The 57,671-nt window shown below is 45.5% G+C and carries 33 protein-coding genes (1 of these 33 running past the window's edge); 27 read left to right on the plus strand and 6 right to left on the minus strand.

Annotated features, from left to right (window positions below; all coding sequences use genetic code 11):
• Positions 1-326: 326 nt before the first annotated feature.
• On the minus strand, positions 327-1,391 hold the full coding sequence (locus tag DXD78_RS03650; RefSeq protein WP_117652535.1) for a hypothetical protein: 1,065 nt from the start codon (positions 1,389-1,391) through the stop codon (positions 327-329).
• 230 nt (positions 1,392-1,621) lie between these two features.
• Between DXD78_RS03650 and DXD78_RS03655 the strand changes: the two genes are divergently transcribed.
• From DXD78_RS03655 to DXD78_RS03745, 18 genes are all read left to right on the plus strand, one after another.
• Complete coding sequence (locus DXD78_RS03655; protein ID WP_005824684.1) at positions 1,622-2,626, plus strand: LacI family DNA-binding transcriptional regulator; 1,005 nt, start codon at positions 1,622-1,624, stop codon at positions 2,624-2,626.
• A 77-nt stretch (positions 2,627-2,703) separates the two neighbouring features.
• On the plus strand, positions 2,704-4,491 hold the full coding sequence (locus DXD78_RS03660) for an L-fucose isomerase (RefSeq protein WP_005824683.1): 1,788 nt from the start codon (positions 2,704-2,706) through the stop codon (positions 4,489-4,491).
• 14 nt (positions 4,492-4,505) lie between these two features.
• A complete protein-coding gene (locus tag DXD78_RS03665; RefSeq protein ID WP_008662244.1) occupies positions 4,506-5,729 on the plus strand; it encodes a DUF6786 family protein in 1,224 nt (407 codons plus the stop codon).
• A 25-nt stretch (positions 5,730-5,754) separates the two neighbouring features.
• Positions 5,755-7,185 carry an L-fucose:H+ symporter permease gene (fucP, locus tag DXD78_RS03670; protein ID WP_016272203.1) on the plus strand — a complete coding sequence of 477 codons (1,431 nt, stop codon included), beginning with the start codon at positions 5,755-5,757 and terminating at the stop codon, positions 7,183-7,185.
• Between the two features lie 11 nt (positions 7,186-7,196).
• Positions 7,197-8,837, plus strand: a complete 1,641-nt coding sequence (locus tag DXD78_RS03675; RefSeq protein WP_117652536.1) for a ribulokinase — start codon at positions 7,197-7,199, stop codon at positions 8,835-8,837.
• Positions 8,838-8,865: 28 nt separating this feature from the next.
• The gene (locus DXD78_RS03680; RefSeq protein WP_117652537.1) at positions 8,866-10,047 is read left to right on the plus strand and encodes a glycoside hydrolase family 172 protein; all 1,182 of its coding nucleotides are present in this window, start codon (positions 8,866-8,868) and stop codon (positions 10,045-10,047) included.
• Between the two features lie 201 nt (positions 10,048-10,248).
• Positions 10,249-11,655: a DUF4185 domain-containing protein gene (locus DXD78_RS03685; protein WP_117652552.1), complete on the plus strand. Its 1,407-nt coding sequence runs from the start codon at positions 10,249-10,251 to the stop codon at positions 11,653-11,655.
• Positions 11,656-12,254: 599 nt separating this feature from the next.
• The gene (locus tag DXD78_RS03695) at positions 12,255-12,680 is read left to right on the plus strand and encodes a glycoside hydrolase family 97 C-terminal domain-containing protein (RefSeq protein ID WP_229098466.1); all 426 of its coding nucleotides are present in this window, start codon (positions 12,255-12,257) and stop codon (positions 12,678-12,680) included.
• Positions 12,681-12,781: 101 nt separating this feature from the next.
• On the plus strand, positions 12,782-14,230 hold the full coding sequence (locus DXD78_RS03700) for a glycoside hydrolase family 125 protein (RefSeq protein WP_117652553.1): 1,449 nt from the start codon (positions 12,782-12,784) through the stop codon (positions 14,228-14,230).
• 31 nt (positions 14,231-14,261) lie between these two features.
• On the plus strand, positions 14,262-15,455 hold the full coding sequence (locus tag DXD78_RS03705) for a glycoside hydrolase family 172 protein (protein ID WP_022400938.1): 1,194 nt from the start codon (positions 14,262-14,264) through the stop codon (positions 15,453-15,455).
• A 179-nt stretch (positions 15,456-15,634) separates the two neighbouring features.
• Positions 15,635-18,721, plus strand: coding sequence for a TonB-dependent receptor (locus DXD78_RS03710; protein WP_117652539.1), 3,087 nt, complete (start codon positions 15,635-15,637; stop codon positions 18,719-18,721).
• Between the two features lie 16 nt (positions 18,722-18,737).
• Complete coding sequence (locus tag DXD78_RS03715) at positions 18,738-20,660, plus strand: RagB/SusD family nutrient uptake outer membrane protein (RefSeq protein ID WP_117652540.1); 1,923 nt, start codon at positions 18,738-18,740, stop codon at positions 20,658-20,660.
• Positions 20,661-20,680: 20 nt separating this feature from the next.
• Positions 20,681-21,565 carry a hypothetical protein gene (locus DXD78_RS03720; RefSeq protein WP_117652541.1) on the plus strand — a complete coding sequence of 295 codons (885 nt, stop codon included), beginning with the start codon at positions 20,681-20,683 and terminating at the stop codon, positions 21,563-21,565.
• Positions 21,566-21,681: 116 nt separating this feature from the next.
• Entirely contained in the window at positions 21,682-23,625 is a 1,944-nt protein-coding gene (locus tag DXD78_RS03725) for a glycoside hydrolase family 172 protein (protein ID WP_005824777.1), read from the plus strand.
• 22 nt (positions 23,626-23,647) lie between these two features.
• Positions 23,648-24,793, plus strand: a complete 1,146-nt coding sequence (locus DXD78_RS03730) for a DUF4185 domain-containing protein (protein ID WP_005833955.1) — start codon at positions 23,648-23,650, stop codon at positions 24,791-24,793.
• A gap of 93 nt (positions 24,794-24,886) precedes the next feature.
• Positions 24,887-28,498: a glycoside hydrolase family 38 C-terminal domain-containing protein gene (locus tag DXD78_RS03735; protein ID WP_117652542.1), complete on the plus strand. Its 3,612-nt coding sequence runs from the start codon at positions 24,887-24,889 to the stop codon at positions 28,496-28,498.
• A gap of 11 nt (positions 28,499-28,509) precedes the next feature.
• The gene (locus DXD78_RS03740; protein WP_117652543.1) at positions 28,510-30,594 is read left to right on the plus strand and encodes a DUF2961 domain-containing protein; all 2,085 of its coding nucleotides are present in this window, start codon (positions 28,510-28,512) and stop codon (positions 30,592-30,594) included.
• Positions 30,595-30,730: 136 nt separating this feature from the next.
• Positions 30,731-32,956, plus strand: coding sequence for a sensor histidine kinase KdpD (locus DXD78_RS03745; RefSeq protein WP_057259000.1), 2,226 nt, complete (start codon positions 30,731-30,733; stop codon positions 32,954-32,956).
• Between the two features lie 2 nt (positions 32,957-32,958).
• Here DXD78_RS03745 and DXD78_RS03750 read toward each other — a convergent pair whose 3' ends face one another.
• Positions 32,959-33,432: a metalloprotease family protein gene (locus tag DXD78_RS03750; RefSeq protein WP_230373589.1), complete on the minus strand. Its 474-nt coding sequence runs from the start codon at positions 33,430-33,432 to the stop codon at positions 32,959-32,961.
• Between the two features lie 171 nt (positions 33,433-33,603).
• Between DXD78_RS03750 and DXD78_RS03755 the strand changes: the two genes are divergently transcribed.
• The 3 genes from DXD78_RS03755 (at position 33,604) to DXD78_RS03765 (ending at position 35,995) form a co-directional block, all read left to right on the plus strand.
• Positions 33,604-34,302, plus strand: coding sequence for a response regulator transcription factor (locus tag DXD78_RS03755; RefSeq protein WP_057087546.1), 699 nt, complete (start codon positions 33,604-33,606; stop codon positions 34,300-34,302).
• A 110-nt stretch (positions 34,303-34,412) separates the two neighbouring features.
• On the plus strand, positions 34,413-35,279 hold the full coding sequence (locus DXD78_RS03760) for a hypothetical protein (protein ID WP_008662202.1): 867 nt from the start codon (positions 34,413-34,415) through the stop codon (positions 35,277-35,279).
• A gap of 290 nt (positions 35,280-35,569) precedes the next feature.
• Positions 35,570-35,995, plus strand: a complete 426-nt coding sequence (locus DXD78_RS03765) for a DUF3836 domain-containing protein (RefSeq protein WP_117652545.1) — start codon at positions 35,570-35,572, stop codon at positions 35,993-35,995.
• Between the two features lie 85 nt (positions 35,996-36,080).
• On the opposite strand, the gene DXD78_RS03770 is transcribed toward DXD78_RS03765, so the two are convergent.
• Positions 36,081-37,346 carry a S41 family peptidase gene (locus tag DXD78_RS03770; protein WP_005833947.1) on the minus strand — a complete coding sequence of 422 codons (1,266 nt, stop codon included), beginning with the start codon at positions 37,344-37,346 and terminating at the stop codon, positions 36,081-36,083.
• Between the two features lie 199 nt (positions 37,347-37,545).
• On the opposite strand from DXD78_RS03770, the gene DXD78_RS03775 reads away from it, so the two are divergent.
• The 5 genes from DXD78_RS03775 to mutS all read left to right on the plus strand — a co-directional run bounded on the left by DXD78_RS03775 (position 37,546) and on the right by mutS (position 43,578).
• A complete protein-coding gene (locus tag DXD78_RS03775; RefSeq protein ID WP_005824807.1) occupies positions 37,546-37,902 on the plus strand; it encodes a cupin domain-containing protein in 357 nt (118 codons plus the stop codon).
• Positions 37,903-38,173: 271 nt separating this feature from the next.
• Positions 38,174-38,314 (plus strand): hypothetical protein, encoded by a 141-nt coding sequence (locus tag DXD78_RS21140; RefSeq protein ID WP_165852974.1) that lies wholly within the window; start codon positions 38,174-38,176, stop codon positions 38,312-38,314.
• 184 nt (positions 38,315-38,498) lie between these two features.
• Entirely contained in the window at positions 38,499-39,020 is a 522-nt protein-coding gene (locus DXD78_RS03780) for a DUF3836 domain-containing protein (protein ID WP_057281842.1), read from the plus strand.
• A gap of 421 nt (positions 39,021-39,441) precedes the next feature.
• Entirely contained in the window at positions 39,442-40,254 is an 813-nt protein-coding gene (locus DXD78_RS03785; protein ID WP_005824816.1) for an SPFH domain-containing protein, read from the plus strand.
• A 708-nt stretch (positions 40,255-40,962) separates the two neighbouring features.
• Positions 40,963-43,578 carry a DNA mismatch repair protein MutS gene (gene mutS, locus DXD78_RS03795; RefSeq protein WP_008662199.1) on the plus strand — a complete coding sequence of 872 codons (2,616 nt, stop codon included), beginning with the start codon at positions 40,963-40,965 and terminating at the stop codon, positions 43,576-43,578.
• A 94-nt stretch (positions 43,579-43,672) separates the two neighbouring features.
• On the opposite strand, the gene DXD78_RS03800 is transcribed toward mutS, so the two are convergent.
• The 3 genes from DXD78_RS03800 to DXD78_RS03810 all read right to left on the minus strand — a co-directional run bounded on the left by DXD78_RS03800 (position 43,673) and on the right by DXD78_RS03810 (position 54,135).
• Positions 43,673-47,935, minus strand: coding sequence for a glycoside hydrolase family 2 TIM barrel-domain containing protein (locus DXD78_RS03800; protein ID WP_057087311.1), 4,263 nt, complete (start codon positions 47,933-47,935; stop codon positions 43,673-43,675).
• A 22-nt stretch (positions 47,936-47,957) separates the two neighbouring features.
• Positions 47,958-52,025, minus strand: coding sequence for a hybrid sensor histidine kinase/response regulator transcription factor (locus tag DXD78_RS03805; protein ID WP_005824829.1), 4,068 nt, complete (start codon positions 52,023-52,025; stop codon positions 47,958-47,960).
• A 160-nt stretch (positions 52,026-52,185) separates the two neighbouring features.
• A complete protein-coding gene (locus DXD78_RS03810) occupies positions 52,186-54,135 on the minus strand; it encodes a glycoside hydrolase family 97 protein (protein WP_005824831.1) in 1,950 nt (649 codons plus the stop codon).
• Between the two features lie 331 nt (positions 54,136-54,466).
• On the opposite strand from DXD78_RS03810, the gene DXD78_RS03815 reads away from it, so the two are divergent.
• Positions 54,467-57,671, plus strand: partial view of a glycoside hydrolase family 38 C-terminal domain-containing protein gene (locus tag DXD78_RS03815; protein WP_009037477.1) — the 5' portion only. Its footprint extends 425 nt past the window's final position; 3,205 of the gene's 3,630 nt are visible here — the first part of the coding sequence; its start codon is at positions 54,467-54,469; its stop codon lies beyond the right edge, outside the window.

Here is a 57,671-nt window from a genome sequence, read left to right on the forward strand (position 1 = left end):
CTTCAAGGCCGGATTAAGTTCTTCGAGAACTTCGCCGGAAGGAAGACCCCAACAATAGTTAAGAAGTATCTCTTAAGTTGACTTTAAAAGATTGTTTTGAGATTTTATACTATGAAAAGTTGTATATATATAAAAAATGAGAACAGTAGAAATAGAGTATCTATTTTCTGCTGCTCTCATTAGAGTAATAAGCTATTTAGTAAGTTTTGTAATTTATCCTTTTCTTATTTTTATCCACCTTTTATCCTTTTCTGTTCTATAAATTAAGAACAAAAGAGGGGATAAATAAGGAGGAAAAGAAGTTCTACCCAAAAAGTAGTCCGTTCTTATTTCATAATGTGGTTTATTAATTCTTCCGGTGAAAGAGGTGTGATACCAAAAATATAGCTTTGACCAAACTGAAATGGTTCAGTCAGTTCAAAGTTCTCATAAGCGATACCACCAGGTATCGGAGATTTACTTGCCCAATAAGTATAACGACCATTCACAACTCCTTCTAACTCATTACTTGGATTGGAACAATACCAATATTGCGTTGCTTTTTTACCAGTATATTTCCAATGTGTATGTGTATCTTCAGCATATACAGCTTTTGTAGGGTCTTTCTCATCAGGTGACGCTATAAACCATACACCTCCATTTTTATCTTTTATCATTTCTGCCACTGGAGTATGGTTATGTTCTGTGAAATTAGAATCTTTATAGCTCGGCCATAATTGGCCGGCTTCTTTCGTTTTACCATCTGCGAGATGTAATGTCCTAAGTCTTGCTTTGTTTCCCATAGTAGCTGTGAGTATAAAACGATTTAGCTCATCTGACTCTTCCGTGGTATACGTAGTTAATTCAAACTCATAAGGCTTTCCTTCTGTGAATTTAGTCCGGACATAGATATCCGCACCATTATCAAAAGTTTCACAAAAGAAATACACAGTAAGTGTTTCAACTCCATTTTCCTTTGCTATTACTCCGTGAGCTGGATAATATTGATTTGGGAATGAGGGAGCTTCAGGAGTATTCCCACTCCAAAAACGTTTTCCACGAACATTATCAAGTTGACTCCATTCCAATTCTGAGAGCCCCCTATTATTTTTTGCTTTATCAATTGGTTCAAAAGCAATGAAATTGGTAACAACAAATTCATCATGTTCTAAATAAGGTGTATAGATACGAATTAGCCCACGTGGACCTCCTAATGGAGCAATTCCTATTCGGATACCATTTGCAAATCCCCAAATGGGTTGTGCTTTTGTATTTTGAGCAGGTTGTAACCATATTCCATTTTTTTCCGGAGTTGCTAAAGTTTCCGGAGCTATTTGTAGGTTAGTCTGTCCATAAAGGTAGTGTATTCTGCATGCAAAGAATAAAAGTGTAAATAGAATCTTGGTTTTCATGATTTTAAAAGTTTAAAATTAATTTTTATGTGTCGTTTATGGTAGTTCATATCGTTTTTAGCATGATTTGGTACTGCAAATATAAAAATGTTATAACGAATTAGCAAAATAATTTGCAGATTTAATTTTTATGTTTATATTTGCATCGTGAGAATACGATAAGTGCTACTGATTCAAGAGGTAACCTAAAAGTATAATACTATTATATAGCAAAAACGTTACACAAATATATGTCGTCACTAAAAAAAATATCGCTGAAGGATATTGCTGAAGCTGCAGGCGTTTCAACAGCATTGGTTTCGTTCGTTTTGAATGGGAAAAAGAAAGAGTATCGCGTGGGAGAAGAAACTGCCCAACGCATATTGAAAATTGCCAATGAAATGAACTACCAGCCTAATCTTGCGGCCAAAAGTCTTCGTAGTGGCAAAACAAAAACAATAGGATTAGTGGTTTCTGATATTTCCAACCCATTTTTTTCTCAATTAGCGCGTGTATTGGAAGATGAGGCAACCAAACGGGGATATACCGTACTTTTTGGAAGTTCAGATGAGGATAAGGATAAGATGACCCGTGTTGTTAGTAACCTTATTAATAAAGGGGTAGATGGACTCATCATTGTTCCTTGTGACAATTCTGAGAAATCCATCGCTTCACTTGTGAACAATAATATCCCTATTGTTTTGTTCGACCGCTATTTTCCGGAAATCAATGTCAGCTATGTGGCGTTGAATAACTTCAATGCTTCCTATATATCAACCAAACATCTTTTGAATGCAGGCTATAACGCTCCTTGTATGGTGGCTTATGATGTCAACCTTATCCATATGAAAGAGCGTATCCGTGGTTATAAAAAGGCTATGGATGAAGCCGGTAAGAGAAACTTGGCTAACGTGGTCTTTTTGAGGCAGGATGCTCCCAGAAAGTCCGCAGACCGTTTGTTGCCTAAAATGATTGATGGCGGTGTAGACGCTTTTCTTTTTGCCACCAACATGATTTCATTGGCTTGTTTATATACAATAAAGGACATGGGAGAGGGAATTATTGGTAAAATAGGTTTAGTGGGTTTTGACGGTAATCCGGTATTTGACTTTTTTGATGCCCCTATATCCTATATTCAGCAGCCTATAGATGTTTTAGTACAGAAAGCACTTGAAATACTGATAGATATCATTATTAACGGTAATACAGTGCAGTCTGTGCTTGCCGAGGGAGAATTTATTGAAATGGCTCCTTAGGAGAGCTGTTTTTTTTACATGATAGCTTAATCGATTTAGTTAATTTTTATATTAATCTCAATAAAATCAGTTGAACCATGAGAAATTCAAGATTAATCGGTGGAAAGCCGAAAATTGGTATCAGACCTATTATTGACGGTCGTCGTGGAGGTATCCGTGAGTCATTGGAGGATATGACTATGGCCATGGCCCATAAAGTGGCCGAGCTTTATTCTTCTGTCTTACGTCATAGTGACGGCACTTCCGTAGAGTGCGTCATTGCAGATACAACTATTGGTGGAGTGGCTGAAGCTGCCATGGCGGCTGAAAAATTCCGTAATAGTGGAGTCGGTGTTGTACTTTCTGTAACTCCTTGCTGGTGTTATGGATTCGAAACTATTGATATGGACGGAGAAATGCCAAAAGCCATCTGGGGCTTTAATGGTACAGAACGTCCGGGTGCGGTTTACCTGGCTTCAGCATTGGCAAGCCATACACAGAAGGGATTGCCTACTTTTGGCATTTACGGACGTGATGTACAGGAGGTGACCAATATGGAGATACCGGAAGATGTACAGGAAAAATTGTTGCGTTTTGCCCGTGCAGGTATAGCTGTGGCTACAATGAAGGGGAAATCCTATCTTTCAATCGGCAGTGTATCCATGGGCATTGCAGGCTCTATTCCCAATCCTGATTTCTTCCAAGAGTATTTGGGCATGCGTAATGAGTATGTGGATGCCAGTGAGATAGAACGTCGTGTCCAGTTGGGCATTTATGACCATGAAGAGTTCGCACGTGCCATGGCATGGACAGAAAAGTATTGCAAGAGTAATGAAGGGACAGACTTTAATCCGGAACATCTGGTATATTCCCGTGAAGAGAAAGATGCCCGTTGGGAATACGTGGTAAAAATGACTCTTATTTTCCGTGATATGATGATTGGCAATCCCAAATTGGCTGAAATGGGGTTCAAGGAAGAGTCAATGGGACACAATGCGATTGCTGCGGGTTTCCAGGGACAGCGCCAGTGGACGGATTATAAGCCTGACGGTGATTTTTCAGAAGCTATACTGAATACTTCTTTCGATTGGAACGGTATCCGTGAAGCATTTACTTTCGCTACGGAAAATGATACGTTGAATTGTACTTCAATGCTCTTCAATCATCTATTGACCAATACTGCACAGATATTTGCGGATGTGCGTACTTATTGGAGTCCGAATGCCATAGAACGGGTAACGGGTAAGAAATTGGAAGGTAAGGCGGCAAACGGTTTCATTCACCTGATCAACTCCGGTTCTTGTACGCTTGATGGAACAGGCTGTCAGACACGTGACAATAAACCGGTAATGAAGCCTTTCTGGGAAATTACGGAAGAGGAAGTGGAAGCTTGTCTTTCTGTAACCAAGTGGCATCCGGCCAGTCGCGAATATATGCGTGGCGGTGGTTATTCTTCCCAGTTCCTGACTCGTGGTGAAATGCCGGTAACAATGTGCCGTTTGAATCTCGTAAAAGGTCAAGGTCCGGTATTGCAGATTGCCGAAGGCTGGACAGTAAATTTGGATAAGGATGTTTTCAAGGCTATCAATGAACGTACTGACCGTACATGGCCTTCCACTTTCTTCGCTCCACGTCTGACAGGTAAGGGGTATTTCCGTGATGTATATACTGTTATGAATAACTGGGGGGCTAATCATGGCGCTATCAGTTATGGTCATATCGGTGCTGACTTGATTACTCTGGCTTCCATGCTTCGTATCCCGGTATGCATGCACAATGTTTCTGAGGAAAATATTTTCCGTCCCAGTGCATGGACCGCTTTTGGCGAGGATATGGAAGGCAGTGACTATAGAGCTTGCAAGAATTATGGACCTCTCTATAAATAAAGGAAACAGGCGTTATGTTGAAATCAACCAAACTGAAAAACACTCTGCTGGTAGGTGCAACTGCAATACTTGTATCATGCGGCGGACAAAAAGAAATCAAGATGGGAAGTTATGCTTATGATGCCCAGTTCTTAAAGGACCACGGCATTGAATATACTGAATTGGTATCTGCTGATGGGAATTCTAAAGTGATGGTTATTCCTGCATGGCAAGGCCGTGTAATGACTACTTCTGCTTCCGGCGATGAAGGTGATAGTTACGGCTGGATTAATTATCGTTTCATAAATGAAGGCAAAGTCAGTTCTCAATTTAATCCGGTAGGAGGTGAGGAACGCTTCTGGCTTGGTCCGGAAGGTGGTCCGTTCTCACTTTATTTTAAGGAAGGACAAGAGCAGGTTTATGATAATTGGATAGTTCCTCCGGTACTTGATACTGAAGCTTTTGACATAAAGTCGCAAGACAACAGTAGTATCCGTTTTGTGAAAGATACTCGTTTGACAAATGCTTCCGGTACTACTTTTGATATGAATATTGACCGTACTGTATCGTTGATGGATGCTGGTGAAGTTGCTGCCGATTTTAATATCCAGCTTACAAATGATATGAAAATTGTAGCTTACAAGAGTGAGAATAAGATTACCAATACAGGTGACAAGGCATGGACAAAAGAGGGTGGTCTTGTATCTGTGTGGATGCTCGGCTGTTTTAATCCTACACCGACCACTACTGTATTCATTCCTTATAAGCAAGATGCGGAAGGAACAATTGTGAATGATGAATATTTCGGTAAGATACCGGCGGATAGGCTGATAAAGGAAAATGGTATTATCTATTTCAAGATTGACGGGCTCTATCGTTCCAAGCTGGGATTGCCGGCTTCACGGGCAACGGATATTTGCGGAAGTTATGATTCGTCGAAAGGCGTACTCACAATCCTGTGGTGTAGTCTTCCCGAAACTCCTTCAGTCTACGTAAATGGCCAATGGGGACCTCAGGAAGATCCGTTTGCCGGCGATGTAATCAACTCTTATAATGACGGTCCGGTAGAAGACGGTTCTATAATGGGACCTTTCTATGAAATTGAAACGTCTTCTCCCGGTGCGGAGCTGGCTCCCGGTGCCTCATTGGTCCATACGCAAAAGGTGATTCATATACAAGGTAAGGATGAACAATTGGTTCCTATCGTGCAAGATTTATTTGGAGCGGATTTGAATGTAATAAAAACAAAGTTTCAATAGGGTAACTATATAATGGAGAATTCGTATGGAATCAAATAAAATAATACCGAAAGGAATCCTCTTCCCATTCATTCTGCTCACTACTCTTTTCTTTGCCTGGGCTGTGCCGAATAATCTGACAGATACTATGCTTGCAGCTTTCAAGCGCATCATGAGTATGAGTGATTCAAAAACAGCTTGGATACAGGTAGTGTGCTATTTGTTGGGATATGGATGTTGTGCTGTTCCCGGTGCCTTGTTTATCAAGAAATACACTTATAAATCAGGCGTGATGCTGGGGCTTGGTCTATATGCATTTGGGGCTTTACTGTTCTATCCTGCCATGCTTAGCTCGGGAGTGAATGTTGATTTCAGCTTCTTTATGTATCTGCTGGCAATCTTTGTTCTCTTTGCCGGACTTTCAGTTCTGGAGACGTCTACTAATTCTTATGTATTGGCAATCGGTCCTGAAAGTACCGCGACACGCCGTTTGAATCTGTCTCAGGCCTTCAATCCGTTCGGAGCGATTACGGGAGTGGTGATCAGTCAGATTTTCATCCTCTCACAACTGAATGGAATGACAGCGACAGAGCGTGCCCAACTTCCGGCTGAGGAGCTGGCCGCCATCCAGGGGCAGGAATTGAATGCTGTTACTACTGCTTATGTGGTACTTGGTCTGGTGATGTTGGTGCTCTTACTTGCTATTCGGCTTACCAAAATGCCTAATCTTAGTGAAAAAGGTGAAAAAATAGAGTTTGGTGCCACTCTTCGTCGTCTTATAAAGAATAAGAATTATGTATGGGGTGTAATAGCACAATTTTTCAATATTGGTGCACAGATAGCCGTATGGTCATTCGTGATCCGTTATGCTATGGTACAGCTGAATTTTGACGGTGTATTGGCTTCTTTAGGAGATTCTGCTTCTGCAGATGCTGTTGTAAATGCATTACGGGGAGTGGAACCGGTAGCTGCCGCATTCTATAATTGTTGTGAATGGCTTGGATTGAATGATTTGCTGCCACGTACAGCAGAACAGGCTGCAGCTACTTACTATATCATGTCACTTATTCTCTTTGTAGTAATGAGATTCGTATGTACTGCCATGATGAAATATGTGAAAGCTTATAAACTCTTGATAGGACTTGCGCTTCTTGCTGTAATGTGTTGTTTGGGTGCCATGTTCGGCAAGGGCAGTTTCGGCGTCTATTGCCTGATGGGCATTTCTGGTTGTATGTCATTGATGTTCCCGACCATTTATGGTTTTGGTCTTACAGGTTTGGGGGATGATACTAAGATTGGAGGTTCATTCATGGTAATGGCTATTGCCGGTGCTGCCGTTCTGACCCAAATTCAGGGTATTGTCTCCGACCAGACGGGTAGTATTATGGCTGCATATGTTGTACCGGCCGTTGCTTTTGCAGTGATTGCCTATTATGGGTTCTTCATTGCAAGAAAACAAGAATTGACAACCAAATAATGCTTTAGACTATGGAATCAAACAAGAAATACGTTATCGGTCTTGATTTTGGTACGGATTCTTGTCGTGCACTGGTAGTGGATACATATACTGGCCGTGAAATGGCTACGGGGGTAAGTTTTTACCCCCGTTGGAAAGCGGGACTTTACTGCGATGCACACAACAATCGTTATCGCCAACATCCATTGGATTATATTGAATCCATGACAGAGGCTGTACATATAGCTTTATCTGATTTGAAGGAAGAAGAAATTACTTCTATTTGCGGATTATGTTTTGACACAACTGGTAGTACTCCTGCTTTAACCGATAAGGCAGGAATGCCATTAGCTTTGCGCCCTGAATTTGCAGAAGAACCGGATGCTATGTTTATTCTTTGGAAAGATCATACAGCTGTTCGAGAAGCTGAGCAAATCAACGCACTGATCAATCAACGCAACCTTGATTATTTGCTTTATGAAGGTGGTACTTATTCATCAGAATGGGTATGGTCAAAGGTTTTACATATTATTAACACAAACGTCGCTATAAAGGATGTTGCTTATGCTTGGGTAGAACATTGTGATTGGATGACCGGATTAGTAACTGGTAATACTATTCCGGAACAGATCTTTCGTAGCCGTTGTGCTGCTGGACATAAAGCAATGTGGCATGCCAGTTGGGGTCTTCCTTCCGGCGAAGTTCTCGAAGAACTTAATCCGGCCTTGAAGGAAATGCTCCCCCATCTGTTCACAGAAACCCACACCAGCGACACCAAGGCAGGGGAACTGACACCCGAGTGGGCAGACAGGCTTGGACTTCCCCAAGGAATCGCCGTGGCTGTGGGGGCGCTGGACGCCCATATGGGAGCCGTAGGCGCATCCGTCGCCCCGGGGATACTGACACGTATCATGGGAACATCCACCTGCGACATCATGGTTGCCGGCAAAGACGAGGTAGGCGGACGCTGTATCAAGGGAATCTGCGGCCAGGTGGACGGTTCGGTGCTTCCGGGATTCATCGGTTTCGAAGCCGGACAGTCGGCTTTCGGAGACATCTACGCCTGGTTCAGGAAGATGCTGGCATGGACACTGAAAGATATCCCCGGAGGGGAGGCCAGGCAGAAAGTTCTGGACGGCATGCTGGTGGAACTCACCCGTGAGGCCCAGGACATGGAACCCTCCGAGGACGGTGTTGTCGCCCTGGACTGGATGAACGGCCGCCGTACCCCCGATGCGAACCAGAACGTGAAGGGTGCCGTTGCGGGACTCACACTGGGTACCAGCGCCCCGGAAATATTCCGTGCGCTGGTGGAAGCCACCGCCTTCGGTTCCCGCCGTATTGTGGAGCATATGAAGGGCCAGGGGCTGCGCATTGATTCGGTCAATGCCATCGGAGGTATCAGCAAGAAGGCGCCCTTCGTGATGCAGACGCTGGCAGACGTGCTGGACATGCCTATCCGTGTGGTCCGCTCGGAACAGACCTGTGCCTTGGGAGCGGCAATGTTCGCGGCAGTTGCCGCAGGGGTGTACAAGGATATCAATGAAGCGACAAGGCACATGGGGTCGGACATCGAAGCTGAATACCGGCCGGATGAAAAAAGAGCCCTCATCTACGAAAAACTATACAAGAAATATCTTGAACTGGCAAAACTTGCTGAAACCATTAACTAAGTATACAAACCATTAATCTATTTAAAACATGAGAATCAAATCATTAATTTTAGCGGCCTTATGCATGGTCACCGTGAGTGTTTACGCCCAAAGCAACTACCCGTTCAACGGTCTGGACATGAACATGGGTAACCTGTCAAGACTGTCCGATGCGAAGACACGTTCCATTAGCCCCGAGAACTTCACGGGCGAGAAGGGCAAGGGCGGCATGGCCGACCCGGTCAGGGACAAGGACCAGCGGAATGTGGCCAACGCCCACCATGCGGCCAAGGACCTGGGCAAGGGTTGGAAGGTAAACCCCTTCATCATCGTGAAACCGGGAGAGACAATCACGATTGCGGAAATCGAGGGTCCGGGAGCCATCCAGCAGATCTGGATGACACCGACCGGGAACTGGCGCTTCTCCATCCTGAGAATGTACTGGGACGACGAGAAGGAGCCTTCCGTCGAATGTCCGGTGGGTGACTTCTTCTGCAGCGCATACAATGAATATGCACAGCTATCCTCACTGGCCGTCTGCGTGAATCCGGGCAGCGCCTTCAACTGTTACTGGAAGATGCCTTTCCGCAAGAAAGCTCGTATCACGCTGGAGAACATCAACACTGCCGAGGAGATGCGTCTGTACTACCAAATCAACTACACCCTGACAGAAGTTCCTGAGGACGAGGCCTACTTCCACGCGCAGTTCCGCCGCTCCAACCCGACCCAGGGGTCACTGCACACGCTGATTGACGGTGTGAAGGGCAAGGGACAGTACGTGGGTACCTACCTGGCGTGGCGTGTAAACGACAACTGCTGGTGGGGTGAAGGGGAAATCAAGTTCTACATGGACGGTGACAAGGAATATCCGACTATCTGCGGAACCGGGGCTGAGGACTACTTCTGCGGTTCGTACAATTTCGAGAACCAGAAGACGCACCAGTACCAGGAGTTCACCACCCCTTATGCCGGTATGCACCAGGTAATCCGTCCCGACGGGCTGTACCGTGCGGTGACCGCTTTCGGGCTGTACCGCTGGCATATCCTTGACCCGGTACGCTTCGACAAGGACCTGAAAGTCACGATACAGGATTTGGGATGGCGTCATGACGGACGCTACAACAACCAGAAGTCGGATATCTCGTCGACCACTTTCTGGTACCAGGCCGAGCCGCATGCCAAATTCCCGGCTTTGCCGAGCAAGGACGATTTGGAAATTCCAAGATGGTAAAATTGGGTATACCCAATATTTAAAATTACGTTGTTTTTTTATTAACTATTAAATCAAAGTATTATGAGGATTTCTTTTAAGAGGAATGGTTTCATAGCATTGGCATCAATGCTATCATTTGCAGTGTATGCAGGGGATAATTTGCCTCTTGCAACTGCTGCATCGGGGGGTTACGATAAATTGAAAAATGAATCAATAGACATGAAAAACATATTATTTATAGCATTCTCTTCGTTTATACTTTTATTCGTTTCTTGTACTTCTGAACAAGAAACTGAAACTTATATTCCTATTGATGAAATTATACCTTTGGATACTTATTTGATTCCAAATAAGGATACAAAAATTGTATCAACAACATTGAATTTTAAGGATATTGATGCCATAGATTATTTGCTGGTTAGAAAGAGTGTAGGTGACAGCTATTCAGCTAAGATAAATCAAAGCGAACTTACGTCTGATTATATTTTCAATTATACCATTCAAAAAACAGATCCACAGAATTTTCGGCTAGTATTGGCTGCCTTTTACAAAGATGGTAATATGTCGAAAGAGCTCTCTTTGAATGTGGATAACCGTTGGGGTTTTTTTATTCGTAATGTTACTCGTATAGCTCGTGTTACAGGGAGTATAATAAATGGAGAAAACTTTCCAAGTCCTAATAATACTGCGACAAAATGGAATGTAGGAGGAACAGATCTTGGCATTATTTGGGAGATGCAGCCCGGAAAATATGGAATTTTCTTTGGTGATACTTTTGGGTATGACTTTAAGCCTAATCCGGCTAATCCTGGACCTAACGGAGGGAGTTGGCGTAGTAATGTGCTGGCTTTCTCGGAGGATAATGATTTAGAAGATGGATTGTCATTCAGCAATATGGTTACTGATGATAAAGGGTATGCCCGCGAGATAATATATGGAGGAAAAGATTCGTCAGGTAATGGTGATTGGACTTCTATCCCAACAGCTGCTATTCGTGCTAATGGAATAGATTATGTGCATTATTTTAATATGAGAAATTGGACAGGATGGGTTACAAATTATTCGGGAATATATAAGTCGGCTGATAATGGTTTGACATGGGCTAAATGTAAAGATATAACCTTCTCATCTTATAGTTTTTTTGGTCAGGTAGGGTACTTTAAGAAAGATGGATATGTTTATATGATAGGTACTCAAACGGGGAGGGATAGCAATGCTAAATTAGCACGATTTCATGAAACAGATATTGAGAATAAGACAGCTTATGAATATTGGAATGCTTCTACTAATCAATGGATAAAAGGCAATGAAAATGAGGCAACAGTATTAATAGAAGATAAGGTTGGTGAACTTTCTTTTATATATAATGAAACACATAAGAAATGGATAATTGCTTATTTCAATGCAGATAGATATAATATAACTATGCGTACGGCAGAAGACATAACTGGCCCATGGAGTGAACCCTATGAGCTTGCTAATGGTAGAGAGTATGCCCAATTGTATGGTTCTTACATTCATCCGTTGTCGGTAACTGGTGATAATTTATATTTTACGATGTCAATGTGGATGCCTTATAATGTTTTTTTAATGAAGGCTGAATTGGCTGATATGGGAGAGTTTTAATTATATTGATAAATATAATATCATGAACACACGCACATTAATTATAACTTTTGTTTGGATGATAATGTCCAACATAGGCATCTTTGCTCAAGAGCATTGGGATGCACAAGAGAGAATTGAGTTGAATAAGGGTGTTTTTCCGAAGAATTTTAGTAAAGCTATTGATATTATACAGTATGATTTATTAGGAATTGAGAGAGGAAAAAGCCATGTGAAAGTGATAGATAACAACACTTTGTACATAAACCTTTCTTTTTCGCTTAAAAACTTTGTTCAACAAGGTGATTGGCGTATAGCGGTAAAGCCGGATTTTTTACCTTCATTCCATTGGGCGCCACATCTTACTCCTACTGATAGAAATGTCATCGATCAACATGTATTCCGTTCTCCTGCCCTTATCGTAGCAGACGATCATCAAACTCTTATTCTTATCCCCGATTTGGATATTATGCAGAAGGGGACTCCTGTACGATGGTATATGGATATGGACGCATCCTCTAATACACTTATTCTCGGAATGTGTAATAACCATGTATCCGAACACGTTCTGTTTGAGCGTGATCAAGAAACTACTTACCCAATATGTAAATCCTCATGTAATGAGCACACGCTGCCATATGTTGGCCATGTATGTGGTTTTGGAAAACCATCTCACCTCGTTGTGCGATACGCCAAAGGCTTATGAAGGTCAACCGGGGTTCGAGGTGCTCCGTACCGTGCCGGGAACGTGGGATGAGATAAGAGTTCCGCTGGCAAGGATGAATGAGCATGTCACGGTGGCCCGCAGGAGCGGTTCGGACTGGTGGGTAGGCTCGCTAAACAACGGTGCGGAAAGGAATCTGAAATTGGAATTGGACTTCCTTAGTGAGGGAGACTACCAAGCAACGATCTATACCGATGCAGAGGATGTGGACCGGAATCCAAACCATCTGGACAGACAGGTACGGAAAGTTACAAGGAAGGATATCATTGAACTGAATCTGGCAAAGGATGGAGGAGCGCTATTACATATCAGAAGGTTATAAGGGTGATGTTTATCAGTTGAAATTGTATTTCAATCAGTTGTTAGTTTGTTAGGATAAGAAGATTGTTCCAGGATAATATTTTTAGTCAATGGATTTATAACATGAACAGAAGAAATTTTATAAAGAGAGTGGGCCTTTTGGGGGCAGGATATGCGCTGAATAAAAACTTGATGTTTGCGAATTCAGGCGTAGCTTCGACAGCTGCCTCTTTTTCGTCGTTTCCAACAGTAAGGAAGCCTATATCGGAAAGGAACTTCAAAAGTCCTGCCATTGAAAAGGCCATTACTACTTTTAAACAGAAGGTCAAGAATGAAGAACTGGGCTGGCTGTTTGGGAATTGTTTTCCGAATACGTTGGACACAACCGTTTTTTATTCAGAAAAGGATGGCCGACCGGATACATATGTGATTACCGGTGATATTGATGCCATGTGGTTAAGGGATAGTTCTGCCCAAGTATATCCGTATTTGGATTTCATGTCTGAAGATAAGAACCTGCAAAGACTGATAATTGGCGTTATCAATAAGCAGACCTCCTTTATATTGAAGGATCCGTATGCCAATGCCTTTTATGATGATGATACGAAGTATACAAGATGGAACAGCGACCATACGGAGATGAAACCGGGTATTCATGAGCGTAAATACGAGTTGGATTCGCTTTGCTATCCCATTCGCCTGGCATATGGATACTGGAAAAAGACAAATGATGCTTCTCCTTTCGATGCGCAATGGAAGAAGGCGATAGAAACCGTTTTAAGGGTCTGCAAGGAACAGCAGAGAAAAGATGGTAACGGGCCTTATAGCTTTCGCAGAACTTCGGAATGGGCTATAGATGCTGTTCCTATGGGTGGAGTGGGCTATAAAGTAAATCCGGTCGGATTGATTTGCTCTACTTTCAGGCCTAGTGATGATGCCACTATCTTTCCTTTTCTCGTCCCGTCCAATTTCTTTGCGGTGGCCAGTTTGAGGCAGGCTTCCGAAATGGTTCAAAAGATAACCAAAGACAATGTACTGGCTGATGAACTGTTGGCGTTGAGTAAAGAAGTTTATAATGCTTTGCAGACTTATGCCGTGGTGAATCATCCGAAGTTCGGTAAAATCTATGCTTTTGAAATAGATGGCTTTGGATCGGCTTATCTTAGTGATGATGCCAACGTCCCTAATCTGCTGGCGTTACCCTATCTGGGTGGTGTTGATAGTGATGATGCAATTTATGCCAATACCAGAAGATTCGTGTGGTCGGAATACAATCCTTATTTCTTTAAAGGTTCTTATTTTGAAGGGATAGGAGGACATCATATTGGTACGGACATGATATGGCCGATGAGCCTGATAATGAAAGCCCTGACTGCTCAAGACGATAAAGAGTTACAGCAATGTATCCAGATGCTCCAGAAAACGCATGCCGGTACCGGGTTCATGCACGAGTCATTCCACAAGGATGACCCCAAGAAATTCACAAGGAGCTGGTTTGCATGGGCCAATACATTGTTTGGAGAATTGCTGTGGAAAACATTCAATGAGAAACCATATTTATTGGAATATTAATCATCTAATTAATCAATGTAAACAAAAATTTATGAGAAGAATTACAAAATTCAGTTTGTTACTCTCCCTTGTTCTGGGATTGTACTTTCCTACTGTTTTTGCACAGTCGAACATGACGAACGAAATGTTTGACTTGGCAAAGTTGAAGTCGGGTGTAAAAAACAAAAGAATCTCCAGTACAGATCCTACCGGAGGTAACAGAGATCACTTGGAGCCCTTCAAACCAGGTGAGAAACGCATCATTGCAGACATCAAGGGAACGGGAGTCATCAACCACATTTGGGTGACGATTGCGCCTCCACCTCCCACTTTGAGCAGAAACGACATTATCATTCGCATGTATTGGGACGGCAACGATTATCCTTCGGTAGAGTCTCCCATCGGCCCTTTCTTCGGACAAGGCTGGGATGAGAGATACAACTACGCATCCTTGCCTCTTTCGGCCGGTCCTGAAAACGGTACCGGTCTGTCGTGCTATTTCGCTATGCCTTTCGAGAAGGGCGCACGCATTGAAATTGAGAACCAGAGCGACCGCAACATAGATGCTTTCTACTTCTACGTGGATTATCTGGAGATGGCGAAGCTTCCCAAGGACATGGGCCGCTTTCATGCCTGGTATAACCACAACCTGACTGAAGCACTTCCCGAAGGCGAGACGGAGTGGGGAGTTACCGGTGCCCAGAAGCCGAACACCACCGGCGAACGCAACTATGTGTTCATGGAAACCCAAGGCAAGGGACACTTTGTAGGTATCAATTACTATGTGCATTGTCCCACTCCCATGTGGTATGGCGAAGGTGACGACATGTGGTTCATTGATGGAGAAAAGGTTCCCTCGCTGATAGGTACAGGTACGGAAGACTTCTTCAATACGGCCTGGTGTCCTAAAGAAGCCTTCTCGCATCCTTACTTCGGTTATCCCCGTGTGAACAATGATATAGGCTGGCTGGGTCGTACCCACGTTTACCGATTCTTCATTGAAGATCCCATTTTCTTTGAAAAGAGCCTGAAGGGAACCATCGAACATGGCTCCAACAACAACTTGACGTTGGATTTGTCTACCGTGGCTTATTGGTACCAAGATTCGGCTGTGGCTCTTCCCGAAGCTCCTACAAAGGCACAGCGTGCTCCGAAACCTTTCATCAACCATGTTGATATACATCGTTGGCGGGATGCCTGGCGTAAGTCCAAGGGTAACAAAGCCACTCTGTGGGGCAACGAGTAAACTTTTGTAACGCTCTTTTTTTATACGTTCATAGGCTGATATTTATATCCGGGGTTTTGCCATTATATTGGCAAAACTGTGTCTCTATATTGGCAAAACTGTGCCACTATATTGGCACGACTATGGAAAAATAGTTCTACGGAGCAGCAAATTCAATAAATCATTAATAAAGGTACGAAATGAAGAATATTCCCAAAAAGCAATTTGCGGGCTGGATGCTGATGCTACTGTTGTGCATCAGTATCTCGGCATTTGCCCAGTCGCCTAAGAAGGTGACCGGACGTGTGATGGATGCACAAGGTGAGTTACTCATCGGTGTGAATGTGACGGAGGCGGCAGACCCTTCTAATGGTGTGGTGACGGACATCAACGGTACGTATACGATTACGTTGAAAGGTAATAAGCCGTCATTAAAATTCTCTTATATCGGCTTCAAGGATAAAGTGGTAGCGGTAGGCTCCAAAGGAGTGCTTGATGTAGCTTTGGAAGAAGATGTGGCAGCCCTTGACGAAGTGGTGGTAGTGGGCTTCGGAACGCAGAAGAAAGCTTCTGTGGTCGGCTCCATTACCAATATAGAGCCGGCCAAGCTTGCCGCGGCTCCCAGCCGTTCGCTCAGTAACAACCTGGCGGGTATGGTTCCCGGTGTGATTGCGGTTCAGCGTAGCGGTGACCCTTGGTTCAATAACTCCGACTTCTGGATTCGTGGTATCAGTAGCTTTACTGGCAATACCAATCCGCTGGTATTGGTGGACGGCGTCGAGCGTTCGCTCCACGACATCGACCCTGAAGAAATCGCCTCCTTCTCCGTGTTGAAGGATGCTGCCGCCAGTGCCGTCTATGGTGTGCGCGGTGCCAATGGTGTAGTGATGATTGAGACCAAGCGCGGCAAGATTGGAAAGCCGCAGGTGAACGTCCGCTTCGAACACTCCTTTACGCAACCCATCAAGATACCCGACTACATCGGCAGTGTGAAGTATCTGGAACTGATTAACGAAATGTATGCCGAGCAAGGTAGAGCCCCCTTTGCCAGCGAAGCCACCTTGCTGAACTACAAGAATCAGACCGACCCGGAACTCTATCCCGATGTGAATTGGTGGGATGTTATCTCCAAAGACCATGCAGACAACACGAAGGCGAACGTTAGTGTCAACGGTGGTACGGACATTCTTCGTTATGCGTTGGTGGCAGGATATTACAATGAGAACGGTATCATTGAACGCGACAAGAACCAGGAGTGGGACTCTTCCCTGAAGGTGAGCCGATATACGGTACGTTCCAATGTAGATGTGAATGTGACTCCCACTACCTTGTTCCGTGCCAATGTGGGCGTGTTCCTGCAAACCCGTAACGCTCCTCCGGGAGACACGGAAACCAATCATGGCATTTTCTATCAAGCCATGCGTGTACCTCCTTACGTGCATCCGGCCATCTATGCCGATGGACGCATTCCCCGTGTGATGTACAAGCAGAACCCTTGGGCGTGGGCCACACAGCGTGGATACGAAAAACTAAACCACAATAAGATTGAATCCCTAGTATCGTTGGAACAGGATTTGAAGTTCATCACACCGGGACTGAAGTTCAAGGGAACCTTCTCTTTTGACAAGTTCTCGGCAACTTCCGTGACACGTTCCAAGAACCCCTATTACTACAATCCCGCCACCGCACGCGATGCAGAGGGCAACATCATCACTGATGTGCAGACCACCGGACAAGAGTTCCTGGGCTATGAAAAAGGAGCTAAATGGGGCGATCAGTCCATCTATCTGGAAGGAATGTTCTCGTACAACCGCATTTTCGGCAAAGTGCACGATGTGAACGCCATGTTCCTCTACAACCAGAAGGAGTATGACAATGGTGATGCGCTTCCCTATCGTACCCAAGGCATAGCCGGAAGATTCTCTTATACTTACGACAGCCGCTATGTTGCCGAGCTGAACTTCGGTTACAACGGCTCCGAGAACTTTGCCAAAGGCAAGCGCTTCGGCTTCTTCCCCGCCGTGGCGTTGGGATGGATTGTATCTTCCGAGAAATTCATGGAGCCGGTTTCCGATGTCATCTCCAACTTGAAGCTGAGAGCTACTTGGGGTAAGGCCGGTAACAGTAACATTGGTGGTAACAGACGTTTCGCCTATATTTCTACCATTGTCAATACCGGTTCGTACAGATGGGGTACAGATGCGGAAATCTATCGCCTTGGACGTTCGGAAGGCGAAATCGGTGTGAACAACTTGACATGGGAAACCGTGACCAAGATGAATGCCGGTATCGACTTAGGTCTATGGAATGGTAGCGTGAACCTCGTAGTGGATGTGTTCAAGGAAAAGCGCGATGACATCTTCATGCAGCGTAAGAATGTGCCTGGTTCTGCCGGATTCAACCGCCCTGTTTGGGCCAATTATGGCAAGGTCGATAATCAGGGATTTGATGTGTCTTTGAATGTCAACCACAAGTTCAATAGCGATTGGGCCATTTCCGCTATGGCAAACTATACCTACGCACACAATAAGGTTGTGGAAATAGACGAACCTGCCGCCATCTTGGGTACATACCGTTCGCAAACTGGTAAACCTGTAGGGCAATTGTTTGGCTTGATAGCGGAAAGGCTCTTTACGGAAGATGATTTCGATGAAAACGGTATGCTTAAGGAAGGAATTCCGGCACAGAAGTTCAGTGATATGAGTAACCTACGTCCCGGTGACATTAAATACAAAGATTTGAACGGGGATGGTGAAGTGACCGCAGTAGATAAAACAGCCATTGGCGGTACACGTATTCCCGAGATTGTCTATGGTTTTGGAGCTACAGTAAGCTATAAGTCGTTCGATTTGGGAGTATTCTTCCAAGGAACAGGTAAAACCTACCAGCTCTTGGGCGGAGAGACCTGGTTGCCGGGTTCTTCCTTAGGTGCTGGTAACATCTATTCGAACATTGACGACCGTTGGACACCCGAAAATCCGAGGCAAGATGTATTCTGGCCCCGTATGGGAGACAAGGCTGTGGCAAACAATGAACAAGCTTCCACATGGTGGTTGCGTGACATGAGTTTCCTGCGCCTGAAGAATCTGGAACTTGGATATACCCTTCCGCAACGTTGGACTACCAAAATTGGCATCCGCGGCTGCCGTTTGTTTGCAAGAGGAACCAATCTGCTGACGTTCTCCAACTTCAAGCTTTGGGACCCCGAACTGGAAACTACCGATGGATTGAGATACCCACAGATGAAATCTGTATCAGTGGGTTTTAGCATCAATTTCAACAATTAATTAAGATACGAAGAAAATGAAAAAATATAAATCTATAGCAAAAGCTGTCTTATTGTCGTGCACCCTGGCATTGACAACGAGTTGCAACGATTTCTTGGACAAGGCTCCCGACGACCAGCTTACCATGGAGATGATTTTCACGGACAAGATAAGGACTGAGGACTGGTTGGCAGGTGTTTATTCATCCATTCCCAGCCCCATGTGGGGGTATTTCAAGGAGCAAGGTTATAACATTATGGGCGATGATATCACTATTCCCCAAGATTGGTCGCCGTATGGATGGAGAAGTGTGTATGCCTACACCACCGGAAACTGGAGTCCTATCTCAACATGGGTCCCCAATTATTGGGTAGAATTGCACAAGCGCATACGTTCCGGCCTTATCTTCTTGCAGGAGGCAAAAGTACTTCCGGAAAAAGACCTGACGGAATCTTATGTCAACCAGATGAAGTACGAAGTCCGCTTCTTGATAGCCTACTATTACTCTTTGATGATTGAGTTGTATGGTGCCATACCGTTTACTCCCGGTGTGCTTGTTGCCGTCGATGCGCCCGAATCGGAGATGATGACGCCCCAAAGACCCTATGCCGAAGTGGTAGATTGGATTGACAAAGAGCTGCTGGAAGTGTCAGAACATCTGCCCGCTGTCTATCCCAATAATACCGATTGGGGCAGGGCCACCTCTATCATGGCTTTGGCAATACGTGCCAAAACACTGTTATTTGCCGCAAGTCCGTTGTTCAATGGCAATCCGGACCTCAAGGACTGGAAGAACTCAGAAGGAGAATTCCTTTTTGATGCCGAAGCCAAACCGGAAAGATGGGAAAAGGCTGCCAAAGCTCATCTCGACTTGATAAAGGCAGCCGAAGCAGCCGGACATAAGCTGTACTATGAATATAATGTGGATGGAAGCATTGACCCCTTCATGTCTTACTATAACATGTCGTTGAAACGCTTCTCAGAAGGTAATAAGGAGATTCTTTTCGGACGCCCCGAAAATGAGAACCTGAACTCCTGGCAGGCTCATCATCTGCCGAAAGGTATCGGTGGAAATGCCGCTATGGGTGTTACTCAGGAACTGGTGGACGCTTTTTATATGAAGAACGGTGAAATGCCTATATTGGGATATAACGAGGATGGTTCGCCCATTATCAACCCGGAATCGGGGTATGTGGAAAACGGATTCTCTACCAATACAGAGTATAGAACCACGAAGTGGCCGGGCGGTGGACCTTCGAACCTTGCCAATAAAGAAACCGGTGTAAGCCCGGTAACAGAAGAAGGTACCTACAACATGTATTGCAACCGGGAGCCTCGCTTCTATGTTTCCGTCATCTATAATGGCGCATGGCTGGGAGTTGATAACCGTCGTGTGAACTTCCTTCAAGGAGGCCGTGATACGGATATGACTTTCGACTCTCCGCAGAACGGTTATAATGTCCGTAAGCGAATCTCTTTGGATGTACTTCCCAGAGATGGAAAGCATGTATATCAGCCGGGTATCTTATACAGAATGGCTGAAGCGTATTTGGGCTATGCGGAAGCATTGAACGAGTCTTCGCCAGCTCCCACTCCCGATGTATATAAGTATGTGAACTTGATTCGTGAACGTGCCGGAATTCCCGCTTTGAAGGAAGGGCTGAGTAAGGAAGAAATGCGTGCCGCCATTCAGCAAGAACGTCGGGTAGAGTTCAATTGTGAAGGTATCCGTTTCCATGACCTCCGTCGTTGGAAGATTGCCGACAAATACCTGGGCGGCAAGCTTTATGGTATGAATCATGACGGTTCTGAGAAGAGCGATGATGTGAACAATCCGAAGGCTTTTTATAAGAGAACTTACTACAAGAGCCGTACCTTCAACAAAAGAATGTATTTATGGCCCGTTCCGCAGGCTCAGATGGACATCAACCCCAATTTGAGACAAGCTCCCGGATATTAATAAATAATTAGAGAACAAGTATGAAATCAATAAAATTCATTTTTTGTACGATGGCGTTAGCGTTTACCACATTGATGTCTTGCTCGGATGATAATGAGGTGGACTTGTCCAATCGTAAGTTTGTCCGTATCGATCAATCGGCAGTTTATGTGGAGATTGACGAGAATGTCACTGTCACCGCTTCCGTTGACACTTTGGCGGGTGATTCCTATCTGTTGAAATGGAGCGTGCTCGATTCCGATGTAGCGACCATTGAAGGTGTAGAAAACAACGCAGCCGTCATTACGCCTATTGCCGTTGGAAAAACGGTTATCAAGGTAGAGACAGCCGATGGCAAGTTGTGCTACTTTAGTGACTTGACTGTTACCAAGACTCCTAAGACGTGTTACATTGACTTTGGTGTCATTGATTCTCCGGCTCCGTTTAACAACTATAGGAATCCCAGAGACCCCGGATTGGTAAATATGCTCGACCAAAGAGGTCGTCCTACTACTTTCGGCATCGAGGTGGACAAACCGTTTTCCGGAAAATTGGCTCGCGGTTTGAATAATAATTTGGGTCTTCCAAAAACAGCTTCTGAGGATATGTTTTTCAGCGACGGTATTAAGATTCCGCTCAGTGGATTTAAGGTGACAGGTCTCTCTCAAGGAACAAAATATACGTTCAGTTTCTATGCTCACATCAATGACCGTGGAACTGAAACCGAGTTCCATGTAATCGGAAAGAACGATGGCGTTGCTTATTTGGTTAGTGACTATAATTTAGATAGAACGGTAGAGATTAAGGGTATTGAGCCTAATGACGAAGGTGTTGTTTATATCGAGATGAAACCGGGCCCGAACAATGTACAATGGGCCAAATTCTTTGGCGTAAATACCATGGTACTTTCAGAAGAGGAGAATTGATGTGGTTTTATAGACCATAATCCTTTCTATTGAAATAATACTGTCAGTGAGGAGAGATACCGTTTAAACAGGCATTCTCTCCTTGCCTTTTTAAAAAACATATAGTAAAATAGTTTATGAAAATTAATTTGAAAGAAGTTTCTGTTTTCTTGTCTGCCATTCTATTGGCAGGCTCGTATGCCGTGGCTCAGAACCCATACAGATGGACGGATGAGCTGGAGTTATTGAAAAGAGTGGATAAATTGCCGGAGTATCGCACTGGCTCTTATGTGGAGCAGTTCTCGAGTTACGACCGTACCGGAGGCAATGATGATGGTTTTGCGGGTACTTATTCTTTCCTTCGTAAGGAAGGTGATAAGTTGGTGATTGCTGAGATGGAAGGCCCCGGAGTCATCAACCGAATCTGGACTCCTACACCGACGGACAATATGCTCTATTTCTATTTTGATGGACAGAAAGAGCCCGGTCTGAAAATAAAGTTCTCGGATTTGTTTTCCGGTAAGGTTTATCCGTTTACAAAGCCCGTTTGTGGTAATGAAATCGGTGGTTTTTATTGTTATCTGCCCATTACGTACAAAAAGTCCTGCAAAATTGTTTTCGATGGACCTAAATTGGAATTCATTCAGATACAATACCGTAACTTGCCGGAAAAGAAGGTGGAAACCTATACCGGTGAATTCTCACAGCAGGATAAGGATTTGTTGGCTGAGGTGAATAGAATATGGGCTGACTTGTCTCCTGCTGTAACGAATTATACCTTTGGAAAATCAGCTGGTGTACAGACGGAAGAAAAGGTATTTACACTGAGTCCGGGAGAAGAAGTTTCTTTCTTTGAGATGGCAGAACCGGGACGTATTGTAGGTATGTCGATTGATGGCGGAACATCTTTCGAAGGTTTATACAAAGATGTGATTCTTTCAGCTAAATGGGATAATGAGAAGGTGGAGGCTATTTATGCCCCCGTTGCTGATTTTTTTGGATATGCCTATGGAAAAGGAGCAATGCGGAGTATCTTAATGGGTAAGCAAGGTACTTCCAACTACTGCTATCTGCCAATGCCTTTTGACAAGTCAGCTTCTATGAAGATGATTTATAAAAAGAGAGAAGGTATTCAGCAATCTCCTATTTCTGTAAACGTTAAAGTGTACTATAACAGTAATAAGCGTAATGTGAAGGAAGAGGGTAAGTTCTATTCTGTATGGCGTAGAGAGAAAACTCCTCTCGGCATTTTCCATAAGTTTGCTGCACAAAAAGGAAAAGGACATTATGTAGGAACCATCCATCAGGCACAAGGCCTGCGTCCGGGAATGACCTTGTTCTTCGAAGGGGACGACAGCACTTACGTAGATAATAAAATGCGTCTGCACGGCACCGGTTCCGAAGACTATTACAACGGTGGCTGGTATGCTTTATTGGATCGTTGGGACAGAGGAAACAGCCTCCCTCTCCATGGTTGTCTGGATTATTCACTTCCGATGGCCAGAACCGGTGGATACCGTTTCTTCTTGGCCGACAAAATGTCCTATGAGAAGGAAATCTATCATGGAATGGAACATGGTGAAGTAAAAAATAATTTCCCGGTAGATTATACATCTGTTGGATTCTTCTATGCAGCCCAGCCATTGCAAGGCAGAGAAGAACCTACTGCTGAATTACGCACTGTATATCAGCCGACAGAACATATTTATTTCCCTCAATTGATGCAGCTGAGTCTTGGTGGAGGTGTCCAGGTAACAAATGAGCGTGGAATCCGTATGACCACCCAGCATGGAGGAGTAGTGCGCATCATGCTGAACGATGTGCCCGAAGGAAAATATAAAGTGCTGATAAACTATTTCGAGAAACCGAATGGTGCCGACTTCCAGGTTTGGCAACGCCAGAAGCAACTGTCCGGATGGATCTCTACTAAGAAGGACAAAGAAGTGTCTAAAGACAGAGTACATGTAGGAGACATCAATTTGACGGAACAAACCAATTCGGTCACTTTCCATGTGAGAAATAATAACGGTGGGGACCAGTTTGAACTGGGACTGATTATCCTGGAAAGAATAAAGGAATAGATGTGGGAATGTGTACTTGTATATGGAATTGATAAGAATGAGAACTAAACAAATTTTACTGTTCGGGCTTGTTACCTGTAGTTTGACGGGCAATATGGCTTGTAAGGATGCTGATAGTGAAAAAACGCTGTGTATTGATAATGTACGCATGATATCCCGTGTCACGGGTGATCCTTTGCCGGGAGATACATTGCTGAATCCCAATAATACCGGACCTGACTTTGATGTATATGGAACGGATTTGGGGTTAATGTGGCATATGGATGGAAACCGTGTGGGCATGTTTTTCGGAGATACCAGTGGAGAAGGCTTTGTCGTGAATAAAAATGGTGGTAATGGTTCCAACTGGCGTTCCAACGTACTGGCTTTTTCATCGGATACAGAGCTTACAGACGGTCTTAAAATAGATTCAATGCTGCTTGATGCCGATGGTAAGGCGCTTGAGGTATGTGCAGGCGGTAAGACGAATCCGGAGGTATACCAGACTTCCATCCCCACGAGTGCCATTCGTGCCGGGAAAACGGATTGTGTCCATATCATGAACATTTATGATTGGGGAGCGCCTCATGGACGCTGGCTTACCAATTTTTCTTCTGTCTATACTTCCAATGATGACGGTCGGACATGGGAGCGACGTGAAGAGGTGACTTTTTCTCCCGACAGTCATTTTTCGCAAGTGGCTTATGCCAAACGTGACGGATGGATTTATATGCTTGGCACACAGGCCGGACGTGGTGATGCTGCGTATCTGGCGCGTTTCCTTGAGAAAGATCTTCTGGATATGAAGGCCTATGAATACTGGAACGGTGAAAGTAAAGAGTGGATACGTGGAAATGAGGCTGCCGCTACTCCGGTATTGAGAGGTCCCGTAGGAGAAGCGTCGCTGATATGGCACAAGAAGTTTGAGCGTTGGATTCTGACTTATAATTATGATCCGAATCATGACGAGACTCCTTTGACCAAAAGGCATGCCATTCTTTATTGTACATCGAAGGATCTCGTCCAGTGGAGCGAGCCGAAAGTATTGGCAGAAGCGGACAGATATCCAGCTTTGTATTGCGCTTACATACATCCGTTGAAAGACAATGATGACCAGCTTTGGTTCATCATGTCCATGTGGGGGCCATACAATGCTTTCCTGATGTGTGCCGATATGAAGTTGGAGTGAGTCCTTCCGGTCATTGTTAAGTATTAGTTATCCATCCTTTGTGAATGATGGAATATTGCTGTATGAAGTATAAATGTAATAAATAAACAGAAAATGAGAAAACAGATTGCAGTATTGGCTTCCGCCTTGCTGTTAGGGGGCGGAGTTTATGCTCAGAATGCGTTGCAGACACAAAAGCCGAAAGCCTACATGGTGTCTGATGCACATTTGGACACACAGTGGAACTGGGATATCCAGACCACAATCAAGGATTATGTGTGGAATACGATCAGCCAGAATCTGTTTCTGCTGAAGCAGTATCCGGAATATATTTTTAATTTTGAAGGAGGTGTGAAATATGCTTGGATGAAGGAATATTATCCGGCGCAATACGAAGAGATGAAGAAATTCATAGAGAGCGGCCGTTGGCATATCAGCGGAGCCAGCTGGGATGCCACTGATACGCTGGTTCCTTCCATAGAGTCTGCGATTCGTAACATCATGCTTGGTCAGAATTATTATCGGAAGGAATTTGGTGTGGAAAGCACTGACATCTTTTTGCCGGATTGTTTCGGTTTTGGCTGGACACTTCCTGCCATTACGTCCCATTGCGGACTGATTGGTTTCTCTTCTCAGAAGTTGCAGTGGCGCAACAAGCCGTTCTACGGCAACGACAAATATCCTTTCACTATCGGCCTATGGCAAGGTATAGACGGCTCTACCATCATGATGGCTCATGGATATGATTATAACCAGCGTTTTGAGGACGAAGACTTGTCGGAAAACAAGAATTTGTTGGAATTGACTACCCACTCTCCGCTTCACATGGTCTACCGCTATTACGGTACGGGAGACATAGGTGGTTCACCTACATTGGAGTCTGTACGTGCCATAGAGAAAGGCCTGCAAGGCAATGGTCCGTTGCAGATTGTCAGTGCCACGAGTGACCGGATATATAAAGACTTCCAGCCTTACGCAAGCCATCCGGAACTGCCCAAGTTCAACGGTGAACTGTTGATGGATGTTCACGGTACCGGATGTTATACTTCCCAGGCTGCCATGAAGCTGTACAACCGTCAGAATGATCTTTTGGGGGATGCAGCGGAACGCTCCTCCGTTGTAGCCGAATGGCTGAACCAAGCTTCCTATCCCGGAGCTGCATTGACTGAGAACTGGCAGCGTTTCATTTTCCATCAGTTCCATGATGACCTTACGGGAACAAGTATACCGCGGGCTTATGAATTCTCATGGAATGACGAGTTGATTTCCCTCAAGCAGTTCTCCGGTATTCTTACTTCCTCCATTGACGCTGTGGCAAGAAAGATGGATACCAGGGTGAAAGGGATACCGGTGGTGCTTTACAATGCGCTTGGATTCCAGGTTGCCGATATGGCAGAGGTGGAACTTGCCTTGCCAAAGAAACCGAAAGGGATTACCGTATATGATATGAATGGCCGGAAAGTGGCCGCCCAATTGCTGTCCTATGCCGATGGTAAAGCCAGACTATTGATAGAAGCCGTTGTGCCTGCTACCGGTTATGCGGTATATGATGTCCGCACATCCGGTCTGTCGGCTGACGCCCGGGTATCTGTGGATTCCAATGCATTGGAGAATTCCATTTATAAGATAACGCTGGATACGAAGGGTGATATCGTTTCGTTGTTTGACAAGAAGAACGGCAAGGAGCTGGTGAAACCCGGTAAATCCATTCGTCTGGCACTCTTCACGCAGAACAAGTCCTACATATGGCCTGCTTGGGAAATCTTGAAGGAGACCATAGACCGGGAACCGGTTTCCATCACAGAGGATGTGAAGATGACATTGGTGGAGGATGGTGAGCTGCGCAAGTCACTCTGCATCGAGAAACGTTATGGAGAGTCACTCTTCAAGCAATACATCCGCTTGTATGAAGGCAACCGTGCTGACCGCATAGACTTCTACAATGAGGTGGACTGGCAGTTGTCCAATGCCTTATTGAAGGCCGAATTCCCCTTGAACATAGCAAATACGGAAGCTACTTACGATTTGGGACTTGGAAGCGTGAAGCGGGGCAACAATACGGAGACTGCCTATGAAGTCTATGCACAGTATTGGGCCGATTTGACTGACCGTAGTGGAAACTATGGTGTGTCTGTCCTGAATGACAGCAAATACGGTTGGGACAAACCGGACGACAACACCCTCCGCCTGACTCTGCTGCATACCCCCGAAACAGACAAGGATTATGCTTACCAGAATCGCCAGGACTTCGGTCATCATTGCTTTACATACAGTCTGGTGGGTCATGCCGGCGGACTTGACAAGGCTGCCACCATAGAGAAAGCGGAGATGTTGAACCAGAGGTTGAAAGCTTTCCGTACCGACAAACACAAGGGTACGTTGGGTAAGGAGTTCTCTTTCGTCTCTTCCAATAACCGCAATGTCATTATCAAGGCATTGAAGAAAGCCGAGAACTCGGATGAGTATGTAGTGCGTGTCTATGAGATGGGCGGTGAGAAGGTGCAGGATGCGGTACTTTCTTTTGCAGGCGAAATTGCCAGTGCCTGCGAAGCGGATGGCACTGAAAAGAGTATCGGTTCGGCCGAATTCAGTGGAAACGGGCTGTCTGTAAGTATAAAGCCTTATTCTGTAAAGACATTCAAGGTACGTTTGAAGTCATCGGGTGAAGACGCCTATCAATTGCAGTATGCCTCTTTGTCGCTGTCCTATAACTATAAATGTTCATCATTCAACGAGTTTCGCGGTGAAGCTGATTTTGAGTCGGGCTATTCGTTTGCGGCAGAACTGTTGCCCAAATCCCTGGCTGTAAACGGGATTCCTTTCCAACTCGGCGAGAAAGATGCCGCCAACGGAATGACGTGCAATGGTGATACTATTGTTCTACCGGAAGGTAAAAAGTATAATAAACTGTATTTTCTGGCTGCCGCTACGGACGGGGACTATGCCGCCACTTTCCGGTGCGGAGGGAACAAGAGTGAGGTCATTGTACCTTCCTATACCGGATTTGTCGGACAGTGGGGACATTCGGGACATACCAAAGGTTATCTGAAGGATGCCGAAGTGGCTTATGTGGGGACTCACCGCCACTCTCCTACAGACGATGAGGCCTATGAGTTTACCTATATGTTCAAGTTCGGTATCGATATTCCGGAAGGTGCCGCCAGCCTTATACTTCCGAAGAATGAAAAGGTTGTTCTTTTTGCTGCCACATTGGTGGAGGAAACTCTGAAACCCGTCCAGGTTGCCACTACCTTGTTCCATACAGCCATCCGCAACAATGAGATGGAGTTGAACAATGTGGAGGCAGAAAAAGAGAATCTTTTGAAGGGTGCGAAGATTATCGCTTATTCCGGTTATTTCAATGATAATGAGAAACCTGAACGCATCGTTGACGGGGATGTCGATACCAAATGGTGCGAAGTGGGAAGTGCGTTGAACTATGTGGATTTTGATTTGGGTGAAGCGAAAACGGTGAGCGGTTGGAAACTGGTGAATGCAGGCCGTGAGGACAAAGGGTACATTACTTCCGCTTGCTTCCTGCAAGGCAGAAACAGCCAGACTGAAGAATGGAAGACACTTGACAATATAGATGGAAACCGGCAGAATGTCGTATCACGTATGATTGACACTCCGGCGCAGGTTCGCTATGTACGCTTGATGATAACCCGTCCTATGCAGCATGCAGGAGGAAAGGTGTTACGCATCAATGAGATGGAGATTTACTAAAATAATCGGTTATGATGAAAAAACTAGTTTTTGTAATTCAGTTGATATTTCTCTATAGCGGTTTGGCTATGGCCGACCCGGTTATCTCTCTTAAGACATTGTTGCATGAGATGACAGACCGTTCCGTGCTGGCGCGTTGGCCCGAAAATGCCTATACGTGTAAGCAGTTCAGCAGCTACGACCGTAGTTCGCATAACATGACGGATAAGCGTGCCTGGTTTGGTAATTTCGACCAAGGACAGTTTATCCGCCAGGAAGAGAACGGAGGGAGGACGGAATATGTGATGATGGATGCCGAAGGCCCCGGTGCCATGGTTCGTTTCTGGATGACTTTCTCCGGCATAAATCGGGGACAAGGGACTCTGCGTATCTACATAGACAATGAGGAAAAACCGGTAATTGAAGGCAATGTACGTGATATATTGAGCGGACAAGTCCTTTGTGGAGAACCTCTTTCAACTTCAGTACCCGATGAGGCTCCGATGGAAGAAAGAGGGCATAATTTATATTTGCCCATACCTTATGCCAAGCGGTGCAAGGTGACTATCGAATCGCCGGACTTGAAGATTACTCCGGAGGGGAAAATTGAGAGTAAGACCATTGTATACTATGCTATCAATTACCGCACTTATACTTCTCCGGTCAAGGTGATTTCTTTCTCGGCCAAAGAGTTGAAGAAGAATGCCCGGCTGATAGCTGCTGTCAATAAGAAGCTGTCGGAAGGAACACCTGGTATTGATACTCCGCTTGCGGGAAGAGAAAGTACGCTCAATCTGGCGGCTTCTCTGGCTCCGGGTGAAAGCCGTAGTTTTACGATTGACGGCTCTCGTGCCATTCGTCGTCTTTCGATGCGGATTGATGCCGATGACCGTCGCCAAGCACTTCGCTCTACGGTCTTGTCCATTGCCTTTGATGGGGAACTAACTGTCTGGGCTCCGGTCGGTGAGTTTTTTGGGGTAGGCTATTATCCCGTTGCAACTGGTACGTGGTATACGCGGGCCGTGCAGGATGATGTGATGAGTGCATGGTGGGTGATGCCTTTCGAGCGGAACTGTACGATTACCTTGACCAATTATGGGGAACAGCCGGTGGAGATATCCAAGGCTGCTGCAGTTAGTGGAAAGTGGCAGTGGGATGAGCGCTCCATGCACTTTGGTACCACATGGCAGCAGTTTACGCATATCCATGCCCGGGGCGATGAGTTTGCCCAGGACCTTACGTTTGCCGATCTTAAAGGTAGGGGCGTGTATGTGGGAGATGCGGTTACTGTCTATAACCCCAACTTGGGTTGGTGGGGAGAAGGAGATGAAAAGGTGTATGTGGACGGTGAAACCTTTCCGTCACACTTTGGAACGGGTACAGAAGATTATTATGGCTATGCCTGGGGGCGCTATGAACCGTGGATAAACCATCCTTTTGTTGCCCAACCCATAGGAGATGGTTGTTATGCTCACATAGGTCTGGCGCAGAATACCCGTGTTCGTAGTTTGGATGCGATTCCGTTTACCCGGAGCCTGCGCTTTGACATGGAGTTATTCGATTGGTCGAATATACACCTTAATTATGCTCCGATAACCTTCTGGTATATGCTTCCCGGAGGCGAAATACAGCCGAAACCCTTTGTGAGCGATGTACGCGAACGGGTTGCCAACCAACCGTCAGATATTTTCGGTTCAGGGATGAGTCTGGTTGTGGAGGGCGAAGTCATGCAGCCTCGTCCGGGGCATATGGGTTCCGTTGAATTGCAGACCAACTTCCACCCCTTGTGGAGTGAGGGTATGCAGCTCTACTGGAAAGAGTTTAAACCGGGAGATAAGCTGTCATTAGTTTTTGACAGTGAAGTGGAAGGAATTTATTATGCGAAAATACAGTTCACTGTGGCGCCTGATTATGGTACATTTGCCCTTCGTGTAAATGATAAGGTGATTACTCCGGAAGTCAGTCTGACCAATGGAGAAGTGTCTCTGCTTTTGGTGAATCTTGGGCGGGTCAATTTGAAAAAAGGAAAGAATGAGTTGCAGATTGAGTCGATTGCACTGGCTCCGGGACATGATACCGGTTTCTTTGGGATTGATAAGTTGACTCTTCGCAAATAATTCTGTAGACGTCTCTATCGCAGGGATTGTACTTGTATGGATAGCTTTGGATAAATAAAAGTCCAAGGCTATCTTTTTTGTATCAGTTCTTTTTCTATGATAAAATGCTATCTTTGTCCTCAAAATAATAGGTAAGATGAAACTTCGTTCACTCTATATCCTTTCTATTGTAGGGCTGCTACTGGTAATTGTGGTGCAGATTGGTGGTATGATGTATGCTTACGACAATACCAAGAAAGAGGCGGAACGCGCACTGAACGAATGTTTCCGTCTGGCTTTTATCGAAACGGTGGACAACGAGATTAATAATTTACCGTTTCCTGACATGACTATCCCTTTTTACTCGTATCTATCCAAAGACAGTATCAGGTCTTTCGAAGATGAGATGTTTTTAAACTATCAGCAGGCAGCTTCCTTTCTCGAAGATGTATATCATGTCGCCATTCCATTAGATGTGATGGCGAGGTTGGTAGAGAAGAAACTGAAATGGAAAAATATAGACCGGACTGTAAATATCCGTCCTGCGACGGACAGAAGCAAGCGTTCGGTATATGTACGGTTCAAGTCTGTTCTTTCGGAAAAAGCCTGGTTGAATGAGAAGAAAGGAGAGGCCATTGAAGCTGTCATGTTTTCTCCTTTTATACCGCTTGTCAAGGATATAGTCTTTTTGTTCCTTCCTACGCTTCTCTTGGTTGTTTTTCTGGTGTACAGTTGGGCCAGGCAAATGGATTCCATACTTAAACAAGGTAATGATATTGAGAAGCAGCGGTCTGCTTTTTATGTGCTGGCAGAGAAGATGAGGTTGCCGATAGGTGAGGTACGTAGTCAGATATCGGAGAGCCGGTGGGCAGATATAGAAGCCTCGGGGCAACATTTGCTGGACATGACAGAACATACGCTTACGGGAGCTAAGCAAAGCGAACGGCAGCGGCAGGTGCGCAAGCAATATTCTTTTAAAGTCTTTTCGATTGTCGGGTTGATTGCCGGCTGTCTGCTGATGGTAGTCTGGTTTGTCTATCTGTACCGTGCTTCTTTCAAAGAAACTGCCTATCAGGTAAATGATTGTTTTGAAGCGGCTTTTTATGACGAGGTCTTGAAACGCCGCCTTTCTTTGCTCTACGAACAGACTGATAGGGATGGAAAGGATGAATGGGAAGAGAGTGTTGAATCGCCTTTTGCAAAGGAGCAAAGGGAATTTCTGGAGAAAGAGCAGTCGAAGTATAAGGTGAACCGCTTTGGAGTGGTACATATGTACAATCCGGTCGATTTGAATTATCGACTACGCTCTGCTTTGATTATGCAGCGCAGCATCAATGAAAGCGGAATGGAATTTCCTCTCTCCGTGCAGTACCTCGATTCTGCTTTTGCTTCCAGGTTGGAAGCCTTGGGAATGACCTATAAGAGTGGTATCCGCCAGTACTACGCTCCCTCCGATAGTACAGTGGTGGAAGCAGGATATGCCTCGGCAAAATATCAGGATATTTCTTCCCGGTTTATACCGTTGAAGGAGGACAGCATCCTTTGTATACAAGGTGTGGTGAAGAATCCGTATCGCTACGTCATAAGTTCCGTATGGTATCTGTTTCTGCCTCTTTGGGTGATGTTTTTGGTGGTGTTGGACTGTATTCTCGGCCAGGTGAAAGTTTTGCGTACACAGCGGCATTTGGAGCAATTCCAGAAGGATTTTACTTATGCTATGATACACGACATGAAGTCTCCTCTGAGTTCCATCCTGATGGGAGCTCATATTCTGAATAGCGGCAAATTGTCCGGTAAGCCCGGAAAAGAAGAGAAATACCGGCAGGCGATGATGGAAGAGTGTGAGCATCTGCTTACCCTTTCCAATCGTGTACTGGTACTTACCAAGCTGGATGAGGGACATTTGGAACTCCATCAGGAAGAGGTGCCTTTGCGGCCTTTACTTGATGATATGATTGCCAAAATTTCTCTGAAAACCAGCAAAAGGGTAGAATTTACGACCGTTTATCATCGTTGTGAAATGGTGTATGCCGATGCCTTCTGTTTGCGTGAAGTGTTGGGCAATCTGCTGGACAATGCCATTAAATATTCCCATGAAGAGGTAAAGATAGATATTATTTGCGAATCGGAGAAAGGCTTCTGCAAGATAAAGGTGTGTGACAACGGATTGGGTATTCCCTTAAAAGACCAGTCTCTTATCTTCAACCGTTTTGAACGTTCTGCAGCAGTCGGGCGAAGTGGAAGGGGCGGTGCTGCAGGTTTTGGTCTGGGCCTGAATTATGTACAGCAGGTGATGCTGGCACATGGCGGCAGGGTAGAAGTGGAAAGTGAAGAGGGGTGCTTCAGTGAATTTACACTCTACTTTCCTATTGAGACTGTATAAATTTACCACACGTGGAAATTCAATCCTTCTGATTTGTCAGTAATATAGGAGTCTCCGCCGAATGAGCGTAATTGCCAGAGGATGTAAAGGTCGTCGAAACTCATGACAGCCAGTAATATTCCAAATCGTGTGACATCATAATTGCCACTTGTCATACCATATATAAGGGGCAATATACCCAGTAGCAGGAAGGGCAGCAGGCATGTGGTGCGATATTGCCACATGCGTATCGGCGAAAACAATCTGAACAACAGTTTATGTAGGAATAGATTTACCAGGACAGCTGCCAATATACACATGGAGAATCTGACCAGCGATAGATGGCTGGTTGTTTCTCCATGTATCGACTGAAACAGAATCAGCATTGGTACTGCAAATACTATGGCAGCTATGATGCCGTATTTATTAATCCTCTTGCCCGAAACTACTATCTCTGTTCCTTTTCGGCTTTTTGTTATTGAAATATCTGCTTTCATAGTGTGGATTTTTTGTATTGATGTTGCAAAGGTAGAGTGGGGCACATGCTTCATAAGTTATCGCTACGTTAATATTAGGTTAAGAGGCGTTGTTTTCCTCGTTTATTTTATAGCAATATGACTGTTGCATTCATTCTTTTCCTTATTTTTGCAATATATAATAAACGCATTATGATAAAGTTATTGTTGGTAGAAGACGATGCAAGCTTGAGATATATAGTTCAGGGCGGGTTGGAAGATATGATAGGCGGTTATGAAGTGATTGCTGCCGCCAATGGCGAGGAGGGCTTGAAACAGTGGAAAGAACAACATCCTGATGTGATAGTATCTGATATAGAAATGCCCGTTATGAACGGTTACGAGATGGTGAAGCGTATCCGCGAGACAGATGGGGAAACTCCGATTCTGTTCTCCTCTGCCCTGATATCTCCTAAAGATGTGGTAAAAGGTTATGAAATCGGTGCCAATAACTATATAAAGAAACCGTTCATTCCCGAAGAACTGGATGCACATGTCCACGCCTTATTGAAGCTTTCCAAAGGCGAAAAATCGAAAGACACGAGTCAATGCTACAAGATAGGCAAGGAATATGTGTTGGATGCCACACATGCCACTTTGAAACATGCTTCGGGTGTAAACAAGACTTTGACTGTGCGCGAGACAGGTTTGTTGCAGATGCTTTGTGAGAAGCGGGGAGACGTTATCCGCCGGGAAGCTATCTTGGATAAATTCTGGAATACGGAAGATGATTACTTTGCTTCCCGCAGCCTGGATGTATTTGTGACGAGACTTCGGAAATTTCTTTCGGAAGACGAGTCGGTAACCATTAAAACAGTGAAAGGAGTAGGATTGATACTGATAGAAAATTAATAATGTATCCTTCTATATTGCAATAATTTAGCAGTACATGTACTGTTCTTCTGGTTTATTTTCGTTATTTTTGTATAGCAGTATTATATGAATATAAAGAAGGAAGGTATATGCGTATAAAACGGAAAGTCAGTATCTCTTGTCTTGGTGGCCGTTTGGGAATCTGCCTGCTGTTGGCTTTTGTGCCGCAATTGCTTTTTGCGCAGGAAGACAGTGTACGTTTCATTCGTGACAGTATACAGATACAGCCGGAATTCAATGAATCTCTATTCTCTCCTTTTGAGCTTCCTTCTGAAAACTCTGCCCCTTCTTCCATGTTTCATCCGGAGCACTCCTATTCCCTGCCCGATTTTTCACTGAAAGAGTCTCTTCGTCTGCCTTATCAGACCAATCCTTCCCTGCTATTTCGGGGAGATTACAGTACAAGCGGTGTATTAAGACAGTTTCCTCACGGTATGTTATTCGGTTCCGGTGGGCAGACCAGCGTACCGGGTATCGGACGTTTCAACAATGCTTCCCTGGGATATCAGCATGCCTTTAACCAAAGGCTGACGCTCCAGCTTGGCGTAGATGCCATGAAGATAAATATGATTCATTCCACCGGGCAGGCTTTCAGTACTTCGGGAGCTTTGCGGTATCAGGCTTCGGACCGTGTAGCTTTTAAGGTTTTCGGTTCGTATGCCATAGGAAATACTTACGGGATGGATACCCACCGCTACGGTGCCACCATGTCTCTGGATATGTCCGAACGTTTTGGTATGGAAGTTGGAGTACAACGTTATTACGATGCTTATCGTGGTCGTTGGGAGACGGTTCCCGTTGTGATTCCCTATTATAATTTCGACAAGTTTAAATTAAGTCTGGATGTAGGTGGAATCTTGTATGAGATTCTGCGTAACACCGTCTTTGATAATAGAGGGGGCAGTGGCGGAGCGACTATTGCCCCACCACGTTTTCAGATGCCGCCATTGAGATAAGATAAGTATAAATCAGCTTTTTGTAGGGACAATCATCAAACAGTTTACTACTGTTACATAATATTATTGCTAATGTAGAAATACTTTCATGATATTTCGTTTATTTTTTGTTTTGCTGTTCGTTTTTGTGCGGACAGTTGTCCGAAAATGGACATTACTATAAAATAGTTATTCTTTGATAATCAGTGATTTAATTCTTTGGCACGCAGATTGACTATATATAGGCGAAGGCGGTTATGAAACAACAACCTCCTCAGAGAAAGAAGTAATAACAATAAAAAATAACGATTATGAAAGCAACAGTATTTTCAAAAGCAGTGGTAATGATGGCAGTGGTAATGGCAAGTGTAATGAACTTTTCTGCAAGTGCGGCAACTCCTGCCGATTATGTGAAAAACGAGGAGATGACCGGCGAACTGATGACCGCCAAGACTATCTTCCGCAATGAGGACGGACACCTTTTCCGTCACCTCCGCTACACTTACACTTATGACAGTGAGAACCGTGTGACGAGCAAGGAAGCTTTCAAGTGGGATAGCGTAAAGGAAGCCTGGGTGCCTTATTTCAAGTTGGATGTTGAATACACTGACAGTGAAGTTGAGTTGAACTATGTCCGTTGGAACAGTAGAACTAATGGTTACGACAGCTATACGCAAACTACCGTTTACGAACTGAATGACAGCAATGCGGCTTTGATGTTGGCAAGTACCAAATAAAGGATAATATATCAAATACAAAAGAGCCAAGTATCGTGAGGTGACACACCTTTGATACTTGGCTCTTTTTCGTTGAGGAAATGTATTATTGTTTCTCTGTTATCAGTCCGACAGCATAATTCAGCACTGTATCTTCATCCTTCATGAAATCTGCTACGGTTTGGGATACTTGATGATGGGGCGGTATGCCTATACCTTCCATGGGGAAACCTTTAGAAGAGACGTCCGGCTGGCGGGTAGGGATACGGAAATAGGTCCGCTGTTTGGTACAGAAAGGACGGGGGCCATTGCCGGTATCCCCTCCGGTAGCTTCGCCGATGAGGGTGACATTTCCGCTTTCCTTCATGTCGAGTGTGAAGCTCTCGGCAGCAGAGAGCGTATATGTGTCGGTCAGCAGATAGATTTTACCTTTATAGGCGTCGGCTTCGGGCTGCATGATGTAGCTCTTGCTGACGCAGTGTGGTTGTGCTTCGCGGATGAAGTACTTGCAGATGTTTACTCCATTCATGCTGTTTCCTCCGCCGTTTCTACGTACGTCTATAATGAGGTATGGTAAATCCTTGACTTTGGGATAGACCGCCTTGAAATCTTCCATGACGGGGTTCATCATGGTTTTGATGGTAAGGTAACCAATGCTGTCTTGTAATATCCTGCTCTCCACAGTTTGTTCTTCGTTATCCGGAAAATAGTCCCTTTGTTTCAAGGGAAGGGTGACGGTCAGAGTATCGCCCCCTCTCAGCAGTGTATAGTTTCTTAGGGTGTCTGCATAACTACGGAACGCATCATAGGCTGTACGGAGCCGTCTGTGGGGGACGGTAGATGCTTCGGTATATTTTTCGTTCTGTTCAATCCATTGTTTATAGGGGAGTCCGTTGATAGCTATAATCCGGTCTTTGTCCTGGAAGCCGTATTCTGTCAGATAGTCACTGGGTTTGTCAACGAACAAGGAATCCTCTATAAAGGCTACGCGCTGATTGGCTGTGTACCTCTTGTAGCAGGTAATGGCGTGGGCGCATTGTAAGGCAGAGATGTATTCCTGCACTATCAGTCCGTAGTCTGTGGTGGTCTGCGCCTGGCGAACGCGGGCGTCACAAGCTTGATACAATGAATCCATATTCAGATGCTTGGCTTGGTATAATGAATAATTCTCCATGACAATCTGGTGTATTTCTTTGAAATCTTCTTCAAACTGCGAGGGGGGTAACGGTAGTTCCGCGATGTAGAAGTTTTCTACATCAATCTGCTTGTCATTATAGAAATAGTTGGCATAAACATACAAACCACACCAAATGGTTGCCAGTACAGCCATCACGATGACTATTACTTTTGAAATTTTTTTCAGAATCTTCATTTTTTATAGAGTTTAGTCGATATTTGCTTTTTCGGCAAAAATAGTAATAATTTTTGTTAATCTTATTTTTCTAACTCCTTATTTGCCAATAATGGTAACATGGAGGTAACTAACTGAGCTTCAAGTGCCTTCTTGTACGATGTCTGGTAGTTGGCTAACTTTGCAGCCGTAAATCAAAACATACTAAGGAGAAGTGATTATGAAGAACTATCAGAAAGTAAATGTGCCCGCAGGCGAGGCACGTGTCGAGTTGCACGATTCATTGAATCTGACTGGTGCAGAAGTATCTATCAGCAATTTGCCGGCTGGTGCAGGAGTACCTTTTGTGCATTCGCACAAGCAAAATGAAGAAATTTATGCCGTCCTCTCCGGACGCGGCACCATGGTGGTTGACGGAGAAACCGTAGAACTGCAGGCGGGTGACTGGCTTCGCGTGGCTCCGGCAGGAGAACGCCAATTGTCGGCTGCGGCAGACAGCGCCATCAGTGTGATTTGTATTCAGGTGAAAGCCGGCTCTCTGGAAGGCTTTACGATGACGGACGGTGTGGTGAAGTAAGAGGAAGTCACACAAGTAGAATTAAGGTGATAGGGGATGGTCTGTGATGCAGGCTATTCCCTATTGTCATATGATGTGCAGTGATTTATTGACTGCGATTTGTTTTAAGTCAAAATAATCATATATTTTGTACTATACCTAAGAAAACAGACTATGTCAACTGATGCAATAAAACAGAAATTATGATTAAATTGAAGAAAGAGCATTGTTTCTGTCACATAACGAGGACCCAATCAAAGAGCTTAAAACTAAGAATTGAAAACATAATATCATGCCCCAGCATAATGCCATCAAGCTTTTCGAAGCGAAGAAAGTCCGAACCGTTTGGGACGACATAGAAGAAAGATGGTACTTCTCAATAGTAGATGTGGTGACAGTCTGCTGTATGCCTATCCAGTTACGTCTCCGATAGATTGGAAAAGGAAAGATATAAGAGGAAACGTGTTTTCATTTTGTTCTTGTTTTGGGCGCAAAAGTAATAAATATCTCCGTTAACCTAACATTAACGTAACGATAACCTAAAAGCTTTTTACCACCTCCTATCTTTGCAATGTCGAAAGGGAACAACTCCCCCAAAGACAAGAACTTGAAACAAAATGTATAACTTAAAAAATAGAACCATTATGAAGACTTTAGTAATTTCAGCAATCATCGCAATGACCTCTTTAGTAAACGTAGTAAGCGCAGCAGCCGTTAACCGTACAGACAACTTTGCCTATAATACCGAAACCAACGACGGCCGTGTGGAAACACAAACCGTATTCAAAGTGGAGAATCAGAAATTCCTGCACCGCCACCTGAAGTACAATTACATTTACGACAACTCCGGTCGCATCTCCCAAAAAGAAGTGCTGAAATGGAACGAATCCACGCAAAGCTTTGAGAAGCACCACAGTCTTAACTTCTTCTATACGGACGACGTCACTGTGGAATACGCCCTCTGGAACGAGCAAAGCAATGCCTACACCGACATCAAGCAGAAAGCCGTCTATCGGCAGACCAACAGCAGTGTCTTGCGCTACCTCAGCTACGAATGGGACGAAAAGAACAATGACTGGAGCTTGACAGCAGACCATCACATGACGGATGAATCTGTGCAGCTATTGGCAGAGAAATAAGAAAACACGATTTCTATTCTATTTATTTTAAAAACCAAGACATTATGGCAATATTATTTCGCAAACACGAACGTTTAAGTAATTTGGCACAGAATTCTGTAAAAAGGTATATCCTACAATTATATATAAATACAGCAATCCGGAAGACTGAAAGAAGTGGCAAAGGAAATCAGCACCATGTCCAGTGGGAGTGAGGGTAATTCCTATAGTGTGCTGAAAGTTATCTGAAGAAATCACTGTTGGCAGGTCGTATCGTGACTGAGTAAATTCTGAAAATATAGAGACTATGGGCCTCCTTTCTACACTGTGTGCGGGAGGGAGGCCTTCTTCTCTTCCAAAAATAACCGGATTGCCTTTCTTGAACAAACAATTATAAATATCTTTGGAGCATTATTCACTCATTAAACTAACAGAAAACACCATGAAAGTCACAAACAAATCAACAGTGAGAGTAGGCGCGGCAGGAGTCGCAGTCATTGGAATTATAGTATTGTTCTTGGTCATGTTTGCCGTGGAGCGTATTGATTCGGGACAGACGGGCATCATCGTCAATCTGGCCGGTAGTGAGCGTGGAGTAGATGATGCCAAGGTGGAGACCGGATGGGTAGTTTACAACCGTTTTGCCAAGCAGCTATTCGAATATCCTGCATTTGCGCAGATTGTAGACTACGAACCTTTCGACATTCAGGACAAGAAGGGAACCATCTTCAAGACAGACCCTACTATAGAATACTTCATTGAGCGGGAGGATGCCAAAGTAGTTTTTCTACGCTATCGCAAGACTACCGAAGAATTGGAACAGAGTGTTATCCTGACGGAAGTGAAGAACGCTTATAAGGACGTGGCAGGACTCTATGAGACGGATTCGCTCATCAACAACCGTCCGGCTTTCGAGAAGGAGGTGGAGGCATTACTGAAGGAGCGTCTCAGTACCCGTGGCTTTACGTTTACCAACATACAGTCGTCCGTGAAACCCAACGATGTGCTGCAAGCTGCCATTGACGAAAAGAATACTGCTGTGCAGAATGCCTTGAAGGTGGAGAATGAAAAGAAAGCCGCTATAGCCGAGGCGGAAAAGGTAGTAGCTGCCGCCAAGGGTAAGGCAGATGCCAACCGTATCCTTCAACAAAGCATCACGCCGGAATTGATTCAACTAAAGGCTGTGGAGAAATGGGACGGGAAATTGCCGTTGTCTACCGGTGGAAATACGTTGCCATTCCTGAAGTTGCAATGACAATCTCTATGAGACCCCATTGGCAACTTGATTCTTTTGGGGAGGTACTGATTGTGTGCGCGGATAATCACAAATAAATCAAGCGGTAAGCCATCTATCTCTCTATTTGCTAAGATTTATTCGTCCGATACTTGTTGAATTATCGTCCGACAGCCGTTGAATTATCGTCCGACAATTGTCGGACGATAATTCAACGGCTGTCGGACGAATAAGTTTTAGTAAGCAAGAATTTAAAATGCAGTATTGCAGGAATTGTTGCTTAAATAGGGAATGTAGTAAATGGGAGACAACTGTTGCTCATCCTTGTTGGGATCGCATGAACAAGGTTTTCAAGAAGATAAAGGGCGTTTCGCCGAGTGAATATGTACTTTTGTAAGGGAAAAGGGGAAAGATACGAAAGGTATGGGCATAAAAAAAGGAGTACCGCTGTACTCCAACCTTTGTTAACCTTAAATCTAATACTATGAAAAACACATTGCAAAGGTACGAACTTTTTGCTTATCTCCAAATAAAGCAAATAAAAAAGACTGTTTTATAACATGTTTTAGGAAAATGCGTCTCTTTGTTAAGGCTTGCTAAGGTTTTGAAGCCTCTACGCAGCTGTTTTCTAAAAAAGAATTATCTTTGTCACATTAAGTTTTGGGTCTTACTTGACGATTTCCTGCTCTCTTGGCTCAAAGCTTTGGAAATTAAAAATTAAAGACTTGTATGCACGAAGATATTGTCCTTACCCCGATGATGAAGCAGTTCCTCGACTTGAAGGCAAAGCATCCCGATGCTGTCATGCTGTTTCGTTGTGGTGACTTCTATGAAACCTATTCCACCGATGCCGTCGTCGCGTCCGAAATCCTCGGTATTACCTTGACCAAACGTGCCAATGGCAAGGGGAAAACCATCGAAATGGCGGGTTTCCCGCATCATGCGCTCGACACCTATCTGCCCAAGCTGATACGTGCCGGCAAGCGTGTGGCCATCTGCGACCAGTTGGAGGACCCGAAGCTGACGAAGAAACTGGTGAAGCGCGGCATCACGGAGTTGGTGACGCCGGGAGTTTCCATCAACGACAATGTGCTGAACTACCGGGAGAACAACTTCCTGGCTGCCGTGCATTTCGGTAAGGGTGCCTGCGGTGTGGCTTTCCTGGACATATCTACGGGCGAATTTCTGACGGCGGAAGGACCTTTCGACTATGTGGACAAGCTGCTGAACAACTTTGCCCCCAAAGAGGTGCTTTTCGAGCGTGGCAAGCGGCTGATGTTCGAAGGAAACTTCGGCAGCAAGTTCTTCACCTTCGAGTTGGACGACTGGGTGTTTACCGAGACATCTGCCCGCGAAAAGCTGCTGAAGCATTTCGAGGTGAAGAACTTGAAAGGCTTCGGTGTGGAGCATCTCAAGAACGGTATCATCGCTTCGGGAGCCATCCTGCAATACCTCATCATGACGCAGCATACGCAGATAGGGCATGTCACTTCGCTGGCACGCATCGAGGAGGATAAGTATGTCCGCCTGGATAAGTTCACGGTGCGCAGCCTGGAGTTGATGGGGTCGATGAACGACGGTGGCAGCAGTCTGCTGAATGTGATAGACAAGACCATCAGCCCGATGGGTGCCCGCCTGCTGAAACGCTGGCTGGTATTCCCGTTGAAGGACGTGCAGCCGATTAACGAGCGGCTGAATGTGGTGGAATACTTTTTCCGCCAGCCTGATTTCAAAGAGTTGATAGAAGAGCAGTTGCATTTGATTGGCGACTTGGAACGCATCATCTCCAAAGTGGCGGTAGGGCGTGTCTCTCCGCGTGAGGTGGTGGCGCTGAAGGTGGCTTTGCAGGCGATAGAACCCATCAAAGCGGCTTGCATGGATGCCGATAATGCCAGCTTGAATCATATAGGCGAGCAGTTGAACATCTGCCAGTCCATCCGCGACCGCATAGACCGGGAGATAGACAATGACCCGCCGTTGCTGATTAATAAGGGCGGTGTCATCAAGTCCGGTGTTAGTGCCGAGTTGGACGAGTTGCGCCAGATAGCCTACTCCGGTAAGGATTATCTGTTGCAGATACAGCAGCGCGAGAGTGAGCTGACGGAGATTCCCAGCTTGAAGATAGGCTACAACAATGTCTTCGGTTATTACATCGAAGTGCGCAACACGCATAAGGACAAAGTGCCGGCAGAGTGGATACGCAAGCAGACCCTTGCCAATGCCGAACGCTACATTACCCAGGAATTGAAGGAGTACGAGGAGAAGATTCTCGGTGCGGAGGACAAGATACTGGTACTGGAAACACAACTCTATGCAGAATTGGTGCAATCATTGAGCGAGTTCATCCCCGCCATTCAAATCAATGCGAACCAGATAGCGCGTCTGGACTGCCTACTCTCCTTTGCCACGGCAGCGCGCGAGAACAACTATATACGCCCCGTCATTGCCGACGACGATGTGCTGGAAATCTGCCAGGGGCGCCACCCGGTGATTGAGAAGCAGCTCCCCATCGGCGAGAAGTATATTGCCAATGATGTGATGCTGGATAGCCAGACGCAGCAGATTATCATCATTACGGGTCCCAACATGGCGGGTAAGTCTGCTTTGCTGAGGCAGACGGCGCTGATTACGCTGCTGGCTCAAATCGGCAGTTTTGTGCCTGCGGAGAGTGCCCATATCGGGTTGGTGGATAAGATATTCACCCGTGTGGGTGCCAGCGATAATATTTCCGTGGGCGAGTCTACCTTTATGGTGGAGATGAACGAGGCGGCGGATATCCTGAACAACCTTTCTCCCCGCAGCCTGGTGCTGTTCGACGAGCTGGGGCGCGGTACTTCTACATATGATGGTATTTCCATCGCCTGGGCGATTGTGGAGCATATCCATGAGCATCCAAAGGCGAAGGCACGCACCTTGTTTGCCACGCACTACCATGAGTTGAACGAGATGGAGAAAAGCTTCAAGCGTATTAAGAACTACAACGTTTCGGTGAAGGAGATAGATAACAAAGTCATCTTCCTGCGCAAATTGGAGCGCGGTGGCAGCGAACACTCCTTCGGTATTCATGTAGCCAAAATGGCGGGTATGCCCAAAAGCATCGTGAAACGTGCCAATGACATTCTGAAACAACTGGAAACAGACAACCGCCAGCAGGGGATTTCCAGCAAACCGATGGTGGAAGTGGGAGAGACACGCGGTGGTATGCAGCTCAGCTTCTTTCAGCTCGACGACCCGGTGCTGTGCCAGATACGCGATGAGATACTGAATCTGGATGTGAATAACTTGACGCCGCTGGAGGCGCTGAACAAGCTGAATGATATTAAGCGGATAGTGAAGGGAAAGTGATTTTTACTTATAGGAGAAAACGTGGAATTTCAGGACTTGTACAAGTTTTTGCACAAGCCCTGAAACTCCATGGTTAATAGTTTTTCCTCTAAAATTATTCTTCCAAGATTATCTCTAATTCTGCTATGGCAGCTTTCTTTCCTTTGTCATGGGCCGATAATCCCAATAGTTTCACATAACGTGCCCGGCAAGGAGTAAATTCTATAGTTTGCGTTGCTGTACCTATATGGAAGGTGCCATAGATAATGGGCTGCCCCCAATTTTTTCCATCTTTGCTTGCATATACTTCATAGGAAGCTATCCGTCCTTCTTCGCTATCTTGTCGCGGAGTGTAGCGGATACCCTTTATAGTGGCCTCTTTGGATAGGGAAAGATGTATCTCATGAGGGTAGGGAGCTATGTAGAATTGGTTGTGTACCGTGTGCCAATAGGTGTTTATGTTACCGTCTGCCGCCAGCTTCATGCTGTTGTCTGCATCGCTGTCTACGGAGACCACTATTTGTCTCTGGGATGCTCCGCTGATGTTTTTCAGGATGCTCACATTCAGTTCGGCTGCCGAAGCCCATTTCCTGCCGTGCATTTCGGACAAGGGAACGAATTTGAAGTAACGGGCAGTGACGGGTGTTTCCAATGTTATGGTTTGGGCAGACGTCAGATTGGAGAATGTACCTTTGACGGTGCTTTCCCAATTTTTTCCGTCTTTGCTGAAGCTTAGCTCGTAGTCTTTGACGTGTCCGTTATCATTGGAATGTCGTGCTGTGTAGATGAATTTGTCCACTACCAGTAGGGAAGCCATGTCTACCACAATGCTGTGTGGAAACTCTGGAATGGGTTCGTGCCAACGGGTGTGCCAATACGTGGAAGGGTCTCCGTCGATGGCGTTTTGCGCCTCTTCTCCTTGGCTGTCGCTGCTGGAGGAGACCACCTTCCATGCCGAGTGGTCTACGAATATGGGTAGTTCCATAGTAGTGACCAGGCTCTTGCCTAATTTTCCGGAAACAGCGTATGTTTGTATCTTTCCACCGTCAATGAACTCGAATGGAGCTGTGTATTCCCGGTATTCGTTACCGTTAAGGCTGTAGAAGATGGTCGCGTCCGGAGTTCCAGTACTCATTTGCAGGTAACCGTTGTTATCGCGTTCTACCATTACGGGCATGCATGCAGGCATCTGTACGCGTGCTTTCTTGGTAAGCTCACTTTGCGTGTAGCTTCTTTCCAAAGGCATCATGATGAAGCTGAATGCTACGGGAGTTGCTTGCAGTTCGTATTTTTTCATCGGGCCCGGACCGCAGCTTGCGTTGCCCAGAGGACGATTGTGGGCATCAAGACAAAGAACTGTCTCCTTGCGCATCGGGATGTCGTATTTGTGAATCAGTTTTTGCAGATGGTCGGGATCTGCCATGTCTTGTGCTCTGACATGCAGGGCAGAAGCCGCCATTTGGTCGCCTGCCACGAAAACGAAGCCCATACCGTCGGCGTTGGTGATGGAAATCCAGCGTACCTCTTCATGGTTACCCATCTCCTGAGGCTTTACATAGTTCACCCATTGGTCGGATACTGTACTTTCGTATACGCCTATTGGGGTGGCATCCTTGCGGTCTACGTAGTTTTCCCATGGGCCACGTCCATACCAACGCATACGCTCGAAGCCTTCGGGCAGTTCCATTCGATAGCCCACACGCGGAATGATTTCGCTGTCGGATACCGGGATGATGACACTGTTCACCATGATGGAACCATCGGCATTTACGGTGTATTCTATTTCTGTGCGATACTCAAAACCGAGTTTACCTTTGTGGCAGTTCCGGATGTGCAGGGTTATTCTGTCCTCTTCTTGGTGGGTTTCCCATTTGCCGGTTTCCGCTTGCAGCTGGTAAAGGCCTTTGCGTTGCCAATCGCCACTTACCTGTTTATCGTTGTCGGTGGGAGCACGGAAGAGGTTCAGTTCGAGTCCTTTACTTATCAGGGGGATATTATTCAATGTATATGCCGATAAAGTTCCTTCTTCCTTGGAGAAGACAGCTTCAAAACGTTCACCTTTCACCACCAATGCGTCGGCAGTTTCGTTTAGATTGATGTTTCCTTTTTCGGGTACGAATATAGGTTTCTCGCTGCTTGATAGCTTGAATTGTTCGGTGGCTACCTCGTAGTCGGCTTTTGCCCATTCGGTATCTCTTTTTTGGCAGAAACTGAAATTGATAAAGTATTCTGCTCCGGGTACCTTCGTTGCGGGTATGTCTGGCAGGGTGATGACTTTGCTTGCCTGTGCTTCCAGCTTCAAATCTTCCAGATTGCCTGAGCAGACGGTCCTTCCATCTTCCGTTATTTCATATCTCCCGTAGAGGTCTTCCATATTGGCATGGAATCGCTTGTTGCTGATTCTATATTTGCCATTCCCTAATGCTTCTATGCGGATGGGTTGATGTATCTTCTTCATTTCATAGGATTTGGCAGATAATGTACGGTCGGAGAAGATGACGCCGTTGGTACAGAAGTTACCGTCGTTGGGCTTGTCACCAAAGTCACCGCCTACGGCCATGTAGAAGCCTTTGCCGTCGGGAGTGGGCATACGCAGGCTTTGGTCTACCCAATCCCAGATGAAACCTCCGATGAGTGCCGGATAGCGTTCGTAGGTTTCCCAGTATTCCTTGAAGTTTCCTATGGAATTTCCCATGGCATGGGCATACTCGCATACTACGTGCGGTTTCACGATCTCGCCCTTTTGTATTTTCTCCAATCGTTCACGGCCTACGTTTTCCAGCCAGTCCACACTTGGGTACATGCAACTGGTCACGTCGCAGAAAGAACTGTTTCCCTCGTAGTGGGTGGGGCGGGTAGTATCCAAACGTTTGATGGCCTTTTCAGCAGTGGAGAAGTTGTTTCCGTTTCCCGATTCGTTGCCCATGGACCACATTACGATGGAAGCGTGGTTACGGAAACGTTTCACTTGGTTCTCGTTGCGCTCGGTGAATGATTTTTCCCATTGTGGCTCGTGTGAGAGACGCATTTCGCCGTGACACTCTACATTGGCTTCTGCCAATACATAGATGCCATAGCGGTCGCATAGGTCGTAAAAGTAAGGGTTGTTGGGGTAATGGGAGGTACGGACGGCGTTTACGTTCAGCGCTTTCATTAGTTGTACGTCCTTTTCCATCTCTTCTTTGGAGACGGTACGGCCATTCAATGGGCTGTGATCGTGGCGGTTGACACCTTTGAAAAGAGTGGGTTTGCCGTTAATCAGCAGTTGTCCGTTTTTGGCAAACTCTATTTCGCGGAAGCCTACCTTTACACTACGTAGGTCTGTCACTTTTCCCTTCTGTTTTAGGGTCAGGGTCAGGTTGTAGAGGCTGGGTGTTTCGGCTGTCCATTTCAGTGGGTTCTCCACATCGAATTCCAGATGGGTACTACCTGTTTTTGTGGCGTGGATAGTGCGTGATAGCACTTCCTTTCCTTCTGTGTCGGAGAGCTTCACTATGAGTTCGGCAGAACTTTTCTTACCGGTGATTTCCACGTCCAAAAAAACTGTAGCATTACGATAATCTCCGTCCAAGTCGGTTCGGAAGAAGAAGTCCCTAATTTGCGTGCGTGGTGCTGACCATAGGAATACATCGCGGAAGATACCGCTGAACCGCCAGAAATCTTGACATTCAAGAAAACTTCCATCGGTGAAACGGTACACTTCAACTGCCAATGTGTTTTTTCCTTCTTGTAAATAGGGAGTCAGATTGAACTCGGCAGGTAAGTAGCTGTCTTCTGAATAGCCCACTTTTTTACCGTTCAACCAAAGATAGAAACCTGCTTCCACTCCATTGAAGCGAATAAATACATCTCTGCCCTTCCAAGATGTGGGCAAAGTGAATTCACGTCGGTAACTGCCTACGGGATTGGGCATGTTGGCAAAAGTATAGTCTGCCGGGCGAGGTTGGATGACGTTGGGCCATTGTACTCCTTTACTGTAATCACAGAAAGGGTAAATGGTATTACAATACAAAGGCTTGTCCCAGGGCTTGTTATGGCGTACAGCCTCTATCTGCCATGTGGCGGGCACTTTGATGTTATCCCAGTCACTTACGTCGTAGTCGGGCTTGAAGAAATCCTTCGGCCGTTTTTCGGGGTCGGCCACCCAATGGAATTTCCATGTACCGTTCAGAGTTTGATAATAGGGGGATTCCTCGATGCTCAGGCGTAGGGCTTGTCCTTCGTCGGCAAAGGGAATGGCGGTTTGGCATGCCGTTTCTTTGTTCACTCCCGAAATGTTCAGGTCATTCCATTCGGGCTGTTCGTGAGTTTGTGCTGTTGCGGCTGCGGTAGCAAGCAGCCCGGTGAATGCGATACTCAAAAAAGAGCTTCTTTTCATAAATGCAGATGGTATAAGATGATTAAGTATTAGTGATTTCCTGTCCTTCCCTCACGTTCTTCTTTTGCCGTTCGCAGTATTGACGGGGCGGCATTCCGTAACGTTGTGAAAAAGCTTTATAGAAAGTGCTTCGGTTGGTGAATCCCGTGCGGTCCATCAGCTCTTCGATGGTGAAGTTGCTGGAGACTAACAAGCGTTCCGCCGTGGAGAGGCGGTATTCTTTGATGATGTCGGCAGGCGATTTGTCAGTAAGTGGTTTCAGTTTGCGGTAGAACTGCCGGCTGCTGTAGCCCATTTCCTTACTCAAAAGTTCTACTTGCAGGTCTGGATTGGCTAAGTTCTTTTCAATGACTTCTGTCATTTTCTCTAAGAATTCTTGTTCTTCTTTGTGCAAGCAGCTTCCTTCTTTCCAGGTAAAGGTGCTGAGTGCCGAACTATAATATTCCTTCAGGTTTTCTTCGCGGCGGATGAGATGATAGACCATCTTTTCCAAATATTTCACATTGAAAGGCTTGGTGACATAGGCATCCGCCCCCGATTCCAGTCCTTTTACTTGGTCGTCTTCGTGATGCAGTGCTGAGAGCAGGATTAGGGGAATATGGCTCCACAGCTTGTGTTGCTTGATGGTGGAGGTGAAGGATAACCCATCTATATCGGGCATCATCACGTCTGAGATGATGAGATCTGGCTGTCGTTGCTCCAGGCTGTCTAATGCCTTTTGGGCATTATTGAAAGAGAGTACGTTGTATTTCTCTGTGAATATTTCGGATACGAACCACAGCATGGAAGGGTCATCATCTATCACCATGACCGTCTGCTTGTTTGCGTCGAATTCTTGGGTGTATTTTTCGGGCAATTCTTGCACTTCTTCGGTGGGAATGCTTGGAGAAGCCGCTTCGTATGCTGTTTGCGGTACTTCTTGTCCGTTGGGGGGGAGCGAGGGAAGGCTTACAGTGAAGGTGGTCAGTTCGCCCGGTGTGCTTTCGATGTTTATGTCTCCTTCCAACAGTGTCACCATGTTTTTGCAGATGGCCAACCCCAGTCCGTTTCTTGAGTTTTTGCCGTTCATCTCCACGGAGTCGAGAATCTTATAGCGGTCGAATATCTTTCCGAGATTTTCCGGTGTGATGCCTTTGCCGGTATTGGCTATCTTCAAAATAAGACGTTCGTTTTTCGTGTACAATGTTACGCTGATGTTCCCCTTGTCGGGTGTGTACTTGAAAGCGTTGGATATGAGGTTTCCGGCTATTTTGTTGAAGCAGCTCAGGTCGGTGTTCCATGTCAGTTCGGGGGCTATGTCAAGGCAGTAGTTCATTTCTCTGTTTTCCGCCATGTCACCGAAGGATTCGGCGATGTCCCTTAACTTTTCGGAAACAGGTTGCGGCTGTATGGAGAGCATTTTGTTTTCCGTTTCCAGTCTTCTGAACTCCAGCAATTCCACAATGAGACCATTCAGCTTTTCCACATTTTGCTGAATCATCTTGGCGTAGCGGTGCGTGTAGATATCTGTCTCCTTGTGGGTGAGTATCTTCTCGCACGGTCCCTGAATCAGGGTGAGGGGGGTGCAAAACTCGTGGGTGATGTTGGTGAAGAAGCGTAGTTTTGATTCATAGACTTCCTCTTTTTTCTGTCGTTCCATTTTCTTCATCATGTGCTGCCGCTTCAGGCGGTAGGTATAGAATGCATAGGCGACTATGCCTGTACATAATAGTAACCCTAACAAAAAGTAGCCCACATAGGCCCAGGTACTGAGATACCAGGGAGGAGCGATGTAAATGGTGAAGGCTTGCGGATGGCTTTCTTTACCGTTGATGTTGTTGCGGTATTTCACAAACAGAGTATATTCTCCGGGGGAAAGGTTGGAGAAGATGGCATTGGGTGAAACTCCGTTTTCTATCCATTGGTCGCTTGCTTCCTTTAGTTTATAGGAGTAGAAATAGTCGTTTCCGTTAATGTAGTCTGTTATCCGGAAGTTGAGCTGGAAGAAGTTGTGTTTGTAGTCCAGTTGTAGCACGGGCTTCCCGTCTTTGTAATGTAAAAAGTCATGCAGGTTGTATTCCTTACCGAAGATGGAAAGTCCTTTCAGGCTGATTTCGGGCATATAGTCCGTGGTGATGTAAGAATCGGGCTTCACGGTGACGAAGCCGTTTACACCTCCAAAGAAAAGGATTCCCGTAGCATTGTCTTTGTAGAAGGCTCCATCACTAAATTCGGTCACGGCCAGTCCGTTTCCGTTGTTGTAGGTCTGCTTGGTCTGTTCTTGGGGATTGAGTCTCATTAATCCTTGATTGGTACTCACCCAGAGATTGCCTCGGTTGTCCTCCAAGATACCATGTACGGTGCTGTTGGTGTAGAGCTTTGCACTGATGCTGTCTGGGTTTCCGTCTTCGTTTGAGTAGAAGCGGAGAAGCCCTGATCCAGTGCCCAGCCAGTAGCCTTGCTCGTTTTTGTGTATGGCGAACACATCGTTGGCGGTTTGGCTGTTTACCAAGTTGTTGAAGCGGAACTGTGCCATTTCTCCAGTACGTACATCAATGCGGTAGGCTCCGAGCCCTCTGTTCCCGAACCACAGCGTAGAGCTGCTTTCACGGTAGGAGGTGAAAAAATAGTTTGATGCCATATGTCCGTTACTCACCAAAGTCCGTGTAGCATGCTTCACAATAGGATCTTTTCTCTGATTTTCTAATGTCACCTTTACGATTCCTTCGCCCACGGTGGAAATCCAAAGTGTACTGTCATTGGTTTGATCAATGGAGTGCACATATTTCACTTTGGTTCCATTGGCTTGTACCGCCAGTTCTTTCAATTGGTGGGTAGAGTAGGAATAATAATTGATTCCGTTTTCCGTACCTATCCAAAGTCGGTCTTTTCCACCGGGTGCAAAACAGTAGACGGAGTTGTCGGTCAATGTGCTGTTACCGGTGATGAGACGATCATGTTTTTCGGGTGTATTGTTGACAAGATAATTCGGTATACGCAATATGCCACTGCCTTTGGTTCCTATCCATAAGGTTTGCTGTGGGTCGAGGTAAAGGCTGCGTACCGGGTTGTTCACCTGATATGCGGGAGTGTTGAGCAGGGTGTTGGTCATGGTGAATGTGTCATTGTAAAGCATGTATAACCCTTCTCCGTCGGTAGCTACCCATACGATATCTTGAAATTTGTCTTTCATCAGACAGAAGATGCCCGACTGTATTTCAGTGTATTCTATACGGTATTTAATCTTTTGGTTTGCTTCATATTTCAGTACTATCAAGCCGCTGCTTTTGAAACCGATACAGAAGTCATTTTCTCGTTTGATGATGGAAGATACTTCACCTCGTTTTTCTATTTCGTCTTTCAGGTCGGCAATGTAGTAACACTGTCGGTTGCTGAAACTATATTCGTAGAGGGCATAGGTTTCATCAATGAAGTAGGCTGAATCTTCTCCGATGAAGGCATGCTTCAAGCCGTGATGTCCAAATGGCTTTTCCGGAATCAGTGTCACGCTTTTTCCCGTGTGGTTCAGACGATAGCAACGAGTGTTGTTTCCAGTTGCGAATATCCAAAGCAGGTTGTTGGAATCAATGGTCATGGACAGTACTTTATTAAAATCCATGGAAGAGATGTTTAACTGGAGAAATTTCTGGTTCTCTTGTTGGTAGTGATACAGATTTCCGTCATCTTTCAGCACTAACATGCACTTGTTTTTGCTTCGTGCCAAGAAGATGTTGTCCTTGAATTCGGTAAAGGTCCGGCAGGTCTGTCGGTATGTATCCAATCTGTCTAACCCGTAGTTGGTTTGTAACCACAGTATGCCTGGCTCTGATTCTACGATCTGGCTGATAATGTTGCCTGACAATAGGTTGCGTGACACATCAACGGGCGTATATAGGTGGATATTGTTGCCGTCAAACACGTTCAGTCCGTCGCATGTTCCTATCCATAGTACACCTTGGCTATCTTGGTAAAGGGATTGGATGGCACTATTGGAAAGACCGTTTTTATTGGAGAATTGCCGTAGGCTGTAAGCGTACACAAAATCCGGAAAACAGCATAAGAGGCTGATAAGCAATAAAATCGTATGGCCTTTCCAGTATATGTCTTTCATGTGGCTTGTTGTATTGATTTTAAGTTGCAAAGATATATTTTAAGGTGGAAACAGTCAATATTTGCAATATATTTCTTTAGTTGTAGGCTTACAGTTTGCTTTGTATCTGCTCCGTATCCTTAGAAATGTATTTGTACGGAGCAGATAGGTATGGATATGATTAGCGAATGACCGCAGCGAATCCACCGTTGCGTGCCAAACGGACTGTGATATGGTTGCCTTTCTTCAAGGATTGTTCTTGCTTGCGATAGTCCATGGCTTGGTGGTCAGCGTTGATGCCGTCTTCAAAAGAGGTCATGAGATAATTTTTTCCTTCTTGCAGGAAATCAAGGGAGATGTTAAAGACCCGTTCACGTTCGCGGTTGTTGGTCATGCCTCCTATATACCATTGTTCTCCTTTGCGTTTGGCCACGATGGCATATTCTCCTGCTTTGGCTTCGAGAGCGATGGTTTCGTCCCATGTTTGGGGTACTTGGGTGATGAAACGTGTACACTCGTCGTTGCGATAATAGAGGGTAGGATTGTCTGCCATCATCTGCAGGCCGGTTTCAAAAAGAACAAAGAGTGCCATCTGATAGGCACGTGTGCCGATGCTGGCAGAATTGGGACGTTCGGAATGGTAGACTTCAGGCTGCATGCTAAGCATGGCGCCGGGAGTATAGTCCATGGCTCCTACTGCGTTGCGTATGAAGGGGAAATAGACACTGTTGTCGGGACGGCATCCGCCCATTTGCTCCATACCTCTTACGCCTTCGTAGGAGAGTACGTTTGGGTATTTGTATTCTAATCCGGCAGGTTTGAAAGCACCGTGAAAGTCAACGAAGAGATGGTGTTTGGCGGCTTCATGTGCTACGCGTTCATAGAAGTTTACCATCCATTGGTCGCTACGATCCATGAAATCTATCTTTACGCCTTTCACACCCCACTTTTCGAAAGTTTCGAATAGGTCAAAGTGGTTTTCTACCGTAAGCCAAGTGAGCCATAACACAATGCCTACGTTTTTTTCTTTGCCGTAGCGGATGAGTTCGTGTATGTCTACCGAGGGATTGGGTTTATAGGGGTTGCGGGTGTTCATGGCCCAGCCTTCGTCCATTACTATATATTCTACGCCGTAGTGGGATGCGAAGTCGATGAAGTATTTGTAGGTGTCAAGGTTGCAACCTGCTTTGAAGTCCACGTCGGGGCCGTAGGGTGTGGCTCCGTTCCACCATTCCCAGCTGGCTAGTCCTGGTTTAATCCAAGAGGTGTTTTCTATGACATTCTTTTCAGCGAGGCGATAGGATAGAGTGTTTTCTATAAGTTTGCGGTCATCGTCGGTAATGACGAAGTAACGCCATGGATAACTGCGCTTGCCTGCGGTACGGGCTATGCAGTTGGCTTCTTTCAGAATCTTGAGACTGCGGTCACCGTCTTCTCCGAATTCAAGAGGCAGACGGGGGAAGACGGCGGTAATGCCGCCTTGTCCATCGTTTTTCAGAAACATGGCGGGATAGTCTGTCAGATTGGTTTCACTCATGAGGATTTTGTCACCTTTGGGTGTGCTGGCTAAAAGGGGAAGCAGAGCCATGCGATTGGAGTTTTTCCACTCGCTGCTTGTTTGGTGGCGATATTCTTCTTCATAGGAAGTCTTAAAGCCGTCAGGTTGCTGAAGATGTAGCAGGCAATCATCCACAAAGTTCAGGCGGAGGATTTCATTCATTATTTCTTGCTCGCCTTTCAGGTCAGTAAGGAAGCGGTAGGCGAATCCGTCATCAAAGGCACGGAACTCTACTGAATAGCCTCCTTTAAACTTCAGTAGCAATTGGTTGTAGCGGTTGGTTATAGTAGAGAATTTCAGGGGTACGATGGGAGTCAGTTCCTCGTTTACATTTTGGCGTACTACTTTGTTTAGTTTAGGATGGATGCCCAGCTGGTGGTTGGCAGTTTCCAGACCAATGACACAGTTGTCCATCAGTGTTTGATTTCCTTGGGTTACATCATATTGGATTTGATCGGTCAGCTCCACCGAGATGCGGATGTTTCCGCTGGGTGAGGCCAGTTGATGTACTTTCTGTCCGAAAGCGGTCAGTGAGAGGCAGAGAACTGCCGAGAGTAGGAATTGTTTTTTCATGTTCTTAGCTTTTGGATTTTTACAATATACAAAAGTAGTTTGTATTCTGTAGGAAATGTATGCTATTTATGACATAAATATATAAAATCATGCCACAGACGACTTTTTACATATCTATGTCGCGAATCTGTACAGTATGAGAGTGAAGGATGGGCTATTTTTGTTACCAACATTCCACATGTCAGAAAACTATTGTTGCCGGATGGAGGCTAAAGAGAGAAGGTGAAAGAGCGGTTTGCGGTTAGAGGAGGCAGCACATTTATAACAAAGAATGCGGTGGTTTATATCGAATTGACATTATCTTTTACGAAAAAACAATAATAACAAAACCATGAAAAAGAGACGAATACTGATGGGGAAGACCCATCTGATAGCGGGAGCCGTGATGTTGGCCGTTGCAGGAGGACAATTATCGGCTCAGACCGTTGCACCGAAGAAAGCAAAAGCGTACATGGTGGCAGATGCCCACTTGGACACGCAGTGGAACTGGGACATTCAGACTACTATTAAGGATTATGTTTGGAATACCTTGAATCAGAACCTTTTCCTTTTGAACCAGTACCCCGACTATATCTTTAATTTTGAAGGTGGAGTGAAATATGCTTGGATGAAGGAATATTATCCTCGTGAATACGAACTGATGAAGGCTTTTGTAAAGGCAGGTCGATGGCATGTGAGTGGGGCCAGTTGGGATGCTACCGACACTTTGGTGCCGTCTGTTGAATCGTTTATTCGCAACATTATGCTGGGGCAGGAGTTCTATCGTAAGGAGCTGGGGGTAGAAAGTACCGACATCTTCCTTCCCGATTGCTTCGGATTCGGTTGGACATTGCCTACTGTTGCTGCCCATTGTGGACTGATAGGTTTCTCTTCACAGAAGCTGGATTGGCGTAACAATCCTTTCTACGGTAAGAGCAAGCATCCCTTTACCATCGGACTGTGGAAAGGAGTGGATGGAGCGTCCGTCATGCTGGCTCACGGATATGATTACGGTCGTCGTTGGGATAATGAAGACCTTTCAGAAAATAGATATTTGATGGAACTCTCCAAATGCACTCCCCTGAATACCGTTTACCGCTACTATGGAACAGGTGATGTGGGCGGTTCACCTACCATCGCTTCTGTGGCTTCCGTGGAGAAAGGTATCAAGGGAGACGGTCCGTTGAAGATTATCAGTGCAGCCAGTGACCAGTTGTTCAAGGATTACCAGCCCTATGGCAGCCATCCCGAGCTCCCCGTATTTGACGGTGAATTGCTGATGGACGTTCATGGAACCGGCTGCTACACATCACAGGCTGCTATGAAACTCTATAATCGTCAAAATGAACTTTTGGGTGATGCCGCTGAACGTGCTTCTGTGGCTGCTGCCCTTTTGGGGGTTGCCGAATATCCTGGCAAGAGTCTGACGGAGTCTTGGCAGCGCTTCATATTCCACCAATTCCACGATGATTTGACTGGTACCAGCATTCCCCGTGCCTATGAATTTTCTTGGAACGATGAACTTCTCTCTCTGAAACAGTTCTCCAGTATCCTGACTCATTCTGTGGGAAGTGTGGCAGGCAAGCTTGATACTCGTGTCAAGGGGATTCCCGTAGTGCTCTATAACGCTTCGGGCTTCAAGGCTACAGATGTGGTGACCATCGAAGTGGAGGCTTCTCGTTTTCCCAAAAGTGTGGCTGTATATAACGAACAAGGCAAGTTGGTGGTTTCTCAGTTGGTTTCATATACTGATGGAAAGGTCCGCTTGTTAGTAGAAGCCACTGTACCCGCCAATGGATACGCAGTTTACGATGTCCGCCTCTCCGGCGAAGGAAAAGAGATGTCTGCTGTTGAAGCTGCAAGTGTTGAAAATTCGTTCTACAAACTGACATTGAATGAGAACGGTGACATTACTTCACTGTTCGACAAGAGAATCAACAAGGAATTGGTAAAGGCTGGTAAGGCTATTCGTTTAGCCCTCTTCACTGAAAACAAGTCATTCGAATGGCCGGCATGGGAGATATTGAAAGAGACTGTGGACGCTACTCCTATCTCCATCACCGAGGATGTGAAAGTGACTCTTTGCGAAAACGGTGCATTACGTAAGACTCTCTGCGTGGAGAAACGTCACGATGATTCTTTTTTCCGCCAGTACATCCATTTGTATGAAGGTGTATTGGCCCACCGCATTGACTTTACTAACGAAGTGGACTGGCAGTCTACCAACGCTCTGTTGAAGGCTGAGTTTCCCCTCAATTTGAATAATGAGGTGGCCACTTACGACTTGGGCGTAGGCAGCGTGCAGAGAGGAAACAACATCTTGACCGCTTACGAAGTATATGCTCAATATTGGGCAGATTTAACGGACGCTAACGGTTCTTATGGCGTTTCCATCATGAACGACAGCAAATATGGCTGGGACAAGCCTGATAACAACACCCTGCGTCTCACTTTGCTGCACACTCCGAAGACAAAAAAGAACTATGCTTATCAAGATCGTCAGGACTTCGGTCACCATACCTTTACTTACAGCTTGGTAGGTCATGTGGGCGCTTTGGACGTAGTTCAAACCCGCGAGAATGCTGAGTTGCTGAACCAGCGCATCAAGGCGTTCGTTGTTGGAAAGCATCGCGGCGAATTAGGTAAGAGCTATTCATTGGCTTTTTCCGATAACCGGAATGTACTTATTAAAGCCTTAAAGAAAGCCGAAAGTTCAGATGAATATGTGGTACGCGTGTATGAAGCCGCAGGCAAGCAGGCGCAGAAAGCCTCGATTGTCTTTGCCGACAACCTTGTGGCTGCTGTAGAAGCAGATGGTACGGAAAAGACCATCGGTAAGGCTACATTCAGTGGAAATCGCTTGGAAGTGTCAGTCAATCCAAACAGCATTAAGACCTACAAGGTACGTTTTGCTTCCAATAAAAAGGTGCAGACGGTGGCCGAATCATTGCCCCTTGTTTATGATAAGAAGTGCTTCAGTTGGAACGAGTTCAAGGCTGCTGCCAACTTTGAGTCTGGTTATTCTTATGCTGCTGAATTGATACCTGCCGAGATGAATGTGCATGGAGTGCCTTTCAAATTGGAGACACGTGAAGAGCTGAATGGTATGGCTTGCAAGGGCAATGTACTGAAACTGCCCGCCGACTGTACTTATAACAGACTCTATATCCTTGCTGCTGCCGCTTCTGATAAAGATGTGAAGGGGATATTCCGCGTAGGCAAGTATGTGCAGGAAGTCATTGTTCCTTCTTATACTGGCTTCATCGGTCAGTGGGGGCACACCGGACATACGGAAGGTTATCTGAAAGATGCTGAAGTTGCCTATGTGGGTACGCACCGCCATTCCGGTGAAGGCGATCAGCCGTATGAGTTCACTTACATGTTTAAGTTCGCAATAGACCTGCCAGAAAAGGCTACTGAGGTGGTATTGCCCGATAATAAGGATATTGTTATTTTTGCCGCCACTTTGACTGATGTTGCTGCTACTTCTGTTTGTCCCGCTTCCGAACTGTTCCGTACGGCAAACAAGTGCAATCGCTATCAGACGGAAAGCTCCA

Source organism: Bacteroides sp. D20 (assembly GCF_003436255.1).
Classification (GTDB): Bacteria; Bacteroidota; Bacteroidia; order Bacteroidales; family Bacteroidaceae; genus Bacteroides; species Bacteroides uniformis.

What these genes read in the sequence shown, in the direction of transcription:
- DXD78_RS03745 (WP_057259000.1), top strand. Translation starts at nt 30,731, where the DNA reads ATGAAACTTCGTTCACTCTATATCCTTTCTATTGTAGGGCTGCTACTG.
- DXD78_RS03765 (WP_117652545.1), top strand. Translation starts at nt 35,570, where the DNA reads ATGAAAGCAACAGTATTTTCAAAAGCAGTGGTAATGATGGCAGTGGTA.
- DXD78_RS03675 (WP_117652536.1), top strand. Translation starts at nt 7,197, where the DNA reads ATGGAATCAAACAAGAAATACGTTATCGGTCTTGATTTTGGTACGGAT.
- DXD78_RS03730 (WP_005833955.1), top strand. Translation starts at nt 23,648, where the DNA reads ATGGAATTGATAAGAATGAGAACTAAACAAATTTTACTGTTCGGGCTT.
- DXD78_RS03720 (WP_117652541.1), top strand. Translation starts at nt 20,681, where the DNA reads ATGAAATCAATAAAATTCATTTTTTGTACGATGGCGTTAGCGTTTACC.
- mutS (WP_008662199.1), top strand. Translation starts at nt 40,963, where the DNA reads ATGCACGAAGATATTGTCCTTACCCCGATGATGAAGCAGTTCCTCGAC.
- DXD78_RS03685 (WP_117652552.1), top strand. Translation starts at nt 10,249, where the DNA reads ATGAAAAACATATTATTTATAGCATTCTCTTCGTTTATACTTTTATTC.
- DXD78_RS03800 (WP_057087311.1), bottom strand. Translation starts at nt 47,935, where the DNA reads ATGAAAAGAAGCTCTTTTTTGAGTATCGCATTCACCGGGCTGCTTGCT.
- DXD78_RS03785 (WP_005824816.1), top strand. Translation starts at nt 39,442, where the DNA reads ATGAAAGTCACAAACAAATCAACAGTGAGAGTAGGCGCGGCAGGAGTC.
- DXD78_RS03695 (WP_229098466.1), top strand. Translation starts at nt 12,255, where the DNA reads ATGAGCACACGCTGCCATATGTTGGCCATGTATGTGGTTTTGGAAAAC.
- DXD78_RS03725 (WP_005824777.1), top strand. Translation starts at nt 21,682, where the DNA reads ATGAAAATTAATTTGAAAGAAGTTTCTGTTTTCTTGTCTGCCATTCTA.
- DXD78_RS03775 (WP_005824807.1), top strand. Translation starts at nt 37,546, where the DNA reads ATGAAGAACTATCAGAAAGTAAATGTGCCCGCAGGCGAGGCACGTGTC.
- DXD78_RS03735 (WP_117652542.1), top strand. Translation starts at nt 24,887, where the DNA reads ATGAGAAAACAGATTGCAGTATTGGCTTCCGCCTTGCTGTTAGGGGGC.
- DXD78_RS03780 (WP_057281842.1), top strand. Translation starts at nt 38,499, where the DNA reads ATGTATAACTTAAAAAATAGAACCATTATGAAGACTTTAGTAATTTCA.
- DXD78_RS03755 (WP_057087546.1), top strand. Translation starts at nt 33,604, where the DNA reads ATGATAAAGTTATTGTTGGTAGAAGACGATGCAAGCTTGAGATATATA.
- DXD78_RS03660 (WP_005824683.1), top strand. Translation starts at nt 2,704, where the DNA reads ATGAGAAATTCAAGATTAATCGGTGGAAAGCCGAAAATTGGTATCAGA.
- fucP (WP_016272203.1), top strand. Translation starts at nt 5,755, where the DNA reads ATGGAATCAAATAAAATAATACCGAAAGGAATCCTCTTCCCATTCATT.
- DXD78_RS03680 (WP_117652537.1), top strand. Translation starts at nt 8,866, where the DNA reads ATGAGAATCAAATCATTAATTTTAGCGGCCTTATGCATGGTCACCGTG.
- DXD78_RS03715 (WP_117652540.1), top strand. Translation starts at nt 18,738, where the DNA reads ATGAAAAAATATAAATCTATAGCAAAAGCTGTCTTATTGTCGTGCACC.
- DXD78_RS03665 (WP_008662244.1), top strand. Translation starts at nt 4,506, where the DNA reads ATGTTGAAATCAACCAAACTGAAAAACACTCTGCTGGTAGGTGCAACT.
- DXD78_RS03700 (WP_117652553.1), top strand. Translation starts at nt 12,782, where the DNA reads ATGAACAGAAGAAATTTTATAAAGAGAGTGGGCCTTTTGGGGGCAGGA.
- DXD78_RS03810 (WP_005824831.1), bottom strand. Translation starts at nt 54,135, where the DNA reads ATGAAAAAACAATTCCTACTCTCGGCAGTTCTCTGCCTCTCACTGACC.
- DXD78_RS03740 (WP_117652543.1), top strand. Translation starts at nt 28,510, where the DNA reads ATGATGAAAAAACTAGTTTTTGTAATTCAGTTGATATTTCTCTATAGC.
- DXD78_RS03655 (WP_005824684.1), top strand. Translation starts at nt 1,622, where the DNA reads ATGTCGTCACTAAAAAAAATATCGCTGAAGGATATTGCTGAAGCTGCA.
- DXD78_RS03750 (WP_230373589.1), bottom strand. Translation starts at nt 33,432, where the DNA reads ATGAAAGCAGATATTTCAATAACAAAAAGCCGAAAAGGAACAGAGATA.
- DXD78_RS21140 (WP_165852974.1), top strand. Translation starts at nt 38,174, where the DNA reads ATGCCCCAGCATAATGCCATCAAGCTTTTCGAAGCGAAGAAAGTCCGA.
- DXD78_RS03650 (WP_117652535.1), bottom strand. Translation starts at nt 1,391, where the DNA reads ATGAAAACCAAGATTCTATTTACACTTTTATTCTTTGCATGCAGAATA.
- DXD78_RS03710 (WP_117652539.1), top strand. Translation starts at nt 15,635, where the DNA reads ATGAAGAATATTCCCAAAAAGCAATTTGCGGGCTGGATGCTGATGCTA.
- DXD78_RS03770 (WP_005833947.1), bottom strand. Translation starts at nt 37,346, where the DNA reads ATGAAGATTCTGAAAAAAATTTCAAAAGTAATAGTCATCGTGATGGCT.
- DXD78_RS03805 (WP_005824829.1), bottom strand. Translation starts at nt 52,025, where the DNA reads ATGAAAGACATATACTGGAAAGGCCATACGATTTTATTGCTTATCAGC.
- DXD78_RS03705 (WP_022400938.1), top strand. Translation starts at nt 14,262, where the DNA reads ATGAGAAGAATTACAAAATTCAGTTTGTTACTCTCCCTTGTTCTGGGA.
- DXD78_RS03760 (WP_008662202.1), top strand. Translation starts at nt 34,413, where the DNA reads ATGCGTATAAAACGGAAAGTCAGTATCTCTTGTCTTGGTGGCCGTTTG.